Source organism: Mycolicibacterium houstonense (assembly GCF_900078665.2).
GTDB classification, from domain to species: domain Bacteria; phylum Actinomycetota; class Actinomycetes; order Mycobacteriales; family Mycobacteriaceae; genus Mycobacterium; species Mycobacterium houstonense.
In genome coordinates, this window is sequence record NZ_LT546207.1 from 1,555,437 (window position 1) to 1,610,796 (window position 55,360).

General features: G+C 67.0%; 61 protein-coding genes and 1 pseudogene (2 of these 62 only partly in view). 36 read left to right on the forward strand and 26 right to left on the reverse strand.

All coding sequences use genetic code 11. The annotated features are described in order from the left end of the window. Positions 1-501, forward strand: the 3' portion of a protein-coding gene (locus BN4332_RS07785) for an Rv2133c family protein (RefSeq protein WP_066897921.1). The gene continues 324 nt to the left of window position 1, outside the view; only the last 501 of its 825 coding nucleotides appear in the window; the start codon falls outside the window, past its left edge; the stop codon is at positions 499-501. Here BN4332_RS07785 and BN4332_RS07790 read toward each other — a convergent pair. After that, entirely contained in the window at positions 498-905 is a 408-nt protein-coding gene (locus BN4332_RS07790; RefSeq protein WP_066897922.1) for a DUF2628 domain-containing protein, read from the reverse strand. The genes BN4332_RS07785 and BN4332_RS07790 overlap by 4 nt on opposite strands. A 93-nt stretch (positions 906-998) precedes the next feature. Between BN4332_RS07790 and BN4332_RS07795 the strand changes: the two genes are divergently transcribed. From BN4332_RS07795 to BN4332_RS07805, 3 genes are all read left to right on the forward strand, one after another. Beyond that, entirely contained in the window at positions 999-1,760 is a 762-nt protein-coding gene (locus BN4332_RS07795) for a 3'(2'),5'-bisphosphate nucleotidase CysQ (RefSeq protein WP_066897923.1), read from the forward strand. Positions 1,761-1,875: 115 nt separating this feature from the next. Next, the gene (gene mshC, locus BN4332_RS07800; protein ID WP_066897924.1) at positions 1,876-3,114 is read left to right on the forward strand and encodes a cysteine--1-D-myo-inosityl 2-amino-2-deoxy-alpha-D-glucopyranoside ligase; all 1,239 of its coding nucleotides are present in this window, start codon (positions 1,876-1,878) and stop codon (positions 3,112-3,114) included. Positions 3,115-3,140: 26 nt separating this feature from the next. After that, positions 3,141-4,025 carry an SDR family oxidoreductase gene (locus BN4332_RS07805; RefSeq protein WP_066897925.1) on the forward strand — a complete coding sequence of 295 codons (885 nt, stop codon included), beginning with the start codon at positions 3,141-3,143 and terminating at the stop codon, positions 4,023-4,025. On the opposite strand, the gene BN4332_RS07810 is transcribed toward BN4332_RS07805, so the two are convergent. Further along, positions 4,022-4,900: a PAC2 family protein gene (locus BN4332_RS07810; protein ID WP_066897926.1), complete on the reverse strand. Its 879-nt coding sequence runs from the start codon at positions 4,898-4,900 to the stop codon at positions 4,022-4,024. The two genes, BN4332_RS07805 and BN4332_RS07810, sit on opposite strands and share 4 nt — an antisense overlap. A 102-nt stretch (positions 4,901-5,002) precedes the next feature. Here BN4332_RS07810 and BN4332_RS33185 point away from each other — a divergent pair, with 102 nt between their 5' ends. Together BN4332_RS33185 and metH are read left to right on the forward strand one after the other, a co-directional pair. Further along, positions 5,003-5,140, forward strand: coding sequence for a hypothetical protein (locus BN4332_RS33185; protein ID WP_160110819.1), 138 nt, complete (start codon positions 5,003-5,005; stop codon positions 5,138-5,140). A 191-nt stretch (positions 5,141-5,331) separates the two neighbouring features. Then, positions 5,332-9,072 (forward strand): methionine synthase, encoded by a 3,741-nt coding sequence (metH, locus tag BN4332_RS07815; protein ID WP_066897927.1) that lies wholly within the window; start codon positions 5,332-5,334, stop codon positions 9,070-9,072. 28 nt (positions 9,073-9,100) lie between these two features. On the opposite strand, the gene BN4332_RS07820 is transcribed toward metH, so the two are convergent. Beyond that, entirely contained in the window at positions 9,101-9,907 is an 807-nt protein-coding gene (locus BN4332_RS07820; protein WP_066897928.1) for an NAD(P)H-binding protein, read from the reverse strand. A 45-nt stretch (positions 9,908-9,952) separates the two neighbouring features. Between BN4332_RS07820 and BN4332_RS07825 the strand changes: the two genes are divergently transcribed. After that, positions 9,953-10,636: an HAD family hydrolase gene (locus BN4332_RS07825; protein ID WP_066897929.1), complete on the forward strand. Its 684-nt coding sequence runs from the start codon at positions 9,953-9,955 to the stop codon at positions 10,634-10,636. 57 nt (positions 10,637-10,693) lie between these two features. Beyond that, positions 10,694-12,292, forward strand: a complete 1,599-nt coding sequence (locus BN4332_RS07830; RefSeq protein ID WP_066897930.1) for a sugar porter family MFS transporter — start codon at positions 10,694-10,696, stop codon at positions 12,290-12,292. Here BN4332_RS07830 and BN4332_RS07835 read toward each other — a convergent pair. Further along, the gene (locus tag BN4332_RS07835) at positions 12,289-12,789 is read right to left on the reverse strand and encodes a DUF7956 family protein (RefSeq protein ID WP_066897931.1); all 501 of its coding nucleotides are present in this window, start codon (positions 12,787-12,789) and stop codon (positions 12,289-12,291) included. The two genes, BN4332_RS07830 and BN4332_RS07835, sit on opposite strands and share 4 nt — an antisense overlap. 37 nt (positions 12,790-12,826) lie before the next feature. On the opposite strand from BN4332_RS07835, the gene BN4332_RS07840 reads away from it, so the two are divergent. From BN4332_RS07840 to BN4332_RS07855, 4 genes are all read left to right on the forward strand, one after another. Beyond that, on the forward strand, positions 12,827-13,108 hold the full coding sequence (locus BN4332_RS07840; protein ID WP_066897932.1) for a phosphoribosyl-ATP diphosphatase: 282 nt from the start codon (positions 12,827-12,829) through the stop codon (positions 13,106-13,108). A 14-nt stretch (positions 13,109-13,122) separates the two neighbouring features. Beyond that, positions 13,123-13,977, forward strand: a complete 855-nt coding sequence (gene hisG, locus BN4332_RS07845) for an ATP phosphoribosyltransferase (RefSeq protein ID WP_066897983.1) — start codon at positions 13,123-13,125, stop codon at positions 13,975-13,977. A gap of 90 nt (positions 13,978-14,067) precedes the next feature. Continuing rightward, on the forward strand, positions 14,068-14,550 hold the full coding sequence (locus tag BN4332_RS07850) for a DUF4126 family protein (RefSeq protein ID WP_066897933.1): 483 nt from the start codon (positions 14,068-14,070) through the stop codon (positions 14,548-14,550). A 3-nt stretch (positions 14,551-14,553) separates the two neighbouring features. Further along, complete coding sequence (locus BN4332_RS07855) at positions 14,554-15,930, forward strand: FAD-containing oxidoreductase (RefSeq protein ID WP_066897934.1); 1,377 nt, start codon at positions 14,554-14,556, stop codon at positions 15,928-15,930. On the opposite strand, the gene BN4332_RS07860 is transcribed toward BN4332_RS07855, so the two are convergent. From BN4332_RS07860 to BN4332_RS07900, 9 genes are all read right to left on the reverse strand, one after another. Continuing rightward, on the reverse strand, positions 15,896-16,528 hold the full coding sequence (locus BN4332_RS07860; protein ID WP_200820278.1) for a flavodoxin family protein: 633 nt from the start codon (positions 16,526-16,528) through the stop codon (positions 15,896-15,898). The two genes, BN4332_RS07855 and BN4332_RS07860, sit on opposite strands and share 35 nt — an antisense overlap. 10 nt (positions 16,529-16,538) lie before the next feature. Then, complete coding sequence (locus tag BN4332_RS07865; RefSeq protein ID WP_066897935.1) at positions 16,539-17,054, reverse strand: SRPBCC family protein; 516 nt, start codon at positions 17,052-17,054, stop codon at positions 16,539-16,541. Beyond that, on the reverse strand, positions 17,051-17,368 hold the full coding sequence (locus BN4332_RS07870) for an ArsR/SmtB family transcription factor (protein WP_066897936.1): 318 nt from the start codon (positions 17,366-17,368) through the stop codon (positions 17,051-17,053). The genes BN4332_RS07865 and BN4332_RS07870 overlap by 4 nt, the downstream gene beginning before the upstream one ends. Before the next feature lie 70 nt (positions 17,369-17,438). Then, positions 17,439-18,527 (reverse strand): NADH:flavin oxidoreductase/NADH oxidase, encoded by a 1,089-nt coding sequence (locus BN4332_RS07875; RefSeq protein ID WP_066897937.1) that lies wholly within the window; start codon positions 18,525-18,527, stop codon positions 17,439-17,441. Then, complete coding sequence (locus BN4332_RS07880; RefSeq protein WP_066897938.1) at positions 18,527-19,495, reverse strand: amidohydrolase family protein; 969 nt, start codon at positions 19,493-19,495, stop codon at positions 18,527-18,529. The genes BN4332_RS07875 and BN4332_RS07880 overlap by 1 nt, the downstream gene beginning before the upstream one ends. Further along, positions 19,495-19,929, reverse strand: coding sequence for a cupin domain-containing protein (locus BN4332_RS07885; RefSeq protein WP_066897939.1), 435 nt, complete (start codon positions 19,927-19,929; stop codon positions 19,495-19,497). Before BN4332_RS07885 ends, BN4332_RS07880 begins: the two co-directional genes overlap by 1 nt. Before the next feature lie 27 nt (positions 19,930-19,956). Beyond that, entirely contained in the window at positions 19,957-21,147 is a 1,191-nt protein-coding gene (locus BN4332_RS07890; protein ID WP_066897940.1) for an FAD binding domain-containing protein, read from the reverse strand. Further along, positions 21,144-22,499 (reverse strand): MFS transporter, encoded by a 1,356-nt coding sequence (locus tag BN4332_RS07895; RefSeq protein ID WP_066897941.1) that lies wholly within the window; start codon positions 22,497-22,499, stop codon positions 21,144-21,146. Before BN4332_RS07895 ends, BN4332_RS07890 begins: the two co-directional genes overlap by 4 nt. Positions 22,500-22,530: 31 nt before the next feature. After that, entirely contained in the window at positions 22,531-24,024 is a 1,494-nt protein-coding gene (locus tag BN4332_RS07900; RefSeq protein WP_066897942.1) for an aldehyde dehydrogenase, read from the reverse strand. A 106-nt stretch (positions 24,025-24,130) separates the two neighbouring features. On the opposite strand from BN4332_RS07900, the gene BN4332_RS07905 reads away from it, so the two are divergent. After that, on the forward strand, positions 24,131-25,924 hold the full coding sequence (locus BN4332_RS07905) for a helix-turn-helix domain-containing protein (RefSeq protein WP_096866855.1): 1,794 nt from the start codon (positions 24,131-24,133) through the stop codon (positions 25,922-25,924). A 67-nt stretch (positions 25,925-25,991) separates the two neighbouring features. On the opposite strand, the gene BN4332_RS07910 is transcribed toward BN4332_RS07905, so the two are convergent. Beyond that, positions 25,992-28,124, reverse strand: coding sequence for an amylo-alpha-1,6-glucosidase (locus BN4332_RS07910; RefSeq protein ID WP_066897943.1), 2,133 nt, complete (start codon positions 28,122-28,124; stop codon positions 25,992-25,994). Continuing rightward, entirely contained in the window at positions 28,121-29,281 is a 1,161-nt protein-coding gene (locus BN4332_RS07915; protein WP_066897944.1) for a glycosyltransferase family 4 protein, read from the reverse strand. Before BN4332_RS07915 ends, BN4332_RS07910 begins: the two co-directional genes overlap by 4 nt. Before the next feature lie 535 nt (positions 29,282-29,816). Here BN4332_RS07915 and BN4332_RS07920 point away from each other — a divergent pair. From BN4332_RS07920 to BN4332_RS33190, 3 genes are all read left to right on the forward strand, one after another. Beyond that, positions 29,817-30,215 carry a hypothetical protein gene (locus BN4332_RS07920; RefSeq protein WP_066897945.1) on the forward strand — a complete coding sequence of 133 codons (399 nt, stop codon included), beginning with the start codon at positions 29,817-29,819 and terminating at the stop codon, positions 30,213-30,215. A 392-nt stretch (positions 30,216-30,607) separates the two neighbouring features. Beyond that, positions 30,608-30,970, forward strand: a complete 363-nt coding sequence (locus BN4332_RS07925; protein WP_066897986.1) for a MerR family transcriptional regulator — start codon at positions 30,608-30,610, stop codon at positions 30,968-30,970. Positions 30,971-31,079: 109 nt separating this feature from the next. Beyond that, entirely contained in the window at positions 31,080-31,427 is a 348-nt protein-coding gene (locus BN4332_RS33190) for a hypothetical protein (RefSeq protein ID WP_160110820.1), read from the forward strand. Positions 31,428-31,449: 22 nt separating this feature from the next. Here the strand turns inward: BN4332_RS33190 and BN4332_RS07935 are convergent, their stop codons facing one another. The 3 genes from BN4332_RS07935 to BN4332_RS07945 are packed head-to-tail and all read right to left on the reverse strand — an operon-like array spanning position 31,450 to position 33,574. Beyond that, complete coding sequence (locus BN4332_RS07935; protein WP_066897946.1) at positions 31,450-31,956, reverse strand: DinB family protein; 507 nt, start codon at positions 31,954-31,956, stop codon at positions 31,450-31,452. Next, on the reverse strand, positions 31,953-32,750 hold the full coding sequence (locus BN4332_RS07940) for a thioesterase family protein (RefSeq protein WP_066897947.1): 798 nt from the start codon (positions 32,748-32,750) through the stop codon (positions 31,953-31,955). The genes BN4332_RS07935 and BN4332_RS07940 overlap by 4 nt, the downstream gene beginning before the upstream one ends. After that, positions 32,747-33,574 (reverse strand): RecB family exonuclease, encoded by an 828-nt coding sequence (locus tag BN4332_RS07945; protein WP_066897948.1) that lies wholly within the window; start codon positions 33,572-33,574, stop codon positions 32,747-32,749. Before BN4332_RS07945 ends, BN4332_RS07940 begins: the two co-directional genes overlap by 4 nt. Before the next feature lie 84 nt (positions 33,575-33,658). On the opposite strand from BN4332_RS07945, the gene BN4332_RS07950 reads away from it, so the two are divergent. Further along, positions 33,659-34,531: a tRNA (adenine-N1)-methyltransferase gene (locus BN4332_RS07950; RefSeq protein ID WP_051018887.1), complete on the forward strand. Its 873-nt coding sequence runs from the start codon at positions 33,659-33,661 to the stop codon at positions 34,529-34,531. Between the two features lie 87 nt (positions 34,532-34,618). On the opposite strand, the gene BN4332_RS07955 is transcribed toward BN4332_RS07950, so the two are convergent. Genes BN4332_RS07955 through BN4332_RS07965 form a run of 3 tightly spaced genes read right to left on the reverse strand, consistent with a single transcriptional unit; the run spans position 34,619 to position 35,970 of the window. Continuing rightward, a complete protein-coding gene (locus BN4332_RS07955) occupies positions 34,619-34,912 on the reverse strand; it encodes a DUF503 domain-containing protein (protein ID WP_066897949.1) in 294 nt (97 codons plus the stop codon). A 6-nt stretch (positions 34,913-34,918) separates the two neighbouring features. After that, positions 34,919-35,458: a lipoprotein LppK gene (gene lppK / locus BN4332_RS07960; protein WP_066897950.1), complete on the reverse strand. Its 540-nt coding sequence runs from the start codon at positions 35,456-35,458 to the stop codon at positions 34,919-34,921. A gap of 8 nt (positions 35,459-35,466) precedes the next feature. Continuing rightward, positions 35,467-35,970: an MTB12 family secreted protein gene (locus BN4332_RS07965; RefSeq protein WP_066897951.1), complete on the reverse strand. Its 504-nt coding sequence runs from the start codon at positions 35,968-35,970 to the stop codon at positions 35,467-35,469. Between the two features lie 145 nt (positions 35,971-36,115). Between BN4332_RS07965 and arc the strand changes: the two genes are divergently transcribed. After that, entirely contained in the window at positions 36,116-37,957 is a 1,842-nt protein-coding gene (arc, locus tag BN4332_RS07970; protein WP_066897952.1) for a proteasome ATPase, read from the forward strand. On the opposite strand, the gene BN4332_RS07975 is transcribed toward arc, so the two are convergent. Continuing rightward, on the reverse strand, positions 37,945-39,144 hold the full coding sequence (locus BN4332_RS07975; protein WP_066897953.1) for a DUF418 domain-containing protein: 1,200 nt from the start codon (positions 39,142-39,144) through the stop codon (positions 37,945-37,947). The two genes, arc and BN4332_RS07975, sit on opposite strands and share 13 nt — an antisense overlap. Positions 39,145-39,191: 47 nt before the next feature. Between BN4332_RS07975 and BN4332_RS07980 the strand changes: the two genes are divergently transcribed. The 11 genes from BN4332_RS07980 to BN4332_RS08030 all read left to right on the forward strand — a co-directional run bounded on the left by BN4332_RS07980 (position 39,192) and on the right by BN4332_RS08030 (position 47,656). Then, positions 39,192-39,749 carry a TetR/AcrR family transcriptional regulator gene (locus BN4332_RS07980; protein WP_235654044.1) on the forward strand — a complete coding sequence of 186 codons (558 nt, stop codon included), beginning with the start codon at positions 39,192-39,194 and terminating at the stop codon, positions 39,747-39,749. Further along, positions 39,749-39,955 (forward strand): hypothetical protein, encoded by a 207-nt coding sequence (locus tag BN4332_RS07985; protein ID WP_066897954.1) that lies wholly within the window; start codon positions 39,749-39,751, stop codon positions 39,953-39,955. The genes BN4332_RS07980 and BN4332_RS07985 overlap by 1 nt, the downstream gene beginning before the upstream one ends. A 337-nt stretch (positions 39,956-40,292) precedes the next feature. Next, entirely contained in the window at positions 40,293-40,838 is a 546-nt protein-coding gene (gene ectA, locus BN4332_RS07990; RefSeq protein ID WP_066897955.1) for a diaminobutyrate acetyltransferase, read from the forward strand. Between the two features lie 47 nt (positions 40,839-40,885). Then, on the forward strand, positions 40,886-42,172 hold the full coding sequence (gene ectB / locus BN4332_RS07995) for a diaminobutyrate--2-oxoglutarate transaminase (RefSeq protein ID WP_066897956.1): 1,287 nt from the start codon (positions 40,886-40,888) through the stop codon (positions 42,170-42,172). A gap of 12 nt (positions 42,173-42,184) precedes the next feature. Then, entirely contained in the window at positions 42,185-42,577 is a 393-nt protein-coding gene (locus BN4332_RS08000; RefSeq protein ID WP_066897957.1) for an ectoine synthase, read from the forward strand. Beyond that, on the forward strand, positions 42,574-43,494 hold the full coding sequence (gene thpD / locus BN4332_RS08005) for an ectoine hydroxylase (RefSeq protein WP_066897958.1): 921 nt from the start codon (positions 42,574-42,576) through the stop codon (positions 43,492-43,494). The genes BN4332_RS08000 and thpD overlap by 4 nt, the downstream gene beginning before the upstream one ends. 9 nt (positions 43,495-43,503) lie before the next feature. After that, positions 43,504-45,012, forward strand: a complete 1,509-nt coding sequence (dop, locus tag BN4332_RS08010) for a depupylase/deamidase Dop (RefSeq protein ID WP_066897959.1) — start codon at positions 43,504-43,506, stop codon at positions 45,010-45,012. Positions 45,013-45,117: 105 nt separating this feature from the next. Then, positions 45,118-45,312, forward strand: coding sequence for a ubiquitin-like protein Pup (locus BN4332_RS08015; protein WP_003880265.1), 195 nt, complete (start codon positions 45,118-45,120; stop codon positions 45,310-45,312). Between the two features lie 56 nt (positions 45,313-45,368). Continuing rightward, positions 45,369-46,166, forward strand: a complete 798-nt coding sequence (prcB, locus tag BN4332_RS08020; protein WP_066897960.1) for a proteasome subunit beta — start codon at positions 45,369-45,371, stop codon at positions 46,164-46,166. Further along, positions 46,167-46,907 carry a proteasome subunit alpha gene (prcA, locus tag BN4332_RS08025; protein WP_066897961.1) on the forward strand — a complete coding sequence of 247 codons (741 nt, stop codon included), beginning with the start codon at positions 46,167-46,169 and terminating at the stop codon, positions 46,905-46,907. It begins immediately after the preceding gene. A gap of 5 nt (positions 46,908-46,912) precedes the next feature. Further along, positions 46,913-47,656, forward strand: a complete 744-nt coding sequence (locus tag BN4332_RS08030) for a YqjF family protein (RefSeq protein ID WP_066897962.1) — start codon at positions 46,913-46,915, stop codon at positions 47,654-47,656. Here BN4332_RS08030 and BN4332_RS08035 read toward each other — a convergent pair. After that, on the reverse strand, positions 47,640-48,365 hold the full coding sequence (locus BN4332_RS08035; protein ID WP_066897963.1) for an SDR family NAD(P)-dependent oxidoreductase: 726 nt from the start codon (positions 48,363-48,365) through the stop codon (positions 47,640-47,642). The two genes, BN4332_RS08030 and BN4332_RS08035, sit on opposite strands and share 17 nt — an antisense overlap. Positions 48,366-48,430: 65 nt before the next feature. Between BN4332_RS08035 and BN4332_RS08040 the strand changes: the two genes are divergently transcribed. Beyond that, on the forward strand, positions 48,431-49,006 hold the full coding sequence (locus BN4332_RS08040) for a TetR/AcrR family transcriptional regulator (protein ID WP_066897964.1): 576 nt from the start codon (positions 48,431-48,433) through the stop codon (positions 49,004-49,006). Here BN4332_RS08040 and BN4332_RS08045 read toward each other — a convergent pair. After that, positions 48,976-49,404 (reverse strand): hypothetical protein, encoded by a 429-nt coding sequence (locus tag BN4332_RS08045; protein WP_066897965.1) that lies wholly within the window; start codon positions 49,402-49,404, stop codon positions 48,976-48,978. The genes BN4332_RS08040 and BN4332_RS08045 overlap by 31 nt on opposite strands. Positions 49,405-49,486: 82 nt before the next feature. Here BN4332_RS08045 and BN4332_RS08050 point away from each other — a divergent pair, with 82 nt between their 5' ends. Next, complete coding sequence (locus BN4332_RS08050) at positions 49,487-50,170, forward strand: TetR/AcrR family transcriptional regulator (protein WP_066897966.1); 684 nt, start codon at positions 49,487-49,489, stop codon at positions 50,168-50,170. Positions 50,171-50,183: 13 nt separating this feature from the next. On the opposite strand, the gene BN4332_RS08055 is transcribed toward BN4332_RS08050, so the two are convergent. After that, positions 50,184-50,867, reverse strand: coding sequence for a suppressor of fused domain protein (locus BN4332_RS08055; RefSeq protein WP_066897967.1), 684 nt, complete (start codon positions 50,865-50,867; stop codon positions 50,184-50,186). A gap of 144 nt (positions 50,868-51,011) precedes the next feature. Here BN4332_RS08055 and pafA point away from each other — a divergent pair, with 144 nt between their 5' ends. Then, positions 51,012-52,370, forward strand: coding sequence for a Pup--protein ligase (gene pafA, locus BN4332_RS08060; protein WP_096866856.1), 1,359 nt, complete (start codon positions 51,012-51,014; stop codon positions 52,368-52,370). 13 nt (positions 52,371-52,383) lie between these two features. On the opposite strand, the gene BN4332_RS08065 is transcribed toward pafA, so the two are convergent. After that, the gene (locus BN4332_RS08065; RefSeq protein ID WP_220096854.1) at positions 52,384-52,929 is read right to left on the reverse strand and encodes a hypothetical protein; all 546 of its coding nucleotides are present in this window, start codon (positions 52,927-52,929) and stop codon (positions 52,384-52,386) included. Between the two features lie 82 nt (positions 52,930-53,011). Between BN4332_RS08065 and BN4332_RS08070 the strand changes: the two are divergent. The 4 genes and pseudogenes from BN4332_RS08070 to tatC all read left to right on the forward strand — a co-directional run. Continuing rightward, positions 53,012-53,581 (forward strand): annotated as a pseudogene (locus tag BN4332_RS08070) (helix-turn-helix transcriptional regulator); the annotation flags it as partial. 84 nt (positions 53,582-53,665) lie between these two features. After that, positions 53,666-54,655, forward strand: a complete 990-nt coding sequence (locus BN4332_RS08075; protein ID WP_066897988.1) for a helix-turn-helix transcriptional regulator — start codon at positions 53,666-53,668, stop codon at positions 54,653-54,655. Between the two features lie 30 nt (positions 54,656-54,685). After that, positions 54,686-54,937 (forward strand): Sec-independent protein translocase subunit TatA, encoded by a 252-nt coding sequence (gene tatA, locus BN4332_RS08080; RefSeq protein ID WP_066897970.1) that lies wholly within the window; start codon positions 54,686-54,688, stop codon positions 54,935-54,937. Between the two features lie 76 nt (positions 54,938-55,013). Further along, positions 55,014-55,360: the beginning of a twin-arginine translocase subunit TatC gene (tatC, locus tag BN4332_RS08085; RefSeq protein WP_066897971.1), read on the forward strand. 604 nt of this gene lie beyond the right edge of the window; 347 of the gene's 951 nt are visible here — the first part of the coding sequence; it begins with the start codon at positions 55,014-55,016; its stop codon lies beyond the right edge, outside the window.

The following is a 55,360-nucleotide window of genomic DNA, read 5'->3' on the forward strand; positions in this document are numbered from 1 at the left end:
GATCAGGTGGGGGACGAGCCGGATTCGGGCCCCGATCTGGTGGACCTGGTCCCAGCCGGGCAGCTGCCGCCCGGCTTCCTGCCGATCCTGCAGGCGTACGACTACGCGGGCAACGAGGTCACCCTGGTGCACGCCGACGATCCCCGCTTGTTCCGGCTGGCGGTGTTCGACGTCCTGATCAACAACGCCGACCGCAAGGGCGGGCACATCCTGGCCGGCCTCGACGGCGCGGTGTACGGGGTGGACCACGGGGTGAGCCTGCACGTCGACGACAAGTTGCGGACGGTGTTGTGGGGATGGGCGGGCAAGCCCGTCGACGACGAAACCCTGTCCCATGTCGCGGCACTGCGCGACGGCTTCGGCGGGTTGGCCGAGCAGTTGTGCACCCACATCACCGAAGCCGAGATCACCGCGTTGCGGTCCAGAATCGTTGGGCTGCTGGATGATCCGGTGATGCCGTCACCTGATCGGCACCGGCCGATCCCGTGGCCGGCGTTCTAGCGGGTCAGGCCGAATCCCTCGAACGGATTCCAGGACTGACTGCCGCGCACCACATGCAGGTAGTAGGCGTAGTTCGCCGTCGACATCGCCAGTGCCGCCAGGCCCATGCCGACGGCCCGGCCCACCAGGTCGCTGGCGCCGGCGACCACCAGGACCGTCACCACCACGGCCGTCAGACCCAACAGGGTCAATCCCTTGCGCCACATGCCCTTGACGAAGAAGTAGAGCGGGCCGAACAGGAACGCCAGGATGTTCGACGTGAGCCGCAGCTTGGCCATGAAGCTGAGGTTGCGGTAGGCGGCCTTGGCCTCGGGGGAGGCGCTGGGCAGGCCGTAGGTGTCGAAGAAACCGAACTTCCACCGCCACGAGTCGGACAGGTTGTCGACGGGGGTCTGCTCGGTCATGGTTCTCCTCTGTTCCGGTATGGCAGGTCATGACCTTACTGGGCAACCGGCCCCGCCAGCGCACCGCTTTGGCGCGCCACCGATACTGATTCGATGCACTCGACCGACGCCGACCTGGCTGCAGCAGTGGCCAAGGAGGCCGGTGAGCTGTTGCTGGCCGTACGCGACGAGGTCGGTTTCTACGATCCGTACTACCTCGGCGACGAGGGGGACCGGCGGTCCAACGCCCTGATCCTGGACCGGTTGGCGCAGGCGCGACCCGGCGATTCCGTGCTCAGCGAAGAAGCGGTCGACGACCTGGCCCGGGTCGACGCCGACCGGGTCTGGATCGTCGACCCGGTGGACGGCACCCACGAGTTCTCACTGCCCGGCCGGGAGGACTGGGCCGTGCACATCGCGCTGTGGCAGCGCTCGGTGGGCGTCGGCGGCGGCCTGTCGGATGCGGTGGTGGCCCTGCCGGCCCGCGGCGAGGTGTACCGCAGCGATACCGTCAGCCCGCCGGGGCCGCGGCGTGAGGGTCCGCTGCTGATCACCGCGAGCTCGAACCGCCCGCCCGCGGTGCTGTGGCGGATGCGGGAACAGCTCGATTTCCGGATGGTGCGCATCGGTTCGGCCGGCGCCAAGGCGATGGCGGTGGTGCGTGGCGACGTCGACGCCTACATCCACGCCGGCGGGCAGTGGGAGTGGGATTCGGCCGCCCCGGCGGGGGTGGTGCTCGCCGCGGGGCTGCACGCCTCCCGGCTGGACGGTTCGGAGCTGCGGTACAACCGGCCCGACCCCTATCTGCCGGACTTCGTGATGTGCCGCAAGGAGCTGGCCCCGATCCTGTTGGAAGCGATCGGGGCGGCCGGATGAGAATTTTTCTGAGTGGGTCGGGAATGGATTCGCCCGCGCCGTTGTCAGACTTGCTGAACTGTGCGGGACCGACCGGCGGGAGGCCGTCCTGAGCGAGCACCTTAGAGTCGAAGCCATGCAATCGTGGTCGGCGCCGTCAATTCCGGAGCTGCCGGGGCGCGGTCCGCAACTGCGGTTGTACGACAGCGCCGATCGGCAGGTCCGTCCGGTGACCCCTGGACCGACGGCCACGATGTACGTGTGTGGCATCACGCCATACGACGCCACCCACCTGGGCCACGCCGCGACCTACCTGACGTTCGATCTGGTGCACCGGCAGTGGCTAGACGCCGGACACACCGTGCATTACGTGCAGAACGTCACCGATGTGGACGATCCGCTGTTCGAGCGGGCCGACCGCGACGGCATCGACTGGCGCGACCTCGGTGACCGCGAGACCCAGCTGTTCCGCGAGGACATGACCGCGCTGCGCGTGCTGCCCCCGCGGGACTATGTGGCCGCCACCGACTCGATCGCCGAGGTGATCGAGCTGGTGGAGAAGATGCTGGCCTCCGGTGCGGCCTACGTCGTCGACGACGACGAGTACCCCGACGTCTACTACCGCGCCGACGCCACCGCCCAGTTCGGCTACGAGTCCGGCTACGACCGCGACACGATGCTGCGGCTGTTCGCCGAGCGGGGCGGAGATCCCGACCGGCCCGGCAAGAGCGACGAACTCGACGCCCTGCTGTGGCGTGCCGAGCGCCCCGGCGAGCCCAGCTGGCCCTCGCCGTTCGGGCCCGGCCGCCCCGGCTGGCATGTCGAGTGTTCGGCGATCGCGCTGACGCGCATCGGCACCGGCCTCGACATCCAGGGCGGCGGCAGCGATCTGATCTTCCCGCACCACGAGTTCTCGGCTGCTCACGCCGAATCCGCCACGGGGGAGCGGCGTTTCGCCCGCCACTACGTGCACGCCGGCATGATCGGCTGGGATGGCCACAAGATGAGCAAGAGCCGCGGCAACCTGGTCCTGGTGTCGCGCCTGCGCGCGGACGGCGTCGACCCGTCGGCGATCCGGCTCGGGCTGTTCGCCGGGCACTACCGGTCCGACCGGTTCTGGAGCGATGAGGTGCTCGCCGAGGCCGGGGACCGGTTGCAGCGCTGGCGCAGCGCCACGGCGCTGCCCGCCGGACCCGACGCCACCGATGTGGTGGCCCGGGTGCGCCAGTATCTCGCCGATGATCTGGACACCCCGAAAGCCCTTGCTGCTCTGGATGGTTGGTGTGCCGACGCACTGGCCTACGGCGGCCACGACACCGCTGCGCCCCGGACGGTGGCCACCGCGGTCGATGCACTGCTGGGTGTAGATCTGTAACGGTCCCGGCGGTAGGTTTGGCCACCATGGGCTCTGTGAACGGGAAAGTCGTCTTCATCACCGGCGGCGCGCGCGGTATCGGTGCCGAGGTGGCCCGGAGGTTGCGGCGCCGGGGCGCCAAGCTGGTGCTCACCGATCTCGATGAGGCGCCGCTGAGCGCGCTGGCCGCCGAGCTGGGCGAGGAGCACGTGCTGACCGCGCTGGCCGACGTCCGCGACCTGCCCGCCATGCAGAAGGCGGCCGACGCCGCCGTCGAGCGTTTCGGCGGCATCGACATCGTGATGGCCAACGCAGGCATCGCCAGTTTCGGCTCGGTCATGCAGGTGGACCCCGAGGCGTTTAAACGAGTCCAGGACATCAATGTGGTCGGGGTGTTCAACACCGTGCGCGCCACTCTTCCCGCGGTCATCAAACGTCGCGGCTATGTGCTGGTGGTGTCCTCCCTGGCGGCATTCACCTCGGCACCCGGACTGGCCGCCTATCACGCCTCCAAGGCCGGGGCCGAGTACTTCGCCAACACGCTGCGCCTTGAGGTGGCCCACCTCGGTGTCGACGTCGGCTCGGCGCACATGAGCTGGATCGACACCCCGCTGGTTCAGGACGCCAAGTCGGACCTGTCGGCATTCCGCGAGATGCTGTCGAAGCTGCCGCCGCCGCTGAACCGGACCACCACCGTGGATGCCTGCGGCGCGGCGTTCGTCAAGGGCATCGAGGGGCGCAAGAAGCGCATCTACTGCCCGGAATGGGTCGGCGCGTTCCGCTGGATCCGGCCGTTCGTCTCGACCCCGCTGGCCGAGCGCGACATCCGCAAGTTCACCCCGACGCTGCTGCCCAAGCTCGACGCCGAGGCCGCTGCGCTGGGCCGCTCGACGAGCGCCCGGATCGAGGCGTTGGAGAAGCCGGAGAGTTAGCGGCCCCTCCGCCGCAGGTAGCGCTCGAACTCGGCGGCCAGCGCGTCGCCGTCGATCTTGCCGAGCGCCTCGTTCATGTCGACCTCGGCGTCGCCGCGCTGCTCCAATGACGCGACGTACTCGGCGATCTCTTCGTCCTCGGCCGTCATCTCGGTGACGGCCTGCTCCCACTCCTCGGCGGCGGCGGGCAGGTCGGCCAACGGCACTTCCACGTCGAGCACGTCCTCGACGCGGCGCAGCAGGGCCACGGTGGCTTTCGGGCTGGGCGGCTGCGACACATAGTGCGGAACCGCCGCCCAGAACGTCACCGCGGGGATGCCGGCCTGCACACAGGCGTCCTGGAACACGCCGGCGATGCCGGTCGGCCCCTCGTACCGGGTCTCCTCCAGGCCGAAGAACTTCGCCGAGTCCGCCGAATACGCCGAGCCCGACACCGGTACCGGCCGGGTGTGGGGAGTGTCGGCCAGCAGCGCACCCAGGATGACCACGGTCTGCACGTTGAGCTTGTCGGCGATGGCCAGCAGCTCGGCGCAGAAGGTGCGCCAGCGCATGTTGGGCTCGACACCGTGCATCAACACCACGTCCCGGTTGCTGCCAGGGGGACGGCAGTGCGAGATCCGCATCGAGGGCCACACCAGCTCGCGGGTGACGCCGTCGACCTGGCGGATCACCGGACGGTTCACCTGGTAGTCGTAGTACGACTCATCATCGATCTCGACGATCGGCTGGGCCTCCCAGATCGCATCCAGGTGGTCCAGCGCGTCACTGGCCGCATCGCCGGCGTCATTCCAGCCCTCGAAGGCGGCCACGATGGTGGCGTCCTTCAATTCGGGCAGATTGATACGCTGGCCGGCGTTCGGATACGACGGTGTCACACCCTCAGCGTAAGCCCTGGAAGGTGCCGAGGAGTCCGTTGTGCTCGCGGGTCGCAGCAGCGCCCAACAGCGTTGTTTGATAGACCGACTACCCTGTTTCATGTGATTGCAGCTGACACGTCTGTCAACGGCATCGGCCTACTCGATGCGGTGTCGACGCGGGCGATGGGCAGCGATGGCGCCGCAGGCACCCACTGCGGCCATTTCGAGGCGAAATTCGGTCCGCTGCAATCTGGTTGATCTTGGTGACGACGACATTGCCGACCGGGTCGATCCCAGCGACGAGTTGGGCGTCCACACGTCGATCGGATGACGACGTAGACTTTTCTGGCCGAGAGGCGTTGCAACGGTTATCCGGGGGCCTGGTTCCTCCTCGGTATCCGCCACGCTCGGCAGAGTCAAGGACGCCTTCCGCTACGGAAGGAACGCGCGTGAACATCCCTGAGCCGAACACCTTCGCGCCGAACATTCGTCCCGACTGCACCGACGAACTGACGGCCACGCTGCGCCGTCGCATCATGGTGATCGACGGTGCGATGGGCACGGCGATCCAGCGGGACCGGCCGGACGAGGCCGGCTACCGGGGTGAGCGGTTCAAGGACTGGCCGAGCCCGGTGCAGGGCAACAACGACCTGCTGAACCTGACGCAGCCGCAGATCATCGAGGGGATCCACCGCGAGTACCTCGAGGCGGGCGCCGACATCCTGGAAACCAACACGTTCAACGCGAACGCGGTTTCGCTCTCCGACTACGACATGGCCGAGCTGGGCTACGAGCTGAACTACGCCGGGGCCGCCCTGGCCCGCAAAGCATGCGACGAGTTCAGCACCCCCGACAAGCCCCGCTACGTGGCCGGGGCGCTGGGGCCGACGACGCGCACCGCGTCGATCTCGCCGGATGTCAACGACCCGGGCGCTCGCAACGTCTCCTACGACCAGCTGGTGGCCGCCTACCTCGAGGCCGCCAACGGCCTGGTCGACGGTGGCGCCGACATCCTGATCGTCGAGACGATCTTCGACACGCTGAACGCCAAGGCCGCGGTGTTCGCCATCGAGACGCTGTTCGAGGAGCGCGGCCGCCGGTGGCCGGTGATTCTGTCGGGCACCATCACCGACGCGTCCGGGCGGACGCTGTCCGGTCAGGTCACCGAGGCGTTCTGGAACTCGATCCGGCATGCCAAGCCGATCGCGGTGGGCCTCAACTGCGCCCTCGGCGCGCCGGAGATGCGGCCGTACATCGCCGAGATGGCGCGGATCGCCGACACGTTCGTCTCCTGCTACCCGAACGCGGGCCTGCCCAACGCCTTCGGTGAATACGACGAGTCCCCGAAGCGCCAGGCCGGTTATGTCGCCGAATTCGCCGAGGCCGGTCTGGTCAACCTGGTCGGTGGTTGCTGCGGAACGGCACCGGCGCACATCGCCGAGATCGCCAAGGTGGTTGAGGGTGTGCCGCCGCGCCAGGTGCCTGAGATCGAAGTCGCCACCCGGCTCGCGGGCCTGGAGCCGCTCAACATCACCGAGGACTCCCTGTTCGTCAACATCGGTGAGCGCACCAACATCACCGGCTCGGCCCGGTTCCGCAACCTGATCAAGGCCGAGGACTACGACACCGCCCTGTCGGTCGCGCTGCAGCAGGTCGAGGTCGGTGCGCAGGTCATCGACATCAACATGGACGAGGGCATGATCGACGGCGTCGCCGCGATGGACCGGTTCACCAAGCTGATCGCGGCCGAGCCGGACATCAGCCGTGTGCCGGTGATGATCGACTCCTCCAAGTGGGAGGTCATCGAGGCGGGCCTCAAGAACGTGCAGGGCAAGCCGATCGTCAACTCGATCTCCATGAAGGAGGGCGAGGAGAAGTTCATCCGCGAGGCACGGCTGTGCCGCAAGTTCGGCGCCGCCGTGGTGGTGATGGCCTTCGACGAGCAGGGGCAGGCCGACAATCTGGAGCGGCGCAAGGAGATCTGCGGCCGCGCCTACCGAATCCTGACCGAAGAGGTCGGCTTCCCGGCCGAGGACATCATCTTCGACCCCAACTGCTTCGCGCTGGCGACCGGGATCGAGGAGCACGCCACCTACGGGATCGACTTCATCGAGGCCTGCGCCTGGATCAAGGAGAACCTGCCCGGCGTACACATCTCGGGCGGCATCTCGAACGTGTCGTTCTCGTTCCGGGGCAACAACCCGGTCCGGGAGGCGATTCACGCGGTGTTCCTGTTCCACGCCATCAAGGCCGGCCTGGACATGGGCATCGTCAACGCCGGTGCGCTGGTGCCGTACGACTCGATCGACCCGGAGCTGCGGGACCGCATCGAGGACGTCGTGCTGAACCGTCGCGCAGACGCCGCGGAGCGGCTGCTGGAGATCGCCGAGCGGTTCAACACCAAGGGCAAGGAAGAGGATCCCGTCGCCGCGCAGTGGCGCAGCCTGCCGGTCCGCGAGCGCATCACCCACGCCCTGGTCAAGGGCATCGACGCGCACGTCGACGACGACACCGAGGAATTGCGGGCCGAGATCGCCGCCGCGGGCGGCCGGCCGATCGAGGTGATCGAGGGTCCGCTGATGGACGGCATGAACGTCGTCGGTGACCTGTTCGGGGCGGGCAAGATGTTCCTGCCCCAGGTGGTGAAGTCGGCCCGGGTGATGAAGAAGGCGGTCGCGTACCTGCTGCCGTTCATCGAGGCGGAGAAGCAGCCCGGCGATGCGGACCGCAGCAACGGCACGATCGTGATGGCGACCGTCAAGGGCGACGTCCACGACATCGGCAAGAACATCGTCGGGGTCGTCCTGCAGTGCAACAACTACACCGTGATCGACCTCGGGGTGATGGTGCCCGCACAGAAGATCCTGGATGCGGCCAAGGAGCACAACGCCGACATCATCGGGCTGTCCGGCCTGATCACCCCGTCCCTGGACGAGATGGTCAACTTCGCCGTCGAGATGGAACGCGAGGGTCTGGAGATCCCGCTGCTGATCGGTGGCGCGACCACCTCGCGCGCCCACACGGCCGTGAAGATCTCGCCGCGCCGCAGCGGTCCGGTGGTCTGGGTCAAGGACGCGTCGCGCTCGGTGCCGGTGGCGGCCGCACTCCTCGACGACAAGCAGCGCCCCGCGCTGCTTGAGGCCACCGAGAAGGATTACGCATCCCTGCGCGAACGCCACGCGCAGAAGAACGAGCGGCCCATGCTGACGCTGGAGAAGGCCCGGGCGAACCGGACGCCGATCGAGTGGGACGGCTACACGCCGCCGGTGCCGGCTCAAGGCGTGGGGGTTCGCGATTTTCAGGACTACGACCTCGCCGAGCTGCGCGAGTACATCGACTGGCAGCCGTTCTTCAACGCCTGGGAGATGAAGGGCAAGTTCCCCGACATCCTGAACAACCCGGCGACGGGGGAGACGGCCCGTAAGCTGTACGACGACGCCCAGGAGATGCTCGACACCCTGATCAAGGAGAAGTGGCTGCGCGCCAACGGGGTGATCGGGTTCTTCTGCGCCAACGCCGTCGGCGACGACATCGAGGTCTACACCGACGAGACCCGTTCCCAGGTGCTCACCACCCTGCACAACCTGCGCCAGCAGGGTGAGCACCGCGACGGTATCCCGAACCGGTCGCTGGGTGACTTCATCGCGCCCAAGGAGACCGGGCTGGCCGACTACGTCGGTGCCTTCGCCGTCACCGCGGGGCTCGGCAGCCAGGACAAGATCATGGAGTTCAAGGCCGCCCTCGACGACTACAGCGCGATCCTGCTGGAGTCGCTCGCCGACCGACTGGCCGAGGCGTTCGCCGAACGGATGCACCAACGGGTCCGCGAGGAGTTCTGGGGGTACCAGCCCGACGAGCAGTTGGACAACGACGCGCTCATCGCCGAGAAGTACGTGGGAATCCGTCCGGCTCCCGGCTACCCGGCCTGCCCCGAGCACACCGAGAAGGTGACGCTCTGGCAGTTGATGGATGTTCAGGAGCGCACCGGCATCGAGCTGACCGAGTCGATGGCGATGTGGCCCGGTGCGGCCGTCAGCGGCTGGTACTTCTCGCATCCGCAGTCGCAGTACTTCGTCGTCGGCCGGCTGGCCCAGGACCAGGTCGCCGACTACGCGAAGCGCAAGGGTTGGACCCTGGCCGAAGCCGAGCGCTGGCTGTCGTCAAACCTCGGCTACAACCCGGAAGACTGAGCCTGCGGGACCGCGCAGCCAGGCCAGGCTAGGTGAACAGATCCCGGTTGCGGGCCGCCCACTGCGCCATCGTTTCGGCCGGTGTGCCCGTCAACCGTTCGACGTTGTCGTTGGCGGCCTGAGGTTCCGGTTCGCCCTCGAACAGGTCGAGATACCACTGCGCCCCGTCGCCCATGACGGGGCGCAGTGGCTCCTCGGCCTCGGCGCGGCTGCAACCCTGCATGTCCACGGGCCGGCCGAGGCCTGCGCCGATCTGGCGGGCGATGTCGGCGCGGGACAACGCGACCGGACCGGTCAGCTCGTACATCGCGCCGAGGTGCGCATCCTGAGGTTCGGCCAACAGATGAGCCGCCACCCGGGCGATGTCGTCCATCGAGACCGGAGACTCGACGTACTCGGGGGCGACGTCGCGGACGGTGCCGGTCTTGATCTGCGGGGCCCACATCGCGAAGTTCTCGCAGAACTCGCCGGGCCCGAGCTGGGTGTGCGCCAGCCCGGACGCGGCGACGGCATCGGCATGTTCGGCCCAGTGGGCGCCGCCGGACAGTGCCACCACGTACTGCACACCGGCCTGCACCAACATCTCCATGGTGGGACCCACGGTGGTGGGAAACGGGGCCAGATACACGCGTTCGACACCCTCGAACGCGGCAGGCAGTGTCTCGGGTCGGCCCAGGTAGCCGGTGATTGCTGTCACAGATTCCGGCAGCGCGGCCTTCGCCGGATTGTTGGTCAGTGCGCGGATGTCCCCGATATCGCTGCCGCCCAAACGAATTAGTTCGTCCACGACGCGCCTGCCGATGTTCCCTGTGGCTCCGGTCACCAAAATCGTCATGGTCCCACGCTATCGGCGGGGTCGGACAATGCGAGAATAGCTGTCATGCGTGCGGTGCTGTGGGATATGGACGGCACCCTCGTCGACTCCGAAAAGCTGTGGGACATCGCCATGCAGGCGCTGTACGCGCGGATGGGTCGGGTGCTGTCCGCGGAGGTCCGTGAGTCGACGGTCGGCGGATCGGCCGAGACCGTGATGCGCATCGTGTACGACGATCTGGGTCTGGAGCCCGACCCGGCGGCGATGGCCGAATCCGCGGATTGGTTGCACGACTACACCGGTGAGCTGTTCGAGCAGGGCCTGCCGTGGCGTCCCGGGGCGCAGGAGATGCTCGACGCGCTCACCACCGCGGGCATCCCGATGGCGCTGGTGACCAACACCCGGCGTGGACTCACCGAGCGGGCACTGAAAAGCATTGGCAGCCATTACTTCACGGTGAGTGTCTGCGGCGACGAGGTGGACCGGGCCAAACCGGCTCCGGATCCCTACCTGCGCGCCGCGCATCTGCTCGGCGTGCCCGCCGGGCACTGTCTGGCCGTTGAGGATTCGGTCACCGGCACCGTGGCGGCCGAGGCCGCCGGGTGCCCGGTGTTGGTGGTTCCCAACGACGTCGAGGTACCCGCGGGCCCGGTGCGCAGGCACGCGTCGTCGCTGGCGCAGCTCGACGTGGCCGGCCTTCGCGCGGTGTTCGACGAACTGAATTCCCAAGCCGGAGAACGCACCGCCTGATCCGGCTCCTGTGATTGAATGTGACCCTGATCACGCGTTGCTGCGGAAGGGCGTCCCATGACTCACGGACCGGTCGACGATCCCGCATCGGGCCTGGACTACGAGGAATCCGAGCACAGCGGCAAGGTGGTCCGGATCGCGTCGGTGGCGGCGCTGGGCGGCCTGCTCTTCGGCTATGACAGTGCGGTGATCAACGGGGCGGTCGCCGCCCTGCAGGACGAATTCCAGATCAACAACGTCGTTCTGGGCTCAGCGGTGGCCTCGGCGCTGCTGGGGGCCGCGGTCGGGGCGCTGACCGCGGGCCAGCTGGCCGACCGCATCGGCCGGCGCTCGGTGATGAAGCTCGCCGCGCTGCTGTTCCTGATCAGCGCCATCGGCACCGCCTTCGCCACGCACATCTGGCTGGTGGTGATCTTCCGCATCATCGGCGGCCTCGGCGTCGGGGTGGCCTCCGTGATCGCACCGACCTACATCGCCGAGACGGCACCACCGCGCATCCGCGGGCGATTGGGGTCATTGCAGCAGTTGGCGATCGTGAGTGGCATCTTCCTGTCCCTGTCGGTCGACTACCTGCTCGCCCACCTGGCCGGTGGCTCCCGTGAAGAACTGTGGCTCGGGCTGGCCGCCTGGCGCTGGATGTTCCTGGTGATGGCGGTACCGGCGGTGGTGTACGGCGTTCTCGCGTACACGATTCCGGAGTCGCCGCGGTACCTGGTCGCCAAGTTCCGGATACCCGAGGCGCGCAAGGTGCTGTCGATGCTGCTCGGCGAGAAGAACCTGGAGATCACCATCCACCGGATCGAGGACTCGCTGAAGTCCGAGAAGCCGCCGTCGTGGCGGGATCTGCTCAAGCCGCTGGCGGCCGGTGCCACCGGCGGGCTGACACCGTGGATACGGCGCTATGTGTGGTGGCTGCTGCTGTTGTTCATCGTGCTCACCGTGGTGTCGGTGTCGACCGGACTGTGGCTGCTGGCGGTGCTCTTCCTCGCGGTCGGTGTCGGGGTGGCGATGGTCAGCGGGCTCTACGGCATCGTCTGGGTTGGCTTGGGGCTGTCCATCTTTCAGCAGTTCGTCGGCATCAACGTGATCTTCTACTACTCGAATGTCCTGTGGGAGGCCGTCGGCTTCGACGAGAGTCAGGCGTTCGTCATCACCGTGATCACCTCGGTGACCAACATCGTCACCACGCTGATCGCCATCGCACTGATCGACAAGATCGGGCGCAAGCCGCTGTTGCTGGTCGGATCCGCCGGTATGGCCCTGACCCTCGGCACGATGGCGGTGATCTTCGGGACCGCCCCGCAGGTCGACGGCCAGCCACAGCTCAGCGGCGCTGCCGGGCCGATCGCCCTGATCGCGGCCAACCTGTTCGTGGTGGCGTTCGGCATGTCGTGGGGGCCGGTGGTGTGGGTGCTGCTGGGGGAGATGTTCCCCAACCGCATCCGGGCCGCGGCGCTGGGACTGGCCGCCGCCGGTCAGTGGGTGGCCAACTGGCTGATCACCGTTTCGTTCCCCGAACTGCGAAACGTGCTGGGTGCGGCGTACGGCTTCTATGCGCTGTGCGCGATCCTGTCGTTCCTGTTCGTGTGGAAGTGGGTCGCCGAAACCAAGGGCAAACACCTCGAGGACATGCACGCCGAGGCGATGAGCGCCTAGCCGAAGGCGGGCGGGCCCCAGCCCGGCGCCGGCGGGGGAGGCTCGTAGTCGTCGATGTAGGGCGCGGCGCCGACCCGGCGGGCGATCTCGACGGCCGCCCCGACCAGCTTCTCCGGCGAGATGTCCCGGTGCGCCAGGCACACCTCGCAGGGCCCGACCACCACCCACACGCTGGACAGTTGCACCTGAACCATGGCGAATTCGTCGGGTTCGTCACGCGGCATCTCGTAGGTGCCCCGGGTGAGATCGGCGCCGTACCGCAGCTCCTCGATCTCGGCCGCGACATCGGCCACCGGATAGATCGCGACGGTGAGCGTGGGCGCCGCGGCGGTATCGGGCCCCCAGGATGCGGCCAGGCAGTCTGCGGGCCGGATCGGATTGGCGCTGCGGTTGCTCTGCACCAGGTCGTCGAAGGGCAGGTGCCTGCTCAGGATCGCCCGGATCGCCGCGACCCGGGCGGTGTAGGTCAGCAGCTCGTCGCCGACTGGTTCGCTCACTCTTCTATTGAACCCAACAAATGCACCCCCACCGAGCATGAAACAATTCATGCCTGTGAAGACCTTCGAGGCCCTGTTCGCCGAACTCAGCGACAAAGCGCGCACCAGACCTGCCGGTAGCGGCACGGTTGCCGCCCTTGACGCCGGCGTCCATGGGCTCGGCAAGAAGATCCTGGAGGAGGCCGGCGAGGTGTGGCTGGCCGCCGAGCACGAGAGCGACGAGTCGCTCGCCGAGGAGGTCAGCCAGTTGCTGTACTGGACGCAGGTGCTGATGATCTCCCGTGGCCTGACCCTCGACGACGTCTACCGGAAGTTGTGACAGTGGCCGATCAGATGTTGCGGGTCGCGGTCCCCAACAAGGGTTCGCTCAGCGAAGCCGCCGCCGAGATCCTCGCCGAGGCCGGATACCGGCGCAGGCGTGACCCCAAGGACCTGACCGTCGTCGACCCGGCCAACAACGTCGAGTTCTTCTTCTTGCGGCCCAAAGACATCGCGATCTACGTGGGTTCGGGCGAACTCGACCTCGGCATCACCGGGCGTGACCTGGCCGCCGATTCCGACGCCCCGGTGCGCGAACGCCTGTCGCTGGGTTTCGGCAACTCCACGTTCCGGTATGCCGGCCCGGCCGGCAAGGAGTGGACCACGCAGGACCTGGCGGGCAAGCGGATCGCCACCTCGTTTCCGAACCTGGTCCGCAAAGACCTGGCGGCGCATGGGATCGAGGCCTCGGTGATCCGGCTCGACGGTGCGGTGGAGATCTCGATCCAGCTCGGGGTCGCCGATGTGATCGCCGACGTCGTCGGGTCCGGCCGCACCCTCGGCCTGCACGGCCTGGTGGCATTCGGTGCGCCGCTGTGCGACTCGGAAGCCGTGCTGATCGAGCGCGACGGCGCCCAGGGCGATGACAACGCGGCGGCGCGCGATCAACTGACCGCGCGGGTGCAGGGCGTCGTCTTCGGCCAGCAGTACCTGATGCTGGATTACGACTGCCCGCGTGCGGTTTTGGAGCGGGCGACGGCGGTGACGCCGGGGCTGGAATCTCCGACGATCGCACCGCTGGCCGATCCGGACTGGGTGGCGGTGCGGGCTCTGGTGCCGCGCCGCGACGTCAACTCCATCATGGACGAGATCGCCGCGATCGGCGCCAAAGCGATACTGGCATCGGATATTCGGTTCTGCCGTTTCTGATCGGCGGATACCGCCGTCGCTGATCGGCGAGTGCTGCGCACGCATGCGTGTTAGCGTCCGGGTGACAATTTCACGCCGCGGAGGGTTGCCATGACGCATTTTCTGGTTCTGTTGTTGGCGTTGTTCATCGGGGTGGTGGCCGGACTGCGGGCGTTCACCGCACCCGCCGCCGTCGCCTGGGCCGCAGCATTGAACTGGATCAACCTCGACGGCACCTGGGTCGAGTGGCTGGCCCACCCGATCACGGTCACCGTGCTGACCATTCTCGCCGTGGTGGAGCTGGTCACCGACCAGCTGCCGAAGACTCCCAGCCGCAAGACCCCGGTGCAGTTCGTCGCCCGGCTCATCACCGGTGCCTTCGCGGGTGCGGTGATCGGCACCGCCTGGGGCTACACCTACACCGCTTTGGGCGCCGCACTGGTCGGTGCGGTGATCGGCACGCTCGGGGGTTATGAGGCCCGCAAGCGCCTGGTCGCCCGCAACGACGGTCACGATCTGCCGGTCGCGCTCTTCGAGGATGTCGTCGCGGTGCTCGGCGGTTTCGCGGTCGCGGCCCTGACCTCGATCGTGTAGACGATGGCGCCCGCGCAGAGTTTCGACGCGATCGTCATCGGCGCGGGGCAGGCCGGGCCACCGTTGGCCGGCCGGTTGACCGCGGCCGGTCAGACCGTCGCCGTGATCGAACGCAAGCTGGTCGGTGGCACCTGCGTCAACTACGGGTGCATTCCCACCAAAACGCTCGTCGCCAGCGCACATGCCGCCCATCTGGCCCGGCGGGGTGCTGAATACGGTGTCGGCACAAGCGAAGTCGTCATCGACATGGCCAAGGTCAAGGCCCGCAAGGATTCGATCATGCTGTCCGACCGTCGGGGCGTGGAGGACTGGCTTGAGGCGATGGACGGCGCGGAGCTCATCCGGGGCCACGCCCGGTTCGTCGATCCGCACACCGTCGACGTCGACGGCAGACTGCTGCGGGCCGAGCGGATCTTCCTCAATATCGGTGGGCGGGCCGTGGTTCCGGACTTTCCCGGGCTGGACGGTATCGATTACCTGACCAACGTCGGCATCCTGGATCTCGACCGGCTCCCCGAACACCTGGTGATCGTGGGCGGCAGCTACATCGCACTCGAGTTCGCGCAGATGTATCGCCGCTTCGGGGCGCGCGTCACGGTGATCGAGAAGGGTCCGCGGCTGACCTCCCGTGAGGACGAAGACGTCTCGGCGGCGATCAAGGACATCCTGGAAGCCGAGGGCATTGAGGTCGTGCTCAATGCCGCCGGGATCCGATTCGCCAAGCGGGACGGTGGTTTCGAGGTGACGCCGCGCGACGGTGCGGAGCCCATCGCCGGGACCGACCTGCTGCTGGCGGTGGGACGCGCACCCAACACCGACGATCTCGGCCTGGAGCACGCCGGCGTCCGGACCGACAAGCGCGGCTACATCGTCGTCGACGACCAGTTGCGCACGTCCGTCGACCACATCTGGGCGATGGGGGACTGCAACGGCAAGGGCGCGTTCACCCACACGTCCTACAACGACTTCGAGATCGTCGCCGCCAACCTGCTCGACGACGACCCCCGTCGGGTGAGCGATCGTGTCACGTCCTACGCGCTCTACATCGACCCGCCGCTCGGCCGGGCCGGGATGACCGTCGATCAGGTGCGGGCCTCCGGCCGAAAAGCGTTGGTGGGCAAGCGCCCGATGACCCGGGTAGGCCGCGCGGTGGAGAAGGGTGAGACCCAGGGTTTCATGAAGGTGGTGGTGGATGCCGAGACCGAGGAGATTCTCGGTGCGGCGATCCTGGGAGTGGGCGGCGATGAGGTGGTGCACGCGGTCATCGACGTGATGACGGCGAAGCTGCCCTACACCGCGATCTCGCGCACCATGCACATCCACCCCACCGTCAGTGAGTTGGTGCCTACGATGCTGCAGGAGTTGAAACCGCTGGACTGATGCTGCGGCCGATGGTGAGTTGGCGCGTCACCAGCGCCACCCGCCGGCCGAGGTGGTGGCACGTGCGGGCGTCGGAGGGATGCACCTGGTCGGCGTCGGCGTCCACGTTGGTCTGGGCGCCGGCGCCGAGGAAGAAACCGAGCCGGTTGAGGTCGTCCTCGCTGCTGAACGAGGTGTTCCAGCCGGTGGCCAAACCCAGGTTCACCCAATGCATGTGGTGCTGGGCGGCGAAGACGGCCAGTGAGCTCAACGTGTTGAGCTTGTCGCCGCTCTTGCCGCCGGAGTTGGTGAATCCGGCGGCTACCTTGTCACGCCAGGTGCCTTCCATGCACCGCCGCCCGGTCTGCTCGGCGAAGGACTGAAATCCCGCCGAGACGTTGCCCATATACGTGGGGCTGCCGAAGATCAAGGCGTCGGCGGTGTCGAGGCGATCCCAGTCCTGGTCGGTCATGGTGTCGACCGGCACCACGGTGACCGCCGCACCGGCGTCTCGGGCACCGTCGGCGACGGCGTCGGCCAGGGTGGCCGTGTGGCCGAACCCGGAGTGGTAGACCACCGCCACGGTCGGGGCGGCGATGTCGATTCCGTTGTGTGACATGTTCTTCCTCCTACGGGGTCCACTGGGTGCCGAGGGTTTGGGCGACTTCCTGATAACGCTTGGCCCAGTCGGGCAATGGCCGGCCGTCGAGATGGGCTTCGAGCCGGTCCAGGTAGGCGTGGGTGCCGGGGTGGAAACCCTGACCGTCGGATACCGTCAGGCCGCGGTGACTGAACCGCAGCAGGGTGCCGTCGCCGTCGGGGATGAGCTCGTAGCGCACCACGCCGGGTTCGGGCGCGGATAGCACGCGCTGATTCCATTCGTGTTCGAAAACCCTTGGCGGGTCCCACACCCGGATCCGGCCGGACATCTTCTTCTGTTGCGGTGGGATCGGCGGCGAATGCGGAATCGTCTCGATCGAGCCGCCGTCACGGGCATCGATCGTGGTTTCGCCCATCCATTGGTTGCGCTGCTCCGGGTCGGTGATCGCGGCCCACACCACGTCGACGGGGTAGGGCAGGTGCCGCTCGAAGTTCAGCGCGGCCCGGTCGCCCTCGATGATGAGTTTGCCTTCGCGGCTGGTCATTTCGTCTCCTTGTGGGTGGCTTTGAGATGACGTTCCAGGGCGTCGAGGTGATCCGACCAGTAGCGGCGGTAGCGCTCGATCCACTCATCGATCTGCATCAGGCCATCGGCGCGCAACGCGTAGATGCGCCGTTGCGCGTCGGGGCGCACCTCGACCAGGCCGACCTCACGGAGCACCCGCAAGTGACGTGACACCGTCGGCTGGGTCAACCCGGGCAGGGTGGCCACCAACTCGCCGGCCGTGCGTTCACCGTCGACGAGGGCGTCGAGCAATGCGCGTCGACTCGGCTCGGCGATTGCCTCGAACACGTCCATGAGTCGAGTATTGCACTTCGTCTATATAGATGCAAGTAAATATATGGTCCCTGTCATGCGTTGAGGCGACTCATGCGAACGCCCGTGAGTATTGGGGTGGGTGTGGCAGTGCGATCCCGAAGTGCTGCGCGGCGTCGCGGACCCAGTTGGGATTGCGCAGGAGGGCACGCGCGACGAAGACGGCGTCGGCTTCGCCACCGGACACGATCGCTTCGGCTTGTTCGCCGTCGGTGATCAAACCGACGGTCGCGGTGGCGATTTCCGCCTCGGCACGGACTTGTTTCGCGAACGGAGTCTGATAACCGGGTGCAACCGGGATGCGAGCGTCAGGAACTGCGCCGCCGGTGGAGACGTCGACGAGGTCGACACCGGCCTTCTTCAAACCGACGGCGAGGGCGACGGTGTCCTCGCCGGTCCAGCCCGGACGCGGGTCGTCGGTATCGCCGGCGAGCCAATCAGTGGCCGAAACGCGGAAGAACAACGGCAGATGCTCCGGCCATGCGGCCCGCACGGCTTCGGCGACTTGCAACGCGAACCGCATCCGGTTGTCGAGCGATCCGCCGTAATCATCGGTGCGGGTGTTCGACTGCGGAGAAAGGAACTGGTGGATGAGATAACCGTGCGCACCGTGAATCTCGAGCACCTGGAAGCCCGCCGCGGCGGCTCGCCGCGCGGAATCCGCGAAGCCGGCCACGATTTGCTCGATCTCCGTGGCTCCGAGTTCGGCCGGAACGGGACGATGGCCGAACGGAATAGCGCTGGGGCCCAGCGTCGTCCATGAATCCGGCGTACGGCTGGGATCGTGCCAGGGCCGGCCGGTGGACGCCTTGCGGCCGGCGTGCACGATTTGGATGCCCGGTACAGAGCCGTGAGCGGTGATGAATCGGGTCAATCGCCGGAAAGCCGGAATTTGCCGGTCGTTCCACAATCCGAGGTCGTAGACGCTGCTGCGGCCGACGGGGTCCACGGCGGTGGCTTCTACCATCGCCAACGCCACCCCGCCGATCACTCGTGATCCGAAGTGCTGCAGGTGCCAATCGGTGGGGGTGCCGGACTCCGGTCCGTCGACGACTGCAGAGAACTGCATCATCGGTGACATCCACGCCCGGTGGGCGAAGGTGACACTGCGCAGGGTCAGCGGTGTGAACAGTGCCGACATCAGATCAGCCCCAAAAAGGCGCGGGCCGCACGGATCAATGCCTCTTCGTCGGGCCCGTGTTTGATCGCGAACCGTACCGGGTCCGATTCGGCCATGTCGAAGGGGTAGTCGCTGCCGCAGACCACCTTGTCCTTGCCGGCTATCTTGCCGAGCAGTTCGAGTTGGGGCGCATCGTGGGTGACGGTGTCGAAGTACAGCTCGGCGACAACCTCGGACGGCAATCGGCGGCAGCCGCTGCGCACATCGGCACGGGCACGCCACCCGTGATCCCAGCGACCGAGAAGCCCGGGGGCACAACCGCCGCCGTGCAAGAAGCAGATGCGCAGGGCGGGCATTTCGTCTTTGAGTCCGCTCAGCACGAGGTTGGCCACTGCGGTGGCGGTTTCGACGGGATTGCCGATGAGGTTGGCCAGATAGTAGTCCGCCCACTCCGGACGCCCGATCTGCATGGGGTGGACCAGCACGGCGAGATCCAGCCGCGCGGCCTCGGAGACGATGTGTCGCAGCACCCCGCGATTCAGAGACTCTCCGCCGACCACCGGGGGAATCGCGACGCCGACGATACCTGTGGTGTCACGCAACGCAGACAGTTCGGAGGTGATCTGCTCCGGTGCCCCCAGGCTCACAATGCCCAGACCCAATAACCTTCCGTTCGATTTCGCGACGACGTCGGTCAATGCGGTGTTGAACGCGCCGGCGTACTCCGCGCCGGCGGCACCGAGCGGAAAGGCGAACGGGGGCGCCGAGAGGACGCGGACCGCGACGCCGGCACGATCCATGTCTTCGACGATGGCGGCCTCATCGCTCATGGCCTCGGTGGCGATCGAGAGCGGCAGGTCGCCGAGATACAACTGGCCGTCGCGGTCGTTCATCGGTCCGTACGGAGCACCGGCCGGCAACTCGAACAGCGGGCGTGGGAGCCAGTGGGCGTGGACGTCGATGACACCGTCTGGGAGGCGTGGGCTCATCACGCGATGTCCAGTGCGGCGTTGTCACTGTCGAGATGCTCGACGGTGGTGAAGACCAGCTCGGTGTCTCCGATGTTCTCGATGTCGTGCAACAGGAATTCGCCTGGCCCGAAATGGAAGTGGCGCGTCTCGCCGGCCTGGTAGGAAACTTCCCGCACCGAGCCGTCATGGGTGTGCTGGCGACTGCGGCCCGCGTTGATCGCTGTCCAGAAGTAGTCCAGGACATGCCGATGTGCGTGCCAGCGTTCTCCGGGAGCCAAGCGGATCTCCCATACCCGAACTCGGGAATCCTCGCTGAGAAGGCGGGATCCGACGTGACCGTCGAATGCGTGGTCGGCGAATTCCGTTTTGAGCCAATCAGGCCAGCTATCGAAGTCGGTGGCCACCAGTTCACCGGCCAGTGGCAGATCGGTCAGGTAGTTCTTGTCGGTCATTGTCGAGTTCCTCTCGTAGTGAAGGGTTTAGCGCCCGGGCCCGTACAGGCCGAACCGCAGATCGGGATCGCCGGGTGTCCAGGTACTACGGACCTGGGAGCGTTCTCCCATGTCCACCACCCGCCGCAACAAGCTGTCGCTGAGCTGCAGCTGCGCCGGTTCCCATTTGGCCAGCGCGGCGGTGATGTCGCCCGATGAGGTGGACAAGGCGTCCGCCAGGGTCCACGCGTCCGCCGCGGCTTTGGCGGTTCCAGCGGCTGCGTGTGGACGTGATGCGCACGCGGCATCTCCGATGAGAGCGGCCCGGCCGAGGGCCATCCGCGACGACCGTACGTCCGACAACACCTGTAGGTAGGGCTGCGCGGTGGCCGCGACGACTTCGGCCACGGCGGGGGCAAGCTGGGCGGTCGCCGCCGCACGCAGTTCGGTGACGAAACGGTCTTGCACCTGCCCGGGATGTACGGAGACCGATCCGGTGAATCCGCGCTTGTCGGTGAGTAGTTCAGTCAGCTGGGGCCCGGCGGGCACGTTGCGGTACCAGACGTAGTTCATCAGACGGTGTTCCTCGTCGAGGCTTTGCTCGCCGGGGATCGGATACATGGTGATGTGGGAGTTCGGTATCACCGTGTAGGTGATGGCGTCATCGAGCGCATCGCGGGTCCGGCCGGTGAGGTCGGACAATGCGACGGTTCCCCGCCAGCCCACGTAGCCGGAGTAGGTCAGGGTGGCCGCCGGGTCGAAGTACTCACGCGCTGGGGAGGTGATGCCGTCGGCGAAGACGACGAGGTCGGCGCTGACGGTCTTGCCGCTGACGAACCGCACGGTGGCGGTGTTTGCGTCTTGGCTGAAACCACAGGCGAATTCGCCGTAGTGGTAGCACTCGGTGCCGAAGTCGGCCAGCAGGGCCCGGTAGAAGGTGCCCCATGAGGTGTAGGTCCAGCGGGCGCGCTCCCGGTGGATGGTGGCGCCGCTGGGGTCGAGGTATTGCACGTAAGAGGTGGCAGTGCGGAGGTCCTCGAGTTTCTGCTGACTGCGTTCGGCGAACCATCGCACAGTGTCGGGTTGCAGGACGATGCCGCTGCCGCGACCGTCCAGTGGGGTGGGAGTGCGTTCGTAGACGTCGACCTGGAAACCCAAGTCACGCAGCAGCAGTGCGGCAGTGAGTCCGCCGATCGAGCCGCCGACGACGATCGCCGAGGCTGTGGAGTATTCGGTCATGACGCGCTCTTTTCGCTCAACGGGAGGGTGAGGCCGGCGGGATGGTCGACGGGCATGGGGGCACCGCGTGTTTCACGGGCGAAGGCCAACCCGATCACGGCGATCAAGCCGACCGCCGATACCGAGGCGGTGGCGATGCCCAGGTTCCCGTCGAACCAGGAGGATGCGATCACACCGGCGGTCAGCGGTCCCAGAGCGGTGACGTAGCGGCCGACACTGTTGCAGACAGCCAGTGCGGTGGCACGCACACTGGGCGGAAAGAGTTCCGGGCCGTAGATGAAGGTGCCCGACAGCGCGCCGAACAAGCCGAATCCCAGCAGCGGCATCGCGATGAGCAACTCGGTGTGATTGCGGTCGAATGGGAACGCCCAGCCGATGGTGGCGGCCGAGACCACGAAACTCATCAGGAAGGCTTTCTTGCGCCCGATCACATCGGCGATGAATCCCCATGCGGCGTAACCGATGATGCCTCCGGCATTGAACAGCATCGCTGCCACCGCGACGCGGTGGTCGGCTACGTCCCGGGCGAGGCCGTCGGCGGCGGCCAGCTGACGGATGATCTGCGGGTACCAGGTGGAAACGCTCCAGAACGCGATGAGCGCTCCGGTGGCCAGGGCGGTGCAGACCAGCATGGGGTGCAGCAGCGGCGGGCTGAACAGGCGCCGCAGCACGAATCGATCGTGTTCGTGGCGATGGCCCAACGCCTTTCGCTCTTTGCGGGCTTCCAAGTGCGCGCCGATCTCGGGCGGCTCGGGTACGTAACGGCGGATGAACCAGACCAGCAGGGCCGGGATACCGGCAAGCAGCATCATGGCGCGCCACCCGTGATCGCCCAGCATCGCGTACGCGGCGGCGGCCATGAAGAACCCGCCCGCGTATCCGGCCATCATCACGCCGCCTGCGCGGGCCCGGAAACGGTTGCGCCAGGTTTCGGCGATCAGAGCCGCGCCCACCGGTGCCTCCACACCGGAGCCGAGCCCAGCGATGAAGCGCAGGAGCCCCAGTTGCCACCACGTGTCGGCGAAGAAGGCCAGGGCGCTGAACACCGCGTAGGTGAGGATGCCCGCCGACAACACCCTGGTGCGGCCGAAGTAGTCGGCGAGCATGCCGAACAGGATGCCGCCGGTGGCCCATCCGATGAGGAAGAACGCGACGGTCATGCCGCCGTAGAACCCGATGGCCGCGCCGTCGATGTCGATGCCGCTGTGCGGCAGCAGCTCGGTCATGGCGGGTCCGAGCACGAGCACATAGAGGCTGCCGGCAAAGCCGTCCAGGCCCCAGCCCAGGGTGGTGCCTGCCAGGACCAGCCATTGTGTTCGGGTGATGTCGTGATGCCAACGTCCTTTGGACATGGATATGCCTTTCGAGGTGTCGGGAGACGGGTCAGTTGAGGCGTCGTTGCGGCTGTCCGCCGTACCAGTCGACGTGGTCGGCCGCAGTGCGCACGACGATCGTCTTGACCCAGGAAAAATCCTCGAAAGACTCTGTGCCGGCGTCTTTTCCGGAACCGGACTCCTTGATACCGCCCCAGGGCAGGGACGGCTCCAGGCGGTGGTGGTCATTCACCCACACCATCCCGGCGTTGATGCCGGCGGCGACGCGGTGAGCGCGGCTCACATCTGTGGTCCAGACACCGGCGCCCAGCCCGTACGGGTTGTCGTTGGCCATCTGCAGGGCCTCGTGCTCGTCGTCGAAGGGGATCACCACGGCGACCGGGCCGAAGATCTCTTCGCGGGCGACGGTCATGTCCATGGTGGCGTCAGAGAGCACGGTGGGCTCGAGAAAGAAGCCGCCGTCGAAAGGGCTTGGCAGCGACGGAACTTGGCCACCGGTGGCCAGCGTGGCACCCTCGTCTATGCCGGTCTGGATCAGCGCGCTGACCTTGTCACGCTGCCGTGCGCTGATGAGCGGTCCCATCTGCGTACTCGACAGCGTGGGGTCGCCGACTCGAATGGCCCTGGCGCGAGCGGTGAGTGCGGTGACGAATTCGTCGTAGACGCCGCGCTGTACCAGGAACCGTGAGCCTGCGACACAAGACTGGCCTGCCGCGACGAAGGCGGCGAACGCCGCGCCCTCGGCGGCGATGACCGGGTCGACGTCATCGAACAGCAGCACAGGTGTCTTGCCGCCCAGTTCTGCGGTGATCCGGGCGAAACGGGATGCGGTGGCGATCGCCGCCGATCGGCCGGCCTCGGTGCCGCCGGTGAGGGTGATCTTGGCGATATCCGGATGGCCGGTCAGGCGCTGGCCGGCCGCGCGGGCCCCGGTGACCACGTTCAACACGCCGTCGGGCAATCCGGCGTCGGTGAGAATCTCGGCGAGGGCCAGAGTTGTCAGCGGGGTCAGTTCGGATGGCTTGACTACTACGGTGTTTCCGTTGGCCAGTGCGGCCGACAGGCTGCGCGCCAGGATCAGCATCGGGTGGTTGAACGGGGTGATGATGCCGCACACCCCGAGTGGGAGCCGCTGCTGGTAGGTGAGATACGGCCCGTCCCCGGGAAGTACGGCTTGGCGCTGGGCAGCCAGCAGGCCAGCGTTGTACCGGAACCATTCCGGTACCCGGGACAGCTGTGCACGGGTTTCGGTGATCGGTCGTCCGTTGTTGAGTGCTTCAAGAGGGTAGAGCTTTTCCCCGGCGGACTCGATCGCATCGGCGACGCGCAACAGCAGTTTGGCGCGCTCGCTGCGAACCATGGTCGGCCACGGCCCGTTCTCGAATGCCGCGCGTGCCTTGGCGACTGCGGCATCGACCTCCTGTGCGCCCTGCTCTGGGACGGTGGCGATGACCGCTCCGGTGGCGGGGTTGAGAATTTCGCGCAGGCTGGGGGACGGCTCGGTAACCGCGGATGCGGTGGGGGCCGGTGAGACTCGGGTCATGCGTATGAGTGTCGTCACAGCAAAACCGCGGTTCAATGTCTTGCCGAACATATTCTCTCGCTGCCTATGTGCACTCTGACATACCGTTTTGGGGGACACTGACCAGGTGACGACATCGACAGGCCAGGAACGGCCCGGCGTGGAACTGGTGACCTGGTTGGCGGCCTTGCGCACCCTCAGCGCTCGCGCGACCGCCGAGACCGAATTGGCCGAGGTGCTCTGCCTGGTCGCCGACACCGCGCGAACGCTGCTGGGCTTCGACTTCTGTGGCGTGCTCATCCCCGACGACGTCCGGGACCGACTGGTGGTACAGGGATGGAGCGGACTGTCTGACGAATACGTGCGGCGGGTGAACTCTGATCGCCCCATCCGGCTGGACAGCAGTTCGCCGTCGATTCGTGCCTTTCACACCGGCGAGCCCGTGGCGATCCGGGACGTGCGGAACGAGCCCGACTTCGCCCTCTGGACCGGTGTGGCACAAGAACAGGGCTACCGGGCCATCGTCGCCGTCCCACTGATCGCCGGGGCCGAGGTACTCGGAACCCTCAACGGTTACTACGCCTCGGTGCATACCTTCACCCGCTACGAGATCGAGCGCCTGACACTGCTGGCCAACCATGCCGCGATCGCGGTCACCTCGGCACGCCGGCTCGACGAATTGCGCACTTTGACGGACTCGCTGCGCGAGCAACGCGATGCGCTCGCCCGTTCGGAACAGATTCACGAGCGCCTGCTCGCGGTGACGTTGCGCTCCGGAGGAGTCGGCGGGATCGCCGCCGCCTTGAGCGACCTGGTAGGCCGGCCCGTTCTCATCGACGACGCTCGCCATTCTGAGCTCGCCCGGTCAGGCGACGGCATCGACTATCCCACCGCCGCGGTCCGTACCGCGTCCGCTGACGCCGAGACCACCCCGGCCTCGTCAACGGTCGGCACGGCCGTCGACCACGACGGCGCACCGACCGGGTGGCTCGTCGCGCGGGTGAGACTGGGAAGCGAGGTGGCCGCGCGCATCTGGTTCCCGGGGACCCTCGATTCGCTTGACCCCCTGCAGATTCGAGCGGTCGAGCACGCATCCATCGTCGTCTCGGTGGAATTGCTGCGGATCCAGACCGCCGCCGAGGTCGAGCGACGGGTGCGTGGGGAGTTGCTGACCGATGTGTTGACCGGCAGAGGACAGATCTCGGCCCAGCTTCAGGAGCGGGCTCAACGGCTGGGTCACGATCTGACCGTTCCGCACGTCGCGGTCGTCGGTAACCTGACCGGTTCGAATGAGGCGGCCGCGCGCCGGGCCTGGCCACGTGCACTGTCATCGGTCACCGAGTTGACCTCCGGGTTTCGACCGCGGCCACTGGTGGCCATGCACGGCGGCATGTTGGTCGCGCTGTGGCCCGCCGTCGATTCCGATGAGCCTCCTCCTGGCGTCATGGTCCAGCGTGCGATGTCCCGTCTCGCGCCGGGCATTTCGGCCACCGTGGCAGTCTCACCCGTCCACGTTGCCCAATTCGGCGATGCGTATCTGATCGCGAGGAGCGCGATGGACATCGCCGTGCGCGCGGGCCGAACCGATTCCGTCGTCAACCTTGAGGATCTCGGCATCGTCGGATTGCTTCTGCAACTGGGTGATTCGGCCAAGCTCACGGCCTTCGCCACCCGGACACTGGGGTCGGTGGTCGACTACGACGCCAAACATCGCACCGATCTGATCGCCACGCTGCGAACCTACTTCGCCTGCAAACAGGACCGTAACCTCACCGCCAGGAAGCTCTTGATCCATCCCAATACGGTGGCGCAGCGGCTGCGACGCATCGAAGCACTGTGCGGTGCTGATCTGGCAGACCCGGCCATCAGCGTCCAGTTCTCATCGGCGCTCATGGTGTACGACATTGCGGCGCAAGGCTAAGACTCACACGGTGTGTGGCGCATCGCCGCTCCGCCGTCCCGTAGCCGGCCCGGCGTGGTCGGGCAGCTCAGCCCTGCGGCGTCAGTACCTCCCAGCCGTCAGGCAGACCACTGACCTTTACACTCTGCCCCTGCGCCTCGATATGAACCGTAGCGCTGCCCAATCTCAGGTTGGTCAAAGCGGTACGACCCCATGAGTCCGGCAGGCGCGGCGAGACCGTGACGCGCCGCGCGGGCGCGTCCGGCTCCAGACCGAGGAATGCCCGCACCAGCAACAACGGTGCCGCGCTGGCCCAGGCTTGCGGAGAGCACGACGTGGGATAGGGAACCGGCGAGGTGAATTCGGAACGTGGGAAACCGCAATACAGTTCGGGCAGCCGCCCGCCGAACGCAGTGGCAGCGTCGAGAAGGCCGGTGGCCAATCGCTCGGCCAGCTCGACGCTACCCGGCACATGTCGATATCGTATCAGTCCCGCCACGGCGATCGCGGTGTCGTGTGGCCACACCGACCCGTTGTGATAGCTCATCGGGTTGTACGCGCCCATCGACCTCGCCAGTGTGCGCAGGCCGAACCCGCTGTCCATATCCGCGCCGCCGAGCCGTTCGATGATCGTTTCCACGTGGTGGTCAGCGGCGATGCCCGTCCACAAGCAATGCCCGACGTTGCTGGTCAGGGCATCCACCGGACGCTTGGCTCCGTCTAACGCGACCGCATACCAACCGACGTCCGGCAACCAGAACGTCTCCTGGAACTGCGTGCGCAATCGCTCCGCGCGATCGTTGAGTCGGGTGGCGGTGGCCGGCTCGTCGAATGCCTCGGCGAGCTCGGCACGGGCACGCAACGCCGCGTACTGGTAACCCTGCACCTCACACAACGCAATCGGCGGTTCGGCCACGTGGCCCCGGGCGTCATTGATCCCGTCGAAGCTGTCCTTCCAGCCCTGATTGATCAGCCCACGATCGGTGGCTCGGCGGTACTCGATGAACCCATCGCCGTCGCGATCGCCGTAACGTGCGGCCCATCCCAAAGCTGCATCCGCAGCGGGCAGCAGCGACCGGACGAAATCCTCGTCGCACCCCCAGCGCCGGCATTCGGCGAGCAGCATCACGAACAGCGGGGTGGCGTCGACGGCGCCGTAGTACACGGCCCCGCCCAACACGTCTGTGCTGGCCGGCCCGCGCCGGATCTCGTGCAGGATCCGGCCGGGCTGTTCTTCGGTGATCGGGTCCACGTGCTGTCCCTGCGCCTTGGCAAGCTGGTGCAGCGTGCCCACCGACAGCCCGGGATCCAGCGGGAGCGCCATCCAGGCCGTCAGCAGGCTGTCGCGGCCGAACAACGTCATGTACCACGGCGCCCCGGCCGCCACGAACGGGTCGCCTTCGCCACTATCAGCATGAATGAGCAGCGCGGCCAGGTCACTTTCGCTGCGCCGCAACGCGTTCGATAGGTCGGAATGGTCGGTCTCGACCGTCGTGGCGACGTTGCGCCACGCCTCGATTTTCTGGGCCGGGGCACTGGACTCGAGGCGGTCGCCGCTGCGGAACCGGCTCTTGACGTTGTGGGTGGCACCAGTGGGTTGCACCAGGATTTCGGCCTGCCAGCGCTGCCGAGGCGGCACCACGATGCGCCAGGTGAAAGCGCCCGGCGTCACCATGGGCTCGCCGGAGGCCGTCACGGTCAGACCCCGGACCGCCTCGGTGCGATCATGGAGCACCAGCTCGCCACCGACCACGGTCATGTCCGCACCGCCGTGGGGTACGCGGCCCTCTTTGACCGTGAATAGGTCGGCGAAATCGGCGTCGACATGCAGCTCAACCGCGACCACCGTGCTTTCGGCTGCCAGGTTGTGCAGTGTCACGGTCTCGCGTATGCCGTCGGCCACGATTCGCTCCCGCACGGCGAGCAGTGTGCTGTCGGCCAATCCTGGACGCGGAGTCCGGCGTGAGATGAACTGGGCAGCAAAGGCTTCCGGGAGTTGCACCGAAAGCGGCTCCAGCGGGCGACCGTCAATACGTAGCTCCCAGCGCGACAGCAGGCGAGCGTCTTGAAAAAACAGCCCATGGGTGCGGCCGGGTTGAATGTCGCCGTGGCTGTCTGACAGGCAGAAGGTGGCACCTTCCACCAGCGTCACCGTGTCGCCGCCGACGCCGACGCCGATCGCGGCCGGCTCGCCGCCGTTGAGAGCGCCGGGGCCACTCATGCGCTGGCCCGCTCGGAGGTGTCCGGTTCGACGATGCGCCGCAACGTGATCGTGGACCGAGCCACCTCGGCGTTGTTCAGTACGCTTCGGTAGATCCGTTCGTATCCCGAACCGAACTGTCCGACGGCGAAGTGTGCGGCCACGTGGCGACGGCAGGCCGCGGGATCGAGGGTATTGGTCTTGGTGACGGCATCGGCGAGCTCGTCGGGATGGTCGCAGACGAAACCGGTCACACAGTCGACCACCACCTCTGGCACCGCGCCGCCCCGCAGGGCGACCACCGGCGTGCCGCAGGCCATCGCCTCGATCATCACCATCCCGAACGGCTCTTCCCATTGCACGGGGAACAGCAGGCACCGGGCTCTCGCGAGCAGCTTTCTCTTACTGACTGCATCGGCCTGCCCGAACACGTGGTCGTCGTCGGTGAGCCGCGGTCGCACGTACTCCTCGAAGTAGGCCCGTTCAGCGGGCTCGTCGCACTTTCCGGCCAGCACGAGCGGCACGCCGGCCGCATGGGCGGCCTCCAACGCCAGATGCGCGCCCTTGTACGGGGCATACCGACCGAGGAACAACGCATAGTCGTCCTTGTCGCTGCGAAACGGCCAATCGTTGATCCGCAACGCGTTGTGCACACGGCCAACCCAATTCAGATCCGGGGCCAACTCTCGCTGTCGGTCGCTGATCGCGATCAGGCCTACGTCGGTGCCCAGCTCACGGTAGTACGGATACAGGTCGTCATCGATTGGGCCGTGCACGGTCAATACCGTGGGTAGCCCGAGGGAACGGTAGGCCGCCGCATTGAGGGGGCCGGCGAACGTGTGGTCGTGAACGAGGTCGATCCCGTCGGTTTCGGCAAGGCGCTCGATCGCCCGGCGCACCTTGACCGCATGCATGATTTCGGGGTAAGGCTGGCCCAGCCGGTCGGACACGGTGCTTTCCCACAGCGGAATGAAACGCTGTGCGGTCGTGCCCTTCTGGCCCGCACCCAGAAGGGTGACGTGGTGTCCGCGCGCGGTGAGCGCGTCGGCCAAGTCGGCGACCACAGCTTCGGTGCCTCCATACCCCTTGGGTGGGATGTCGAAATACGGTGGTGCGACCAGTGCGATGCGCATCGGTTCGACGGCTTCGGCAGGGGTGGCGAAGTCAGTGCCGCTCACATTTACCTCCTTTGACACGGGCGGCGTTAGCACTCGGATCCGACGAGTGCTAATTATGGCGTATCGGTGGTCGCCTTGTCATCGGCGACTTCGATGTCGATGCCTCGGCCACGGTGGCGACGCGCCACCGGGAGTTGTTGTGGCCGAATCGGACTCGGCTGGACGAAGCGCGGGGCGGTACGGGGCGGGTGGTGCCCCGGGCCGCTGGACGAAAACGCCGGCGCGGTCGAAAAGGGGGGCGCATATCCGCAGAATGTGGTTGCGTCCATCTCTGATTGGTGATATAAGAAAACTATGTCTTGTGACACAGATTTATAGTCGGACGAGATGGAGGTTGAGTTGAGGCCGATGCGCACAGAATTGCTTCACGGGGTCGATCGACTTTATTCAGCGGTTTCTCGGAGATTGTGCGCTCCGGGTGATCATTCCGATCGGCCAGGAGGTCAAGCCGCGTAGTATCGCGATCCCCTGAGAGGGGCCATCGCGTCGTAACCGCGCGCACGACATCAGCATTCCGAGCAAGGGGGAGTGTGAGATGGTGATCGATATCGGCGAGCCTGTTGCGGTGGTCGATGAGGCGGCGGCGATCCTGGAGGCCGAGTGGTTACGCCTCGTCCGCGATGGCGGCTGGCATCAATCTGTCGAGAGCGTGTACGCGGGGTGGCCTGCCGCGTGTCCGGTGTCGCCCCGTGTGCGGGTGCTCACCTGCGCGCGGCACGGCCCACGTCTTGGGCATCCGCTCGAATCGCAGCGGTGCGCCCCGCCGCGGCGGCGTGCGACGCGGGTATGGGCCACCCAACGCGCTCCTCCGGCGGCCGTCGAGGATCTCTGCACTGAGAGAAACGTATTTCGCTACGGGGAGGTGATGCGTCGACCAGTGATCGACAAGGTGGCGAGGCGGGTGTCGCCCGCGATTGAACCCATCCGGACGTGACCGCGGCCCGACGGTGTCGGCTGGCACGTATCGCCGCTCACGGCGGCAGACCCCGGTGGGTGACACCCGCCACGTGCTCACCACGCGAGTCGGTGCGCCGACTTCGTACAAGTCGGCCCTACCTGCGGTGGCTTCCGGATACGCACGACACTTCCCGGAGGCCACCGCATCCCGCTATTGCATCTTGGTTCCGTTGCGCCCCAACAGGTACCAAGATTGCGCTGGCCGCTGCTTCCGCCACCCGGCCGTCCATACTTGCCGGAGAATATGGTGAATGGCCAGAGATTTGGTCTGCCCCAGTATTTGGAAAACCTGTGCCGGCAAACATAGCCTTATTGCAAGGCGATGCCACCGTCGTACGACGAGTATCGGGTGCGGGATGGAGATGAGTGGTGACGAAGGATGACCGGGCTGCCCGGTCGGCGCTGGGCGTCTACGGAATCTCAGTGGCCGCCGAGCTGTCCGGGATCGGACCGCAGACCCTGCGCTTGTATGAACGTATCGGGCTGCTCACGCCGTCCCGTACCGCGGGCGGCACTCGGCGCTACAGCGATGACGACATCGAGCGACTCGGACGGATCGCCGAACTGGTTGACCAGGGCATCAACTTGGCCGGCATTGCGCAGATTCTCTGCTTGCAGGACAAGAACATCCAGCTCGAATGTGTCAACACCGAACTCGAACTGCGCAACGCCGAACTCGAAGCCGCTCAACAGTCCAAACTTCCGCGGGGTGCGAACGCACGCCGTCGGTGAACGGCCGACGTCAACGCGAGCGTCAATTATCAAGCGCTGACGGGATATTCGAATTCATTCTCACGTCCGAGCCGCACGTGCAACCATCGGTTTGGCGTGAGGAGCAAAGATGAGGACTGCACTTGCCGCGGTATTGATCGGGATGGCTGCCATCGGTGTGGCTACTCCGGCTAACGCAAACCCCAACCCGGGCGATCCCAACTGCATCGCGAACCCGACCCTGGCCGGCTGCGAGGGATTCGTAGCGCCCACCGGTCCGTCGGACCCCAACTGCATCATGTCGCCGATCTCTCCGGCGTGTGCGGGAGGTCCGTACGCGCCGCCGGCGCCGCCGCCACCCGTGGGCAGTGACCTGCCCGGGAGCACGATGCCTGACGGGATGCCGTACGGCAGCGGTCCGCCTCCGGGAATGTCCGGCATGCCGGGAAGCATCCCCGGTATGCCGGGGAGTATCTGAGCGGGAGTCGGCGTCGAGGCGCTCAGCGTGCGGCACGCAGCAGGCGCAGTTGGCCGATCTCAGAGGCGTTCTTCGTCAGCTCGACGTTCAGCCACATCGCCATGTCGGCCAGTGACCGGCCGGAGTCCGGGCCCCACGGAAAAGCCGCCGGGGCAAGGAGATCCGTATCGGTCAACGATTCCAGCAGGCCGCTCCAACGGGCGCTGAGCACCCTGATCCGCTGCACCGCGGCGGCGGGACCGGGCCAGTCCACATCGGTGGGCGCCGGTGGCGTCTGTCCGTCGACGTGAGCCAGGGCGCTCGACCACCAGAAGATGATGTGCCAGGTGAGCCACCCGATGGTCGGCACCGGAATGGGGTCGGGCTCGGTCTCGGCCCAATCCGGCCACCACCGACCGGACGGATCCTGGTGCACCGTCCACACCAGCGGACCGGGCTCCCACAGCTGATCGTCATCGGACAGTGCCGACAGGTGAAGATCGGCCAGTGCCCAGGCCAGCTCGAACTGTCGGCGCAGTTCGGCGATCATGGCACCCGCATCACCAGCAGGGTCTGGGCCGAGGTGCCGATGAACCCCCGACGGTCGAAGATCTCGGCCGTCGTGGCGCCGATGCCGTCCGGGCCGATCGAGCCGCGGGCCCGCACCGCGAAGTCCGAGCCTTCCGGCAGCCGGTGCAGATGCACCGCGGTGTCGGTGTTCATGAAGATGAACTTCTCCGGATCCAGCGCCGCACCGATGCCGTTGGCGGAATCGACCACGAGCGCCAGCCGCTGCAGCGCCGTCGTCTCCTCGTCGTCGACCACCGGCGTCAGCGGGCTCATCCACGCCACGGCCGCCTCACCCTCGGCGGTACGTTGCCTGCGCCAGGTCACACTCTCCAGATAACCCGGGGCGCCTTCCCAGTTGTGCGCCACGTCGGCAGCCTTGCCCTCCACCAAGGGAGCGAAGCGGTCGGTGGCCACATCGCTGGTGTCACTGGGCGCCAGCAGCCAGGCCGTCACGCGTGCCACCGCGCGCCAGGTGCCGTCCGGCCGGGCTGCCTCCATCTCCGAGACGACCATCGAGATACGTGACCCCGGCCGGTCCACCCACGCCCGGACCCGCACCGGCGCCACCGGAATCGCACCGAGGATGTCGAGCGTCAATCGCCCGACGCGCAAACCGGAGTCCGCGGTCAGCTCCTCGATCGCCTTGGTCAGCAGTGCCAGTGGTGGCGAGCCGTGCTGGATCGCCGGATCCCAGTTGCTGCGGGTGTCGGCGGTGGATTCGAACAGCTGGTACTCACCATCGGTTCCGCGCCGATGGTAGTGACATCCGATCATGCAGCTCCTGATTCGGGCCAGCCCGGATACGGCGGCGGGGTGCCGCCGAACGCCGGGCACAAACTTTGATGCGCGCACCACGAGCACAACCGCGACGGGTTGGGCCGGAAGTCACCCGTGGCCCCGGCCATCTGGATGGCCTGCCAGATCGCCATCAACGTGCGCTCGAACCGTAACAACTCGTCATGGGCGGGGGAGTAGTCGAGTACCTGTCCGTCGGCCAGGTACAGCAACCGCAACCGGGCCGGCATCACACCGCGCGAGCGCAGCAACGCCACGGCGTAGAACTTCATCTGGAACATCGCCTTGAACTCGGCCTGGGCCCGGGCCGCGGGCGGGGCCTTGCCGGTCTTGTAGTCGACGACGCGTATCTCACCGGATGGAGCGACATCGATCCGGTCGACGAATCCGCGCAACAGGGTGCCGTCGGCCAACTCGACCTCGAGGCGATGCTCACAGCACTGCGGATCGAACCGGGTCGGGTCCTCCAACCGGTAGTACCCCGACAACAGCGCCCGCGCCTCGGCCAGCAGGGTGGCCGGATACTCGGTATCGGCCAGCTCAGGTTCGGCGGCGACCACCTGCTCCCACGCCGGCTCGATGAGCGTCAGCGCGGTGTCGTGCACCCGCTCGGCCGCGGGCAGACCGTAAAGCTGCTCCAACGCCGCATGCACCAGGGATCCGCGCAGCTGGGCGGTGGATCGCGGCTCGGGCAGCCGGTCGATCGCCCGGAACCGGTAGAGCAGCGGACACTGTTTGAAATCGCCGGCCCGCGACGGCGACAACGCCGGACGGCGCAGCGTCGCGGGCGGTTCCTCACTCACACTCCAAGCCTAGGACCCGGCTCCGACAAAGTTGCGCAACCCCGGGCACCCGGCTCGGTGGGCGTACTGGCAGGCTGGACGTCCGTGGCAGGGAAGAGACCGACCGGACCGTTTGCCGTTGGCGACCGGGTGCAACTCACCGACGCCAAGGGCCGGCGCTACACGATGGTGCTCAATCCCGGTGGAGAGTTCCACACCCATCGCGGCATCATCGCCTTCGATGACGTGATCGGCCTGCCGGAAGGCAGCGTGGTCAAATCCACCAACGGCGATCAATTCCTGGTGTTGCGACCGCTGCTGGTCGACTATGTGATGTCCATGCCCCGCGGCGCGCAGGTGATCTACCCCAAAGACGCCGCGCAGATCGTGCACGAGGGCGACATCTTCCCGGGTGCCCGGGTGTTGGAGGCCGGCGCCGGGTCCGGCGCGCTGACGTGCTCGCTGCTCCGGGCCGTCGGTCCCGAGGGGCGGGTGACGTCGTACGAGATCCGTGACGATCACGCCCCGACCGCTGAGAAGAACGTCATCACGTTCTTCGGTGAGCGCCCGGAGAACTGGGACCTGGTGGTCGCCGATCTCGCCGACTACGACGGTCCGGAAATGGACCGCGTGGTGCTGGACATGCTGGCGCCTTGGGAGGTGCTGCCAGCGGTCTCCAAGGCGCTGGTCGCCGGCGGCGTGTTGATCGTCTACGTCGCCACCGTCACTCAGCTGTCGCGGGTCGTGGAGGCGCTTCGCGAGCAGCAGTGCTGGACCGAACCGCGGGCCTGGGAGAGCATGCAGCGCGGCTGGCACGTGGTGGGTCTGGCGGTCCGCCCGGAACACAACATGCGCGGCCACACCGCCTTTCTGGTCAGTGCGCGCAAACTCGCGCCCGGCGCGGTGGCGCCGGTGCCCTTGCGAAAGAAGCGCCAGCTCGCCGTCGAGGCCGCCCTCGAGTCCGAGTCGGGCGCCTGACGACTGATCGTCGGCGTTTTCTGCCGCACGGTCGCCGACCGGCAAGGAACGCCGCCCTCCGGTAGAAACCGGCGCGTGTGAGTCGAACTAGTCGTCGCTGTGGTGCAGGCCCCGCCGGGTCGAGAGCAGTTCGAGCTCGGGGCGGTCGGCGACCATCCGTTCGGCGGTATCGAGCACCTGGACCACGTGGCCGCGGTCGGCGGCGACCAGGGCGACGCCGATGCCGGCTCGGCGGTGCAGATCCTGCGTCCCGGTCTCGGCCGCCGACACCGCGAGCTTGCGGTGCAACTCGGCGATCACCGGACGGATCACCGACCGCTTCTGCTTGAGCGAGTGCACATCACCGAGCAGCACGTCGAATTCGAGCCAGCCGATCCACATGTCGGGTCAGCGTGGCGGGGTCGGAGCGGGCGGCTGGGCGCCGCCGCCCATCACGAGTAAGAGGTCGGCGGTGTGCCGGGTCAACTGCCACTCACCGCCGTGCTGGGTGAATTCCATCGGGAAACTGAAGTGACGCTCGGAGTCTTCTCCGCCGGCGGTGACGTTGACGGTAGCGACCACGTTGGCCGGTTCGGTCTGTGACCAGGCCAGATCGGTGGCCTCAAAGGTCAGTGGGGCGAACCCGTTGTCGACCAGGGCGCGGCTGAACTTGTCGAGTGCGGCGGCATCGTCGGCGGTGCCCTGCTCTACCAGACCGACCTTGTCGGCGCCGGGAACGTTGACATCGGCCAGCCGGTACAGCACACCGGTGAGGGCCTCGGCGGCGGGCAGCGGCGCGGTGGGCGCGGCCGCCGGTGCGGTGGTGGTCGGTGCAGTGGTTGTCGCCCGTGAGGTCTCGGCTGGGCCGTCGTCACTGCTGCACCCACAGAGCCCAAGTGCCGCCACGATCGTGGCGGCACTCAGGACTGCGATACGGCTGCGGTTCAACTACCTACTCAGCCGACGGCGGACAGCAAGGCCATGGCCGATCCCTTGGAGATCTGCCAACCGGTCGGGCTCGGGCCGACCACGAACTGGATGTTCTGGGTGGCGGTGCCGCCGGTGGCCGAGGTTGCGGTGACGTCGGCGTACGCCACGCCGCCCTGCTGATCGATGTTGGCGACGTTGAAGGTCAGCGGGAACTTTCCTTCGGCGGCGGCCTTGTTGTAGGCACGATCGGCGGCGAGGGCCTCGATGCGGCCGATACCGCCCTGGATGTAGGGGGCCTTACCGCTGAAGGAACCGCCACCGGCGAGCACCTGCAGGGTCTGCACCAGCGGCGACGCCAGCTCGGGCGCCGGCGCGGCCGGAAGCGGCGCACCGAACACGACCGGCTGGATTGCCGGCGATGCCGACATGCCGCTGGATGCAATGGAAGTCACACCCGCCGCTGCTCCGCCAACCACAGCGGCGGCTGCAGCTGCGGTGATAAAGCCGGTAACGAGGGTTTTCGGGGTCACGACTGTCCTTTCGATCGGACCAACTGAACTTAGAGGCTAACAGTGGTGCTGGTGTGTCTAGTTCCTAGAGCGCACACAATGGCTGAATCGCCGGTAGCGTTGAAGTTGTTACTGCACCAACTTGCGGTGCGGGAGGGAGCGCAATATGAGTGAGTCAGAGCGTTCGGACGGCTTTGCCGAGAGCTTCTCGGCGGGCCACTCGCAGCCCATGTCCAGCGATGATGCCGCCGAGCTGGAATCGCTGCGCCGTGAGGCCGCGGTTCTGCGTGAGCAACTGGAGAACGCGGTAGGTCCCCAGAGCGGACTACGTAGCGCCCGCGACGTCCACCAGCTTGAGGCGCGGATCGACTCGCTCGCCTCGCGCAATGCCAAGCTCATGGACACCCTCAAGGAAGCCCGCCAGCAGCTGCTCGCGCTGCGTGAGGAAGTGGACCGACTGGGCCAGCCGCCCAGCGGCTACGGCGTGCTGTTGGGCACCCACGAGGACGAGACCGTCGATGTCTTCACCTCGGGCCGCAAGATGCGATTGACCTGCTCGCCGAACATCGAGACGGCGTCACTCAAGCAGGGCCAGACGGTCCGGCTCAACGAGGCCCTCACCGTGGTCGAGGCCGGCACCTTCGAGGCGGTCGGCGAGATCAGCACGTTGCGCGAGATCCTGGCCGACGGGCACCGGGCCCTGGTGGTCGGGCATGCCGACGAGGAGCGCATCGTCTGGCTGGCCGAGCCCCTGATCGCCGTCGAGGACCTGCCGGAGGATTCCGAGTCCGCGCTCGACGACAGCCGGCCCCGCAAACTGCGCCCCGGTGATTCGCTGCTGGTCGACACCAAGGCCGGATACGCCTTCGAGCGCATCCCGAAGGCCGAGGTCGAGGACCTGGTGCTCGAAGAGGTGCCCGACGTCAGCTACAACGACATCGGTGGACTGGGCCGGCAGATCGAGCAGATCCGCGACGCCGTGGAGCTGCCGTTCCTGCACAAGGAGCTCTACCGCGAGTACTCGCTGCGCCCGCCCAAGGGTGTGCTGCTCTACGGCCCGCCCGGTTGCGGTAAGACGCTGATCGCCAAGGCCGTGGCGAACTCGCTGGCCAAGAAGATGGCCGAGGTTCGCGGCGACGACGCCCGTGAGGCCAAGAGCTACTTCCTCAACATCAAGGGCCCCGAGCTGCTGAACAAGTTCGTCGGTGAGACGGAGCGTCATATCCGGCTGATCTTCCAGCGCGCCCGGGAGAAGGCGTCCGAAGGTACGCCGGTGATCGTGTTCTTCGACGAGATGGACTCGATCTTCCGCACCCGTGGCACCGGCGTCAGCTCCGATGTCGAGACAACCGTTGTGCCGCAGCTGCTTTCGGAGATCGACGGTGTGGAGGGGCTGGAGAACGTCATCGTGATCGGCGCCTCGAACCGTGAGGACATGATCGATCCGGCGATCCTGCGGCCCGGCCGCCTGGACGTCAAGATCAAGATCGAGCGGCCCGACGCCGAGTCGGCGCAGGACATCTTCAGCAAGTACCTCACCGAGGCGCTGCCGGTGCATGCCGACGACCTCGCCGAGTTCGGTGGGGACCGCGCGCTGACCATCAAGACGATGATCGAGAAGGTCGTGGACCGGATGTACGCCGAGATCGACGACAACCGGTTCCTGGAGGTCACCTATGCCAATGGTGACAAGGAAGTCATGTACTTCAAGGACTTCAACTCCGGTGCCATGATCCAGAACGTCGTCGACCGGGCGAAGAAGAACGCGATCAAGAGCGTGTTGGAGACCGGTCAGCCCGGTCTGCGCATCCAGCACCTGCTGGATTCGATCGTCGACGAGTTCGCCGAGAACGAGGACCTGCCGAACACCACGAATCCCGATGACTGGGCCCGGATCTCGGGCAAGAAGGGCGAGCGGATCGTGTACATCCGCACTCTGGTCACCGGAAAGTCGTCGAGTGCCAGCCGGGCCATCGATACCGAGTCGAACCTGGGTCAGTACCTGTAGTTTTCGATTCCAGACGATATGGAGCTGCCCCTTTTCAGCGGAGAAGGGGCAGCTCCATTTCTGTTTGCCAGCACACGGTAGCTGCTGTTCCACAGCCACTCCACCGGTCCTCGCTGGAACCGGCGTAGCCACAGATGGGCGAAGACCATCACCACCGCGACCACCACGAGATAGATCGCGACGGTGACGGGAACCCGGTGCTGTGGCGGCGTGCTGGCGGCCAGGCCCAGACCCCAGCCGTAGCAGATTGCCGAGGCCACCAGGTTCTGTAACACATAGCTGGACAACGCCATCCGGCCCACTTCGGCCAACCGGCGCCCGGGCCATCGTGGGTCGGGTCGGCGCACGTAGAACTCGGCGACAGCAGACAGGATCGCCAGCGAGACGAACGGCGCGACGCCGTAGCGGGCCAGAATCAGTCCGGGCCCGCCCGCTGTGGCTTCCAGTGCGATGTCGACCGGGGCCGCCACCGCGAACCCCAGCCACATCAGCCGCCGGCGCAGTGTCGTGCCACGCGCCTCGAGCACTCCGGCCCGGAACAGCCGGGCGCCGAGCAGGAACAGGGCGACCGACATCGGGAAGATGAACACCGTCTCCAACCGGAACAGCACAACATGATCGAGGCGGAACATCACCAGATCCCAGAACGAACCGTGCGCATAGGGATTCGGGTCCAGTGGTGCGGGTGGGCCGGTCGCGGGCGGGGCGGCCAGCAGAACGACGGTCAGCGCGGCCAGCAGCGTGAGGTGCACCGCGGCGGCCGTCACGATAATGCGACGCTGCGTGCGCGGTGACGTCACCAGGAGGTACGAAACGATCCAGCCGGTGATCGCGTAGCCCATCAGTACGTCGAACTCGGTGAGCAGGACGAAGTGCACCACACCGTCGAGCAGGAGCAGTGCGGCGCGCCACGGGTAGCTTCCGGGCCAGCGCAGCCCGGCGCGCATCGCCGAACGTTGTTGTAGGGCAAGGCCGATGCCGAACATCACGGTCAACAGGCCGAGGAACTTGCCCTGGGCCAGGAATTGCAGTACGACCTCGACAGGGCGCCAGTCGGAGTCCGGGGTGCCGTTGAGGTATCCGACCAATCCCTCGGGATGGGTGAAGATCCAGATGTTGGTACCGAGGGTGCCGAGGATGGCGATTCCGCGCAGGACGTCCAGGGACTGCAGACGTGTCGAGGACATGTGCGCGAAGCTACCATACGAACGTATTGGTGGCCTACGCTCAAGTGGTGAGCGTGCCCTATGAGCGGATGGCCGATGCGGTGTTGCGAGTCCTGGTGGCCGAGGGATTCGAAGGCGTCTCGGTGCGGAAAGTCGCTGCCACGGCCGATGTTTCGATCGGTGCGGTGCAGCACCACTTTCCGACCAAGGACGCGATGCTGGCCGCCGCGATGGACCGGGCCAGCATCCGGTTCCTGGCCCGGCTCTCGGAGCGCATCACCGCGGACATGTCCGCGGCGCACCGGTTGGAGGCGTTGGCCGTGGCCCTGGTGTGCCCCGAACCCGGTGACCGGGATATCAGCGTGGCCTGGTTGCTGCGGCTGGCGCGAGCAGCCGTCGATGAGCAGACCGCGCTCACGCACCGGCAGGATTGGACTCGGGTGTCACAGTGGCTGACCGATCTGATCGGGGAGGCGGCTCCCGGGGTCGACGCCGGGACGGCCGCCGTCGAGCTACTGGCCCTGTTGGACGGCCTGGCCTGCTCAGTGGCCGTCGAGCCGGACCGGGTCAGCCCCGAGCTGGCCGAGCGGATCGCCCGCGGGCATGTGCGGCGGCTGCTGAACTGATGTCCGACGCGACCGCGGTCACCGTCGCCGGAATCGCCGGCGCCGATGAGACCGCCCGCCTCGGCGAGGTAGCTGAGATCGCGCGACGGATCGCGTCGTGTTGCCCGCAGCGCCGCACGGTGGCGGTCGAGCGGCCGGTGATCTTGAGAAACCCTCCGAGCCTATTCGACCCGTTATCGGTATCGGAAGGCGCCGTCAATTATTAAATTTCGATTTGAATTTCCGCTTCTTGAAATACCCGGAAATATCCTCGCGGTGGGCCCCGTCGCCTTCCCCGGACGGGGATTTGCGGAGTGGGGCAACGGCGGTCCGAGCTGGTACACCTGCACCAATGTAACGATCCGATAACGACGCTCGAACTTGTCTGAGATTGACGATTTGCGAAGTTATCGCAGGTCAATGCCGGTGGATGCCGACGGATTCTCGCTTCCTGCCCGGTGTCGGAGCTTGATCCCGGCAGTGGGGTGTGCTTACGTCGAGGGCACCGATGGCATGTAACTAACGATGATCGCTGAGAAGTTCGGTGGTGACTTTTAACTCGATATGCATGTGTTAGAAAGCGTCCCGGGACGCCATTCCCGGGAAGAGTTCCTGCGCCCTCCACGGGGCACCGATGCGATTGGCATCCGCGACATCGCGGAAGCCACCGGGGTGCTCGATCTGAATTCCACCTACGCCTATCTGCTGCTGGCTACCGATTTTGCTGCCACGTCAATAGTGGCCGAGTGCGAAGGCCGGCTACGCGGATTCATCACCGGCTACCACCCGCCGCCGCGACCGGATGTCCTGTTCGTCTGGCAGGTCGCCGTCGCGCCGTCGGCGCAGGGCGGGGGACTGGCCAGCACCATGCTCGACGCACTGGTGCACCGGGTGCGCGCGCAGCGGGACGGCCGCCCGGTGACCGTCGAAGCCACGGTGTCGCCCGGCAACGCCGCGTCTCGCGCATTCTTCGGCGCCTTCGCGCGTCGTCACGGCGTCCCACTGGTCGAGGACCCGCATTTCGGCCGCGAACTCCTGGCCGCCGACGGGGCGCACGAAGATGAGCCCATGCTGCGGATGGGGCCCATCGCCACTCCGCTTTCTCACTGAAATCAGTTACCTGATAACCAGTTTGGTTTGATTGGAAGGATTATCTCTTGCTGCTCGCAACGACAGCGCCACTGACCGAAGCTGACCTTCCCGACGTGTTCAGCTCGGTCGAGTCCGAGGTCCGCAGTTACTGCCGCGGCTGGCCCACCGTGATGGACAGCGCCGCCGGCTCTTGGGTGACCGACACCTCCGGACGTGCCTACATCGACTTCTTCGCCGGAGCCGGGGCACTCAACTACGGCCACAACAACGCCGCGCTCAAGGAGCCGTTGCTGCAGTACCTGGCCTCCAACGGGATCGTGCACTCGCTGGACATGGCCACGGCCGCCAAACAGCGGTTCCTGGAGAGCTTCGAGCGGCTCATCCTGCGGCCGCGCGGGCTCGACTACAAGGTGCAGTTCCCGGGTCCGACGGGGGCGAACTCGGTGGAGTCGGCGCTCAAGCTGGCCAGGAAGGTGACCGGACGCGAGTCGGTCATCAGTTTCACCAACGCTTTTCACGGCATGACCCTGGGAGCGCTGTCGGTGACCGGAAACTCGATGAAGCGCGCCGGAGCCGGCATCCCCCTGGTGCACGCCACCCCGATGCCGTACGACAACTACTTCGGCGGGGTCACCGAGGACTTCCAGTGGTTCGAGCGCGTGCTCGACGATTCGGGCAGCGGGCTCAACCGCCCGGCTGCGGTGATCGTCGAAACCGTCCAGGGCGAGGGCGGTCTCAACGTCGCCCGGCTCGAATGGCTGCGCGCACTGTCCGAGTTGTGCCGCAAGCGCGACATTCTGCTGATCGTCGACGACGTCCAGATGGGCTGTGGGCGCACCGGGCCGTTCTTCAGCTTCGAGGCGGCCGGCATCGTGCCCGATATCGTCACGATCTCGAAGTCGGTCAGCGGTTATGGCCTGCCGATGGCGCTCACCCTGTTCCGCCGCGACCTCGACATGTGGGCGCCGGGGGAGCACAACGGCACCTTCCGTGGTCACAACCCGGCTTTCATCACGGCCACGGCCGCGATCGAGACCTACTGGGAAAACGATGAATTCAGCGCCGACACGGTCGCCAAGGGCGAGCTGATCCGGGGGCGGCTGGACGAGATCGCCGCCGCCCACGACGGCGTGAGTGCGCGTGGTCGCGGGATGGCGCAAGGGCTCAAGTTCGAGGAGGCCGACCTGGCCGGGCAGGTGTGCCGCGCGGCGTTCGACCGCGGTGCGCTGATGGAAACCAGCGGCCCGTCCGATGAGGTGGTCAAACTCCTTCCGCCGCTGACGACTTCGCCGTCCGAGTTGTCCGAGGGGCTCGACATCCTCGCCGAGTCCGTCGCCGTCACGCTGGCCTAGGAGGCTTGAATCATGATTGTTCGCACCACGGCCGAGATCACCGGCACCGACCGCGATGTGGCCGACGGCACCTGGCGTTCCAAGCGCATCATCCTGGCCGGCGACGGCGTCGGCTTCTCGTTCCACGAGACCACCATCGAGGCGGGATCGGTGAACGAGTTCCACTACCAGCACCACGTCGAGGCGGTCTGGGTGATCGAGGGCACCGGAACGCTGACCGATCTGGAGACCGGTCAGGATTACCCGCTGGCCGACGGCACCATGTATCTGCTCAACAACCATGACCGCCACCGGGTTACGTGCACCGAGCAGCTTCGCATGCTGTGTGTGTTCAACCCGCCCGTGACCGGACGGGAGGTCCACGACGAGAACGGCGTGTACCCGGCGCCGCAGTCGGTCGCATGAGTCTTCAGCAGGAAGCCGGGGGCGGCTCGCCCGTCGCCCCCGGCGTGGAGGATCGTTACCCGACGCGACTCGAGCATGCGATCGAGCCGATTCCGCGTCACGAGCCGACGGTGTGGGGCACCGAAGCCGACGGCCCGCTGAGCCAGACTCACCTCGACGGCTTCTCCGAGTACGGCTACCTGGTGGCGCCGGACACCGTGTCCGGTGACTGGCTGCCGTTGCTCAGGCACGAGATCGACCGGGTGGCAGCAGATCTGGGCGCCGATGATCCGAGAGTGATCCGTGAGCCGGGTGGCACGATCCGGTCGATCTTCGAACCGCATCTGCTGAGTGACCTGGTGGCCCAGGTGGTCCGGCTCGACACGGTGCTGCCCGTGGCGCGGCAGCTGCTCGGCGGCGACGTCTACATCCACCAGGCCAGGATCAACCTCATGCCCGGATTCACCGGGACGGGTTTCTACTGGCACTCGGATTTCGAGACGTGGCACGCCGAGGACGGCATGCCGGCGATCCGTGCGGTGTCCTGCTCGATCGCCCTGACTCACAACTACCCCTACAACGGGTCGTTGATGGTGATCCCCGGTTCGCACCAGACGTTCTATCCGTGCGTCGGTGCCACGCCGGACGACAACCACGACACCTCGCTGGTGGCCCAGAGCGTCGGGGTGCCCGACCAGACCACGCTGACCAAGGCCGTCGACCGGCACGACATCCACCAGTTCACCGGTCCGCCCGGCACCGCGCTGTGGTTCGACGCGAACCTGTTGCACGGCTCGGGGTCCAACATCACCCCGTTGCCGCGGTCGAATGTGTTCCTGGTGTTCAACTCGGTGGACAACGCGCTCACCGACCCGTTCGCCGCTCCGCGGCCACGGCCCGAATACCTGGCGGCCCGGGGTGCACAGGCCGTCACCTAGGCTGGCCACATGCAACGGATTATCGGAACTGAGGTCGAATACGGCATTTCCTCGCCGTCCGATCCGACCGCCAATCCGATCCTGACCTCGACTCAGGCGGTGCTGGCATACGCGGCGGCCGCCGGGATTCAGCGCGGCAAGCGCACGCGGTGGGATTACGAAGTGGAGTCCCCACTGCGCGACGCCCGCGGATTCGATCTGTCCCGCGCCTCGGGCCCGGCCCCGATCGTCGACGCGGACGAGGTCGGCGCGGCCAACATGATCCTCACCAACGGTGCCCGGCTGTACGTGGACCACGCCCACCCGGAGTACTCGGCACCCGAGTGCACCGATCCGATGGACGCGGTGATCTGGGACAAGGCCGGCGAGCGTGTCATGGAGGCCGCCGCCCGTCATGTGGCCAGCGTGCCCGGGGCGGCCAAGCTGCAGCTCTACAAGAACAACGTGGACGGCAAGGGCGCCTCCTACGGTTCGCACGAAAACTACCTGATGAGCCGCCAGACCCCGTTCTCGGCGGTGATCGCGGGCTTCACCCCGTTCCTGGTGTCCCGGCAGGTGGTCACCGGATCGGGCCGTGTCGGCATCGGACCGTCCGGCGACGATCCGGGTTTCCAGCTGTCCCAGCGCGCCGACTACATCGAGGTCGAGGTCGGCCTGGAGACCACGCTCAAGCGCGGCATCATCAACACCCGCGACGAGCCGCACGCCGACGCGGACAAGTACCGGCGGCTGCACGTCATCATCGGTGACGCCAACCTGGCCGAGACGTCGACCTACCTCAAGCTCGGCACCAGCTCGCTGGTGCTCGACCTGATCGAGGAGGGCCCGCAGTTCGGGCTGGACCTGTCCGATCTGGCCCTGGCGCGGCCGGTGCACGCCGTGCACGTGATCAGTCGCGATCCCTCGCTGCGCGCGACGGTGGCGCTGGCCGACGGCCGGGAGATGACCGCGCTGGCGCTGCAGCGGGTCTACCTGGACCGGGTGGCCAAGCTGGTGGACACCCGTGATCCCGACCCGCGTGCCTCACACGTGCTGGAGACCTGGGCGCACGTGCTCGACCTGCTCGAACGCGACCCGATGGAATGTGCCGAGATCCTGGACTGGCCGGCCAAGCTGCGGTTGCTGGAGGGGTTCCGTCAGCGGGAGAACCTCAGCTGGCAGGCGCCGCGGCTGCACCTGGTCGATCTGCAGTACTCCGATGTCCGGCTGGACAAGGGCCTGTACAACCGGCTGGTCGCGCGGGGTTCGATGAAGCGCCTGGTCACCGAACAGCAGGTGATCGATGCCGTCGACAATCCGCCGACCGACACCCGCGCCTACTTCCGCGGGGAATGCCTGCGGCGGTTCGGTTCCGACATCGCCGCGGCCAGCTGGGACTCGGTGATCTTCGATCTCGGCGGCGATTCGCTCGTCCGGATTCCCACGCTGGAGCCGCTGCGCGGCAGCAAGGCCCATGTCGGTGCCCTGCTGGACTCGGTGGACAGCGCCGCCGAACTCGTCGAACAACTCACCAACTGACCACTTCCGGCGGTGCGCTATCCCGGGCAATCCGGGTGCCGACCGGTACTGTGGAAGGACCGGTTGGGCGGTTAGCCCGACCGATGACAATTGCAGGAGGCAGCGATGGCTCAAGAGCAGACCAAGCGTGGCGGTGGCGGCGGCGAGGACGACGACCTCCCGGGTGCATCGGCCGCCGGCCAGGAGCGTCGCGAGAAGCTGGCCGAAGAGACTGACGATCTGCTCGACGAGATCGACGACGTGCTGGAAGAGAACGCTGAGGACTTCGTGCGGGCGTACGTCCAAAAGGGCGGCCAGTGACCTGGCACGAAAACCTGCACCTGCCCCAACCTCTTACCGGAACCTCCTCTGTAGCCATGGACCTGTCGTCGTTCTCTGATCTGCTGCGCCGCCAGGCCCCCGAGCTGCTGCCGGTCAACCGCGTTGCCGATGGCGCGGTCAACCCGACCAACGCGGTGCCGCACGGAACGACGATCGTCGCGCTCAAGTACCCCGGCGGTGTCGTGATCGCCGGTGACCGCCGCTCCACGCAGGGCAACATGATCGCCGGCCGCGACGTGCAGAAGGTGTACATCACCGACGACTACACGGCGACCGGCATCGCCGGCACCGCCGCGATCGCCGTCGAATTCGCCCGGCTCTACGCCGTCGAGCTGGAGCACTACGAGAAGCTCGAGGGTGTCGCGTTGACCTTCCGCGGGAAGGTCAACCGGCTGGCCATCATGGTGCGCGGCAACCTCGGTGCGGCGCTGCAGGGCTTCGTCGCGCTTCCACTGCTGGTTGGTTTTGATGTTGATGCCGCCGATGCCGAGAACGCGGGCCGCATCGTGTCCTTCGACGCCGCGGGCGGCTGGAACATCGAGGAAGAGGGCTACCAATCGGTGGGCTCGGGCTCGATCTTCGCCAAATCGTCGATCAAGAAGCTCTATCCCAGTGTGGTGGACGCCGATTCGGCGCTGAAGGTAGCCATCGAGGCGCTCTACGACGCCGCCGATGACGACTCGGCCACCGGTGGGCCCGATCTGGTGCGCGGCATTTATCCGACCGCGGTCACCATCGGGGCCGAGGGCGCAGAGGAGATCACCGAGGAACGCATCGCCGAGCTGGCCCGCGACGTCATCGCGCGCCGGACCCGGACGGGCGGTGAGGGGTAAATGAGCTTCCCGTATTTCATCTCGCCCGAACAGGCGATGCGTGAGCGCTCCGAGCTGGCGCGCAAGGGTATCGCCCGCGGCCGCAGCGTGATCGCGCTGGCCTACGACAATGGTGTGCTGTTCGTCGCGGAGAATCCGTCGCGGTCGCTGCAGAAGGTCAGCGAGCTCTACGACCGGGTGGGCTTCGCCGCCGTGGGCCGGTTCAACGAGTTCGACAACCTTCGGCGCGGTGGCATCCAGTTCGCCGACACCCGCGGCTACGCCTACGACCGCCGTGACGTCACCGGTCGCCAGCTGGCCAACGTCTACGCGCAGACCCTCGGCACGATCTTCACCGAGCAGGCCAAACCGTACGAGGTGGAGCTGTGTGTGGCCGAGGTGGCGCACTACGGCGAGACGAAAGCCCCTGAGCTGTACCGGATCACCTATGACGGCTCGATCGCCGACGAGCCCCACTTCGTGGTGATGGGCGGAACCACCGAGCCGATCACCACGGCGTTGGGGGAGTCCTTCACCGAGAACGCCGACCTGGGGGCTGCGGTCAAGATCGCGGTGCAGGCGTTGAGCGCGAGCAGCAACGGTTCCGAGCCGCGCACGCTCGGACCCTCGACTCTTGAGGTGGCGGTCCTCGACGCCACGCGGCCACGTCGCTGCTTCCGCCGAATCACCGGGCCCGCACTGGAAGCTCTTCTGCCCGAAGCGGATTCGTCCTCAGATTCGGAAGCCGAACCGGCCGAGTAGCCGAGATGGTCGAGCCGGTCAGCCCCGTAGCGCCACTGCTGACCGGCGCCAAAATTCTGCGCCAGAACTGGGTCGACCTGACTTTCCTGCACTGGCCGGTCGATCCGGGGCGGATCGCCCACCTGTTTCCGGCAGGAACCACCCCCGACACGTTCGACGATGTGAGCTACGTCGGCGTGGTCGCCTTCCGGATGACGGGCACCGGCTTCGGCTACGGGCCGGGGGTGCTCGGCAGTTTCCTGGAAACCAATGTGCGGTTGTACTCGGTCGACCGCACCGGTCGTCGCGGCGTCGTGTTCCTCAGCCTGGACACCCCGCGGCTGGACGTGGTGTGTGCGGCCCGCACGGCGCTCGGGGTCCGCTACCGCTGGGCCCGGATGTCGTACCGCCGGCACGGGGAACGGCGCGCCTACACCACCGCCGTGCGCTGGCCGCGAGTCCGGGCCGCCAGCCACATCGAGGTCGAAGCCGGTGATGTTCTCATGCCCGGCCCGCTCGAACATTTCCTGACCGCCCGGTGGGGCCTGCACGTGGCACATGGCGGGCGCACCTGGTACGTGCCCAACGAGCACCCCGCCTGGTCGTTGCGTTCGGCCGAATTGTGCGGATTCGATGAGGACGGTCTCTTCGCCTCGGTAGGCCTTGGCACGCTGTGCGCCGGGCCGCCGGCACACGTGGCGTTCAGCGACGGTGTGCCCGCCAGATTCGGGCTGCCCGTCCGAGCCGGCACTCCTAGGCGATCACGTTGACCACGGATTCGGCGGCAGCGCGGCCGGTGTAGAGCTGCCAGAGCTGCTCGGCCAGGTCGTCGGGGTTGAGCGTGTTGACGGCTACGCCCGCGAATTGTTCGGAACCGGCCAGCGCCCGGTGGATGTCGCCGCGCTCGATCAGACCGCCAATGGTGAGGGTCCCGGCGTAGATTCCAGCCGGCGCCAGCGCGGCATTCAGCGTGAGTGCGTAGTTGCGCAGCGCGGCGGCGGCCAGTGCCAGGCCACCGAGCGCGGGCATCGGCACCACACTGCTCAGCCCGCCGGCGAACAGCAGTCCGCCGCTGCCGCGCTCGCGCATCTCGGGGAGCAGGTGGGCGGCGAAGTCGACGGCGGGCACGATGCTGTCGAGCGCCGCCTTCGCGGCGGCGGCGTCGAGTTCGGCGATGTCGCCGGTGGGTGCCGTCTCGAACGCGGCCGGACCGTAGTAGCCGACGTCGATCCGGCCGAACCGGGCGCGGGCCGCATCGACGGCGCTGCGCAGCTGGACGGGGTCGGAGGCGTCGGCGACGAAGGCGGCCGCCTCGATGCCCTTGTCGGCCAGTGCGGTCAGGTAAGTCGAATGCCGTTGAGGGGAGCGCGAAATGAGCGCCACGCGGTATCCCTCGGCGCCGAAGCGGTGCGCGACGGACAGACCGAGGCCGGGCCCGGCGCCCAGGACGACGAGCGTGGGCGAAGAAGTTGAGGTCATGCTCAACTTACTACCAGAAGTTGAGATGGCCCTCAACTTAGTTAGGATGAACTCTTGTGTCGGCGATGCGAGCGGATGCGGTCCGCAACAGGGATCGTCTGCTCGACGCTGCCGCCGCGCTGTTCGCCGAACGCGGCGTCGATGTGCCGCTCGACGAGATCGCCCGCCGCGCCGGCGTGAGCATCGGCACGCTGTACAACCATTTCCCGAACCGGGGGGCCCTGCTCGATGCGGTCCTGCCGGATCGGCTGGCGGCGATCGACCGGATGGCCCAGCGGGCGCTCGACGACCCCGACCCCTGGCATGGATTCACCGAGTTCCTCGACGGCCTGTTCGCGATGCAGGCCTCCGATCGAGCGATCAACGAGGCGATCGCGCGCAACCCGATCGGCGCGGTCGACGTGGCGGGCGAATGCGGGCGAGCGGAGGGATTGTTGGCGGCCGTGGTGGGCCGGGCGAGAGAGATGGGCGCCCTGCGGGCGGACTTCGGTTCCGACGACCTGGCGACCTTGATGTGGGCGATGTCGAAGGTGATTGCCATGGCCGACGGTGACGACGCCGTGTGGCGCCGTCATCTCGGGTTCGTGCTGGACGGGTTGAAAGGGCCGGCTCAAGCCGATTCGCGCCGCCAGCCCACATAGGTGAACCAGAGGCCCATCGCGGTCAGCAGCAGGAAGAACACCCTGGCCGCCACCAGCAGGCCGGAGCTGGTGATCGTCGCGTTCGCGCCGGAATCGATCGCCGAGGGGAACGCCATCATGGCCGCGCCGCGCAACGCGACGAACCAGCCGAACAGCGAGATGAGCGCCGCCGTCACGCTGTACCAGTACTGGTGAAACGCGATCACGATCAGGCCCATCATCAACATCGACGCACCCAGGATCCAGGGCAGGATCGCGTTGTCGAACAGCCCGCCCAGCAGGTCGCCGAGGGCGGGCAGCCGGATCGCGATGATGAGGGTGGCGGTTGCCACGAACGGGCCGAGTACCCGGGCGAAGGACCGTGTGCGTTGCCGAGCTTCGGGCGTGGGGGTGGGCATCTGACCTCCTGCAAATAATAAACCGACTGACGGTCTTTCAATAAGGTAAGCTCGAACCGAGCTCGACGTCAATGGAGGACCCGTGGCACGCCAGGTGAAACCCGAAGAACACGCCGCGCGGCGCCGCGAGATTCTCGACGCCGCCCAGCAGCTGATGCACGACAAGGGCTACGCGGCGATGACCATCGAGGATCTGCTGGCCGCCATGCAGATCTCGAAAGGCGCCTTGTACCACTACTTCCGGTCGAAGCAGGCCCTGCTGGACGGTGTGGTCGAACAGATGGGGGAGAGTGCGACCGTCGAGCTACAGCGCATCGTCGACGCTCCCGATCGCACCGCCCTGGACAAGCTGCACGCGTACTTCGCCGCGTCGCACGCCTGGAAAACCGAGAACGCGACCGCCGTCGCCACGTTGGCCCGGTTGTGGCACGACGAGAACAACGCATTGCTCCGGCAGAAGATGACGCAGGGCTCGATGCGCACCACGGCGCCTCTGCTGGAAGCGATCATCCGGCAGGGGTGCGCGGAAGGAGTCTTCGACACCGACTTTCCGCACGAGGCCGCCGGCATCATCACCGCGATGGGCCTGCATCTGGCCGACGCGTTCATCGAGGCGATCGAGGCCGACGGCGCCGTCGGGATCGACATCTCCGGTCCGCACGCCCGCCAGGCGGTCGGGGCCTACCAGCAGGCGATCGAACGCATCCTCGGACTGCCCGACGGCTCACTGGCGGAGGTCACCGACGGCGCTGCGCACCGGCGGTGATGATTGCTCAGGGTCACACCACGCTGGCGCGCCCCAGATCGGTGACGTCGCTACCGATCAGCTCGAGCATCTCCGTGGCAGTGTGGCGCTTGTCGACGATCGCGCGCAGCTCCGCGTCGGTGGCGCCGACGAGCTGGACGAACGTGACACGGCCGTGCGGTGTGTCGATCTCACCGGCTGTGTCCAGAGTCGTCAGAAAGCCGGTGAGCGCCGACGCGTGCCCGGCGTCGATGCCGGCCTCCTGCCCGGTGTAGATGTACTCGCCCGGCTCGAAGACCATGCCCGACTCGAAGACGTAACGTGCCAGGCCCTGGAGATTGACGCAGGCGGTCCGCATCTCCTGGTCCTCGTCGGCCCCGGGTGCGGGCCTGAGTTTCAGCGTCAGCTCGAAGCCGAAACCACTGTGCTCCGGATCGGTGGACTCCTTGGTGTAGAGGTCGGAGAACCCGTAGGTGACGAAGTGCAAGGCGTCCGGGGCGCGGTAGATGCTGATGCCGTCGAGCGGGTCCGGACCTCCGAACGACCACTTGATGAGGGTGCCCATGTGCAGCGGCTCGGGCTGCTCCGGATACAGCGCGGCGAACGCCGCGGTGATCGCGTCCCAGCCGGGTGCGCTGTCGTCGTCCTCGGTGGCCGCGACGTCGGTCGCCGGCGGCTCCGCGGGCTCGTCCTTGCGTTTCCTGCCGAACAGGCCCATCGCTCTCCCAGCTCTTCGTCCGTCCGATCCGGGACCTGCGGTCGCCGCGTCGAACGAGTATGGCAGCCAGCTGCCGAGAATTCGCCGCACCGTCCCCGCGAGCTTGCCCACCGTTGCGGTGAACCACCCCGTAAGCTCGATAGCGTGCAGCGACGAATCATGGGCATCGAGACGGAATTCGGTGTGACCTGCACGTTCCACGGCCATCGCCGGCTCAGCCCCGACGAGGTTGCCCGCTATCTGTTCCGGCGGGTGGTGTCGTGGGGCCGCAGCTCCAACGTGTTCCTCCGTAACGGCGCCCGGTTGTATCTCGACGTGGGCAGCCACCCCGAGTACGCGACCGCCGAGTGCGACAACCTGACCCAGCTGGTCACCCATGACCGCGCCGGTGAGCGCGTGCTGGAGGACCTGCTGATCGACGCCGAGCAGCGCCTGGCCGACGAAGGCATCGGCGGCGACATCTACCTGTTCAAGAACAACACCGATTCGGCCGGCAACTCCTACGGCTGCCACGAGAACTACCTGATCGTGCGGGCCGGGGAGTTCTCCCGGATCTCCGACGTCCTGCTGCCGTTCCTGGTGACCCGCCAGCTCATCTGCGGCGCGGGCAAGGTGCTGCAGACGCCCAAGGCCGCCACCTACTGCCTGAGCCAGCGCGCCGAGCACATCTGGGAGGGCGTCTCCTCGGCGACCACACGGTCCCGGCCCATCATCAACACCCGCGACGAGCCGCACGCCGACGCCGAGAAGTATCGCCGCCTGCACGTCATCGTCGGCGACTCCAACATGTGCGAGGCCACCACCATGCTCAAGGTGGGCACCGCCTCGCTGGTGCTGGAGATGATCGAAGCCGGCATCCCGTTCCGCGATTTCTCTCTGGACAACCCGATCCGGGCGATCCGCGAGGTCAGCCACGACCTGACCGGGCGGCGCCCGGTGCGGTTGGCCGGTGGGCGGCAGGCCAGCGCGCTCGACATCCAGCGCGAGTATTACAGCCGGGCCGTGGAGTATCTGCAGACCCGCGAGCCGAGCAGCCAGATCGAGCAGGTGGTCGATCTGTGGGGCCGCCAACTCGACGCGGTCGAGAGCCAGGACTTCGCCAAGGTCGACACCGAGATCGACTGGGTGATCAAGCGCAAACTGTTCCAGCGCTATCAGGACCGCTACAACATGGAGCTGTCCGACCCGAAGATCAGCCAGCTCGATCTCGCCTACCACGACATCAAGCGCGGCCGAGGCGTGTTCGACCTGCTGCAGCGCAAGGGCCTGGCCGCCCGGATCACCACCGACGAGGAAATCGACGCCGCGGTGAATACGCCACCGCAGACCACGCGGGCCAAGCTGCGCGGCGAGTTCATCAGCGCCGCACAGGAGGCCGGCCGCGACTTCACCGTCGATTGGGTGCATCTCAAGCTCAACGACCAGGCTCAGCGCACGGTGCTGTGCAAGGACCCGTTCCGTTCGGTCGACGAGCGGGTCAAGCGCCTGATCGCCAGCATGTGAGCCCGCGCGCGGGTCAGAACACGCGCGTCGAAGTCTTTGTGAACACGAAGCCGTGCCCACCGGCACGACATGCAAACAGTCCGACCGACGGATCGGCGCCCACCGCGCACACCATGCCCGCCTGGAGATTGATCTTGTGTCCGGGCGGTAGTTCAAAGAAGCCCTGGCTGGGTTCACCGCCCACTTTCGGAGGGTCAGCTGGAGTGATGGTCGCTGCGGTTTCGGGTCCGAACGACGTGTCCCAGTAGCCGCGTTTGTCCGGCCGTGGACCATGACACCAGAGCCGGTGCAGGTAATCGCGGGTGTTGATCGAACAACGCTGGCCATCGGGTGTGCGGAAGGTGTCGCCGCTGAAGTACCTGCGAGTGTTCTCGGTGCCGTAGACGTCCTCCGCCAGGGGATAGCCGGACAGATCGGGGAAAGCGTCCCGTTCGGCCACCGCGGCACCGACCAGCACCTGATTACACGCAACAGTGCTGAAAGCGACGGCCGTCACCAGCGCGGCGCGCAGCAGCGTGTGCATGCTCACCTCCCGCCCGCCGAGGGACACAGCGCTCAACACCGCCGCCTCAGCATGCCACCTCTCGCCCATCCCCGTCGCTGACCGGATCCGCGGCAATCAGGCCCTAAGCTTTCCTCTCGTGGCGGTATCCAAAGTCGAGCGGTTGATGAACCTTGTCATCGCCCTGCTGTCCACTCGGTCGTTCCTGCCTGCCGAGAAGATCCGTACCAGTGTGGCCGGGTACGCCGACAGTCCCAGCGACGAAGCGTTCTCGCGGATGTTCGAGCGCGACAAGAACGAGCTGCGCGATCTGGGCATCCCATTGGAGACCGGCCGGGTGTCGAAGTTCGATCCGACCGAGGGCTACCGGATCAACCGCGACTCCTATGCGCTGCCGCCGGTGCAGCTGAGCGCTGACGAGGCCGCGGCCGTGGCGGTGGCCACCCAGTTGTGGCAGTCCCCGGAACTGGTCACCGCGACCCAGGGCGCGCTGTTGAAGCTGCGCGCCGCGGGCGTGGACGTCGACGCCGACGGGGCCGACGTCGCCATCGCGTCGACCGCGACGCTGCCTGGGTTGCGCGGCTCCGAGGAGGTTCTGCGAATCCTGTTGTCTGCGATCGATTCCGGGCACGCCGTGCAGTTCCGCCACCGCGCGTCGCGCACCGCCGAGCACACCACCCGCACCGTCGAGCCCTGGGGCGTNCAGTTACGGAGCCGACGCTGTCGCGCTGGAACCGCAGTCGTTACGCGACGACGTGGTGAGCCGGTTGCGGGCGCACGCCGGGGATCTCGCATGAGCCAGGTGTCTAACCGGCTGGTCCGGATGCTCAACATGGTGCCGTACTTCCAGGCCAATCCGAAGGTCACCCGAGCTCAGGCGGCGTCGGACCTGGGCGTCACGGCCAAGCAGCTCGACGATGATCTGCGGCAGCTGTGGATGTGCGGGTTGCCCGGCTACAGCCCCGGCGATCTGATCGACTTCGACTTCGAGGGCGACACCGTCGAAGTGACCTTCAGCGCGGGCGTCGACCGTCCGCTGCGCCTCACTTCCACCGAAGCCACCGGGGTCCTCGTCGCCCTGCGCACCCTGGTCGACGTGCCGGGCATGGTCGACCCCGAGGCCGCGCGCAGCGCCATCGCCAAGATCGAATCCGCGGCGGGTAGCCAACGCGCCGCGGTCGAGGAGATCGTTCCGCAGGAGACGGGTGCGGCCGCCGCGGTGCGGGCCGCGGTGCGCGACGGGCGCGCGTTGACGCTGGAGTACTACTCGGCATCGCGCGACTCGCTCACCACACGCACCGTCGACCCGATCCGGGTGGTGCTGATCGGTGACAACAGCTACCTCGAGGCATGGTGCCGCAGTGCCGAGGCGGTGCGGATGTTCCGGTTCGACCGCATCGTGGCCGCCGAACTGCTCGACGACCCGTCGGCCCCGCCCTCGCCGGCCGTGCAGGCCGGGCCCGACACCTCGTTGTTCGACCCCGAGACCGCCGATCCGTCGTTGCCGACAGCGTCCCTGGTGATCGACCGCTCAGCCTCATGGATGTTCGACTATTACCCGCTGCGGGTCGTCCGGGAGATGGCCGACGGCGCCTGTGAGGCGGAGATGACCTACGCCTCACAGGACTGGATGGCCCGGTTCCTGCTCGGATTCGGTTCGGCGGTGCGCGTGTTGGCGCCCCAGTCACTGGCGCAGCAGGTGCAGGAGTCGGCCCGGGAGTCTCTGCGCGTCTACGACGCGGTCGCCTTGCACGCCCACGACGCCGACGGCGCACGCGGGTAGACTCAGCACCGACGTCTGGAGGTAACCAAATTGGGTGGTCTACAACCCTGGCACTGGGTCATCGTCATCGCGGTGTTCGTGCTGCTTTTCGGCGCCAAGAAGCTGCCGGACGCCGCGCGGTCGCTGGGCAAGTCGATGCGGATTTTCAAGTCCGAGATCAAGGAAATGCAGTCGGACTCTTCGGCCTCCTCGGCCGACAGCACGCCGCCCGCGAAGCCGATCGCCTCCGAGCGGGTCGAGGCGCCTGCCCCCGAGCAGTCCCCGGACCGCCACACGGCCTGACCGGTCCGGCCACCGATCGCGGACACCGCCCCGCGGTGCCGCTTCGCGCCCACGACCAGGCCTTTAGAACACGCCCGTGACCTCCGGATTCATCAAGAAGCTCGATCCCCGCCGCCGCCGTTCGCGGGTCAATCCCGACGGCACCATGTCGTTGGTCGACCATCTGGCAGAACTGCGCAACCGTCTGCTGATCGCGGTGGCGGCTGTCGTGGTGACCACGATTTTCGGCTTCCTCTGGTACACCCACGGCTTCTTCGGCTTCCACAGCCTGGGGGAATGGCTGCGGGGCCCGTACTGCGAGCTGCCGGCGTCGGCGCGCGCGACGATCGCTCCAGACGGCGAGTGCCGCCTGCTGGCCACCGGCCCGTTCGACCAGTTCATGCTGCGCCTCAAAGTGGGGCTGGCGGCCGGCGTGGTGCTGGC

Excerpts from the sequence above, each read along its gene's own strand:
- BN4332_RS07790 (WP_066897922.1), bottom strand. The coding sequence starts at position 905 with ATGACCGAGCAGACCCCCGTCGACAACCTGTCCGACTCGTGGCGGTGG.
- BN4332_RS07795 (WP_066897923.1), top strand. The coding sequence starts at position 999 with ATGCACTCGACCGACGCCGACCTGGCTGCAGCAGTGGCCAAGGAGGCC.
- mshC (WP_066897924.1), top strand. The coding sequence starts at position 1,876 with ATGCAATCGTGGTCGGCGCCGTCAATTCCGGAGCTGCCGGGGCGCGGT.
- BN4332_RS07805 (WP_066897925.1), top strand. The coding sequence starts at position 3,141 with ATGGGCTCTGTGAACGGGAAAGTCGTCTTCATCACCGGCGGCGCGCGC.
- BN4332_RS07820 (WP_066897928.1), bottom strand. The coding sequence starts at position 9,907 with ATGACGATTTTGGTGACCGGAGCCACAGGGAACATCGGCAGGCGCGTC.
- BN4332_RS07825 (WP_066897929.1), top strand. The coding sequence starts at position 9,953 with ATGCGTGCGGTGCTGTGGGATATGGACGGCACCCTCGTCGACTCCGAA.
- BN4332_RS07830 (WP_066897930.1), top strand. The coding sequence starts at position 10,694 with ATGACTCACGGACCGGTCGACGATCCCGCATCGGGCCTGGACTACGAG.
- BN4332_RS07840 (WP_066897932.1), top strand. The coding sequence starts at position 12,827 with ATGAAACAATTCATGCCTGTGAAGACCTTCGAGGCCCTGTTCGCCGAA.
- hisG (WP_066897983.1), top strand. The coding sequence starts at position 13,123 with ATGTTGCGGGTCGCGGTCCCCAACAAGGGTTCGCTCAGCGAAGCCGCC.
- BN4332_RS07850 (WP_066897933.1), top strand. The coding sequence starts at position 14,068 with ATGACGCATTTTCTGGTTCTGTTGTTGGCGTTGTTCATCGGGGTGGTG.
- BN4332_RS07855 (WP_066897934.1), top strand. The coding sequence starts at position 14,554 with ATGGCGCCCGCGCAGAGTTTCGACGCGATCGTCATCGGCGCGGGGCAG.
- BN4332_RS07860 (WP_200820278.1), bottom strand. The coding sequence starts at position 16,528 with ATGTCACACAACGGAATCGACATCGCCGCCCCGACCGTGGCGGTGGTC.
- BN4332_RS07865 (WP_066897935.1), bottom strand. The coding sequence starts at position 17,054 with ATGACCAGCCGCGAAGGCAAACTCATCATCGAGGGCGACCGGGCCGCG.
- BN4332_RS07870 (WP_066897936.1), bottom strand. The coding sequence starts at position 17,368 with ATGGACGTGTTCGAGGCAATCGCCGAGCCGAGTCGACGCGCATTGCTC.
- BN4332_RS07875 (WP_066897937.1), bottom strand. The coding sequence starts at position 18,527 with ATGTCGGCACTGTTCACACCGCTGACCCTGCGCAGTGTCACCTTCGCC.
- BN4332_RS07880 (WP_066897938.1), bottom strand. The coding sequence starts at position 19,495 with ATGAGCCCACGCCTCCCAGACGGTGTCATCGACGTCCACGCCCACTGG.
- BN4332_RS07885 (WP_066897939.1), bottom strand. The coding sequence starts at position 19,929 with ATGACCGACAAGAACTACCTGACCGATCTGCCACTGGCCGGTGAACTG.
- BN4332_RS07890 (WP_066897940.1), bottom strand. The coding sequence starts at position 21,147 with ATGACCGAATACTCCACAGCCTCGGCGATCGTCGTCGGCGGCTCGATC.
- BN4332_RS07895 (WP_066897941.1), bottom strand. The coding sequence starts at position 22,499 with ATGTCCAAAGGACGTTGGCATCACGACATCACCCGAACACAATGGCTG.
- BN4332_RS07900 (WP_066897942.1), bottom strand. The coding sequence starts at position 24,024 with ATGACCCGAGTCTCACCGGCCCCCACCGCATCCGCGGTTACCGAGCCG.
- BN4332_RS07910 (WP_066897943.1), bottom strand. The coding sequence starts at position 28,124 with ATGAGTGGCCCCGGCGCTCTCAACGGCGGCGAGCCGGCCGCGATCGGC.
- BN4332_RS07920 (WP_066897945.1), top strand. The coding sequence starts at position 29,817 with ATGGTGATCGATATCGGCGAGCCTGTTGCGGTGGTCGATGAGGCGGCG.
- BN4332_RS33190 (WP_160110820.1), top strand. The coding sequence starts at position 31,080 with ATGAGGACTGCACTTGCCGCGGTATTGATCGGGATGGCTGCCATCGGT.
- BN4332_RS07935 (WP_066897946.1), bottom strand. The coding sequence starts at position 31,956 with ATGATCGCCGAACTGCGCCGACAGTTCGAGCTGGCCTGGGCACTGGCC.
- BN4332_RS07940 (WP_066897947.1), bottom strand. The coding sequence starts at position 32,750 with ATGATCGGATGTCACTACCATCGGCGCGGAACCGATGGTGAGTACCAG.
- BN4332_RS07955 (WP_066897949.1), bottom strand. The coding sequence starts at position 34,912 with ATGTGGATCGGCTGGCTCGAATTCGACGTGCTGCTCGGTGATGTGCAC.
- arc (WP_066897952.1), top strand. The coding sequence starts at position 36,116 with ATGAGTGAGTCAGAGCGTTCGGACGGCTTTGCCGAGAGCTTCTCGGCG.
- BN4332_RS07975 (WP_066897953.1), bottom strand. The coding sequence starts at position 39,144 with ATGTCCTCGACACGTCTGCAGTCCCTGGACGTCCTGCGCGGAATCGCC.
- BN4332_RS07985 (WP_066897954.1), top strand. The coding sequence starts at position 39,749 with ATGTCCGACGCGACCGCGGTCACCGTCGCCGGAATCGCCGGCGCCGAT.
- ectA (WP_066897955.1), top strand. The coding sequence starts at position 40,293 with ATGCATGTGTTAGAAAGCGTCCCGGGACGCCATTCCCGGGAAGAGTTC.
- BN4332_RS08000 (WP_066897957.1), top strand. The coding sequence starts at position 42,185 with ATGATTGTTCGCACCACGGCCGAGATCACCGGCACCGACCGCGATGTG.
- thpD (WP_066897958.1), top strand. The coding sequence starts at position 42,574 with ATGAGTCTTCAGCAGGAAGCCGGGGGCGGCTCGCCCGTCGCCCCCGGC.
- dop (WP_066897959.1), top strand. The coding sequence starts at position 43,504 with ATGCAACGGATTATCGGAACTGAGGTCGAATACGGCATTTCCTCGCCG.
- BN4332_RS08015 (WP_003880265.1), top strand. The coding sequence starts at position 45,118 with ATGGCTCAAGAGCAGACCAAGCGTGGCGGTGGCGGCGGCGAGGACGAC.
- prcB (WP_066897960.1), top strand. The coding sequence starts at position 45,369 with ATGGACCTGTCGTCGTTCTCTGATCTGCTGCGCCGCCAGGCCCCCGAG.
- prcA (WP_066897961.1), top strand. The coding sequence starts at position 46,167 with ATGAGCTTCCCGTATTTCATCTCGCCCGAACAGGCGATGCGTGAGCGC.
- BN4332_RS08030 (WP_066897962.1), top strand. The coding sequence starts at position 46,913 with ATGGTCGAGCCGGTCAGCCCCGTAGCGCCACTGCTGACCGGCGCCAAA.
- BN4332_RS08035 (WP_066897963.1), bottom strand. The coding sequence starts at position 48,365 with ATGACCTCAACTTCTTCGCCCACGCTCGTCGTCCTGGGCGCCGGGCCC.
- BN4332_RS08040 (WP_066897964.1), top strand. The coding sequence starts at position 48,431 with ATGCGAGCGGATGCGGTCCGCAACAGGGATCGTCTGCTCGACGCTGCC.
- BN4332_RS08045 (WP_066897965.1), bottom strand. The coding sequence starts at position 49,404 with ATGCCCACCCCCACGCCCGAAGCTCGGCAACGCACACGGTCCTTCGCC.
- BN4332_RS08055 (WP_066897967.1), bottom strand. The coding sequence starts at position 50,867 with ATGGGCCTGTTCGGCAGGAAACGCAAGGACGAGCCCGCGGAGCCGCCG.
- BN4332_RS08075 (WP_066897988.1), top strand. The coding sequence starts at position 53,666 with ATGAGCCAGGTGTCTAACCGGCTGGTCCGGATGCTCAACATGGTGCCG.